A 57,671-nucleotide genomic window follows, 5' to 3' on the forward strand; every position below is an offset into this window, starting at 1 on the left:
GTCATGAGCCTTTATTAACAATGATAACGAAATCTCTATTTATTATATTAGGAAAATCTTCTCTTTCAGCTATAATTATTTACTTAACCTCTATTATTTCTACACTATTTTTATGCTTATCTTTAGGAAGATTTCTTAAAAAATCAATACCTAGTTTATATAGAATATTAGTTGGAGGACGTTAAAAAATATTTATTTTTCTAGTAATTTATAGTAAAAATCTATGTATTGATCAATATCTGATTTAGAATTAGAATTCACATAATTTTCTATATGTCTAGTCATCTGGTTTAGCTGTAAAGGATTAGAATTGATACTCTTTAAAATTTTCTCAAGACTTTCATCATTTTTATATAAAAAGCCAGTTTCACCCTCAATTATCATTTCAGTAGTTCCTCCCATTGTAGTAGAAACTACAGGTTTTTTATAAGAGTATGACTCGATTAAAACTCTTGGAAATGGTTCGTACCACATTGATGAAATAATAACTAAATCAATCATCCTATAAAATTCATCTGAGTTAACCTTACCAAGAAAAATAATATTACTTTTACCTTTTGCTTCCTTTTTACACTCTTCAATATATTTATCGTCACCACCTCCTGCTAAATATAATTTTGTATTCTTAGAAAGCTCTGCATTTTTAAATGCCCTAATTATATTTATGACACCTTTAGTTTCAATTATCTGGCCAATAAAACCAAAATTAACATCTGAATTTTCATTAAAAATTCTTGTTGTGATTGATTCATTTAATGGTAAATAAGTTCTTATTACAGTGGAAATGGAATTTTTAAAATACCCTCTTTTTAAATGCTCATTTAAAGTAAATGAACTAACACCAACTACACCGTCAGCATATCTACTTGTAATTTTTTTTGGATATGACAAAATTTTACAAGAGAGACATTGTTTCGAACATATATGACCATTATTAAATAATGTAGTTTTTGTACAAATACTTGCATAATTATTTAAAGTCGTAATCGATTTTATATTTATCTCATTAGCAAATTTCCAAATATAAGATGAGAAATTTGTAATATTTCTAATATGTAATAAATCTGGTTTCTCATTTAGAAGTATTTCATTCAAACTATTTCCTACAGTTGGATTATAAGACTCCCTTGTATGCCATAATAATTTTTCCAGATGGTTTTTATTTGGAGATTCTACTGGTCCCCAATAAAAATTTGGAGATTTAACTCGATAAACCCTAACTCCATCTACCTCCTCGATAGTATTTTTGTTGTAGGCTGCTATTACAAAAACTTCTATATCTTTTTCTTTTAATCCATTGACTAATTGTCTTGCTGAATGTTCACCTCCTCCAATATTATATGGATGATAAGAAGTTGAAATTACTGCTATTTTCATTTTCCAAAAATAATTTTCAATATTTTATTAACAGCTGTTTGTTGTATCAAATTTAATTTATCTAATTGACGATATCCATTATCAATTAGTTCTTTTCTCAATTTATAATCATATGATAATTGGATAATTCTATTTTGAATTTCATTTATTGAATATGGGTTAAAGTAGCATACAGCACTTTCACAAACTTCAGTAACAGCAGAAATAGCAGACGCAATAACAGGTACACCATACCTCATTGCATTTAAAGGTGGATAACCAAATCCCTCATTTAAAGTTGGGTAAATAAAGCAGAAAGCATTTTTAAAGAGACTTTGATATTCATCTTCTTCAACATATCCCTTAAAAATGAATCTATCTTGATTTTTTAGATTCTTCAATAAAACCTTATTTTTGTCTCCAATAACAATAACTTTTTTATTAATTAAAATATCATTTTCAAATAAATCATCTAATGCTCTCAAAGCTCTATATGCATTTTTTTCCCATCTATTTGCACTAACTAATAAAAAGTATTCTCTGTTATTTATCTCACCTTTCTTAACATAAGATAAGTCAGAAGGTGAATATAAAACTGAGATTTTATCTAAATCAACCTTCGGGAAAAATGTCTTTAATGAGAACTTTGTATGGTTAGAAACAACAACGATTTCACTATTGGGTATACTAAGTAACTTATTTGTTTTGTGATAAATTCCCTTTTGCTTAAAGCTTTGAAAAAAATGTTGTCGAATATATATTTTTAAATTCTCAAAGATCGATGGCCTATAAATATATTCATATTTATCATTAGGTAATTCTAACTGTCTTAAACCATGAACAGTTAGAATAAATTTTGTATTGGGCTCATTATAATCATCATAATGATACGGCATAGCTGAGTAAAACCTACTATACTTATTTTTTTTTAATAGCTTATATAAATCTGCCTTATCATTTACTTCATGAATTCTTATTGAATTCTCTTTACATTTGTTTAATAAATCTTGATCTATTTCAAAATTTACGTTATAAAAAACATCAAAATCTGTTATACCTTCATTAATTGAAGCATAAAAAATATACTTAGCATATTCTGCACCACCATGATATTTATATGTTTCAGTAGGTTGTGTTGCCCACAAATCCATCAATATATTCATCTTATATATTCAAGTAGTTAAAAACTTTTTCTGAGAACTTTAAATTTGCCTCCCGACATTCTTCTAAAAAACCTGAAATAACATGAGCAGAACTAATTTTTGCTTTATATTCAGCAACATCTTTGATTTTGGGAATTTCATATTTCATACTATACATCTTAGATGAATTAGGAATAACAATAACTTTCTTTTCAAGTAAAGTTGCCCAATACATACCATGATAACTATTGGTTACCAAGGTTTCAGTTTTAGAAATAAATTCAATGATCTGTTCAAAAGTTGAATTATTATATAAGATTGGCATTGTATTATCGATTCCATCTATTGGTATATGTTCATGAATCAAGAAACTAACCTCATTTTCTATCTCTCTTGTTTTATCAAAAACGTCATTCATACAACTTACACATGGTACCCAATCTACATTTTTAATTTTTACATTATAATCTCTTATGCCTACAATTGGTATATTATCTATCTGTTGTAAAAATAAATTTGAAGGAGTTAAATTTGGATTATTGTGACCAATCCCCCAATAAATAACTTTTGTACCTTTCTTTGCTAACTTTTGTGTAATACTTATTGGGGCTTTAAAAGTCTTTCGATCTAATAAACCTCCACCCCCAACAACAATATCATTATTTAAAAGTTTATCAGAAAACTTTATCGTATCTGAAATAGATTTTTCATAACTTAATATATCTAATTTTCTGTAGTCCTGTAATTCTTTAAAATACAAATAAGGTGCACACATTAAATCACCTACATTACCTGTATCTAGACGATGGAGATTTACTATACCACTTGAATTAGAATTATTAATTGATGTGTATTGATTGAGTAAAATCTCAATAATTTTTCTTTTTATCATCTAAGTAAATCCAATTTATTAACCCCTTTTTTTTAACAGAGTATATATTTAAAGTCAAGGATGTAAAACCAGATACCACTAAACTGAAAGAAGCAGTTATTAGTGATAATTCTGCTAAAAGATAAAATAAAATTAGAAGGAATAAATATATAAATGTTGATATGTATGAATTGATTGTATAATCTTTCTTAAGGTTATTCAAAACTAATACTACAGATGCTATAAGGTAACTAATTGGCTGAATAATTATCAATAACCCTAACACCAAAAATACATTAACCACTAATTGATAATCAGGAAAGAATATCTCTATTACATAATACAAGAATGTAGAAGATAAAATATAAACTAAAAGGCTACCTAAAAAAAGAACTTTCAATGAAGTTCTTACTATTTTAGGATCTTTGGTTTTGGAAACTTGTGGAAATAATGCTTGAGTTAATATTTCGAGAAAAGAAACAAAAAGTTGTTTGATTTTATCTGCTATATCATAATAAGCAACTGTTTGCATATCTATTACTATTCCAAGAATGGTTTTATTTGCAAACATCTTAATTTTCCCTGCAACACTTCCAATAAAAATTATATAACTTTCATTAAAATAATACTTTATTGCTGAGTATTTTGGTAAAAAAAATTTATTATTATGTTTTTTATATATGATATAAGTTGCTAAAATACAAGCTAAAAGAGCTCCACATCCATTAAAGACAGGAACTAATAAAAAATCATCTACTTTATTGACAAATAAAAATATTAGAATTAAAAATACAAGTTTATTAACTAAATTAAATATTGATATAAATTGCAATTTTTCAATACCTTGAAAATACCAAATTGGTAAAAACACATCAAAAATGCATAAATATGTTGTGAAATAGAATAACAATTTATTGTTCTCTATATCTGTCACAAAAAAAGTTATAACATATAAAATCACATAACAGATACATAGCAGAATAACTTTTATTAGCTGTATACTATTGAGAACCTCAGACCTCTTATCAATATTATCTCTATGCAAAGAAATTTCTTTTGTACCAATTAAATTAAAACCAAAATTAATAAGTATCAAGAAATAAGAAATGATAGATTGTGCAAATACTATCAATCCATATTTTTCACTCCCAATTACTGATAATAAATATGGAATTGTGAATAGAGGAAATACTATATTTATCACTTGAATAAGACCCAAATAGCTAAAATTAGCTAGTAATTGTTTATTCTGAGATAAAACTTTTTTTATTGATTTTAAAACCATCTATTCATTTATATCAGATGAGTTATAATTTATAAACCATTTAATGAAGGTTTGAATACCATCCTTTAGTTTAGTTTGTGGTTTATAATTTATTGTATTTTCAAGCTCAGATGTATCTGCATACGTTGAATATACATCTCCGTCCTGCATAGGATACAACTCTTTTTTTGCTTTTTTTCCTAAAGCATCTTCTATTTCTTCAATAAACTCATTCAACTTAACTGGCGTACCATTACCTATATTAAATAATCTATATGGAACACTTAAGGTTTGATCAGTTATTGGGCTTACCTCCATTATTTTAACAACTCCATTAACTATATCATCGATATAGGTGAAATCTCTTTCCAAATTACCATTATTGAACACTTTGATAGAATCTCCCTTTGAAATAGCTTTCGCAAATAACATTGGAGCCATATCAGGTCGTCCCCAAGGTCCATATACAGTAAAAAAGCGTAATCCAGTTGTTGGGATATTGTATAAATAACTATACGAATGTGCCATTAATTCATTACTTTTTTTGGTAGCAGCATATAAACTAACAGGGTTATCTACTTGATGTTTAACGGAAAAAGGTTGTTCCTTATTTAATCCGTAAACACTTGAACTACTTGCGTAAACTAAATGCTTAATTGGATTATTTCTACACCCTTCCAAAATGTTATTAAAACCTTCAATATTAGATTTGATATAAGCTTTTGGATTATCCAAACTATATCTCACTCCTGCTTGTGCAGCTAAATGAATAACATAATCGAAGTTTTCATTTCTAAATAGATTACTTAAATGTACTTCATCTGTAATATCTAGTCTTAAAAAGCAAAAATTATTATTATCCTTGCTCTCTACCTTTTTATTGTATCGAATAAAATCTGGTTCAATACCCAACTCTTTTAATCTATCAAATTTCAGAGTCATTGGATAATAATCATTGATATTATCTAAACCTATTACTTCATGACCTAGGTTTAATAATTTTTTTGCTACATGAAAACCGATAAAACCCGCTACACCTGTTACTAATATTTTCATCTTACTTCTTTAAGTACCAATCTACAGTTTTTATTATACCACTTTCAAAGTCTTCATCTGCCTTCCAACCAAGATCACCTTCTAGTTTTGTTGCATCTATTGCATAACGTCTATCATGGCCTGGTCGATCTGTAACAAATGTAATTAGCTCTTTGTAGGACTTACCTTCAGCTAATGGCTTTTTATCATCTAAAATAGAGCAAATCTTATCGACAATATATAGGTTATCTCTCTCATTTCTTCCCCCAATATTATACGTTTCACCAAAGATTCCTGTATGATAGACCAGATCTATACCTTTACAGTGATCTAAAACGTATAACCAATCTCTTATATTTTTACCATCTCCATAAATTGGAATTGATTCTTCTGCTAAAGCTTTTCTAATAATTGTAGGTATTAACTTTTCTTTGTGCTGCTTTGGACCATAATTATTAGAACAATTTGTTGTAACTACATTCATCCCATAAGTATGGAAGTAAGACCTAACAATCATATCAGAAGATGCTTTAGATGCACTATATGGAGAGTTTGGAGCATATGGTGTTTCTTCTGTAAACAAGCCTGTTTCTCCTAAAGTACCATATACTTCATCAGTTGAAATATGATGGAATTTACAGTCTTTATATTCTTCTTTGTACTCAAATGGTGCATTCATCCAATACTTCCTAGCTACATCAATCAGAACAAAAGTACCATGAACATTTGTTTGAACAAAAGCTTCAGGTCCCGTTATAGAGTTATCTACATGAGATTCTGCTGCAAAATGAATTACTCCCTTAATGTCATGTTTTATAAATAGCTGTTCTATGAGGTTTCTATCACAGATATCACCTTCAACAAAAGTATACCTTGGATGCCCTTCTTCAATTTCCGATAGATTTGAGAGATCTCCTGCATAAGTCAATTTATCTAAATTTATTATATTATAGCTCTCATATTTTTCTAGAAAATATGGTACAAAATTGGAACCTATAAAACCCGCCCCACCTGTAATAAGAATAGAAGACATATATATATTTTAATTATTGTATAAGTATTTTAAAGTTGAATTTTAATCTATCAACTTCAGACAATTAATAAGGCTATCCTGCCAATATGGAATAGTAATTTTAAACGTAGTCTTAATTTTTGTTTTATCTAATAAACTAAAACTAGGTCTTTTTGCAGGTGTAGGGTATGCAGATGTTGGAATGGGATTCACTTTAACATCAACATTTTTCAATAAAAAGACATTTTTTGCAAAATCATACCAACTAGCAACTCCTTCATTACTAAAATGATAAATACCAAAAGAGTTACTATTTTGTTGCATTATAGATAATATAGCATTTGCCAAGTCTCTTGCATATGTTGGAGTACCAATTTGATCCACAATTACTCCTAACTCTTTTCTATCTCTACCCAACTTCAGCATTGTTTTCACAAAATTGTTTCCAAAACTGCTATATAACCACGCTGTTCGTATAATGAAATAATGTTCTATTCTATCTGAAATTGAAACTTCACCTTTTAATTTAGTATCTCCATAAACTCCAAGTGGACTAGTAGGCATATTCTCACTATATGCTAGCGAACTATCTCCCCCAAAAACAAAATCTGTTGATATATGAAATAATTTTGTTTTGTTTAACTCTGAAGCAATAGCTAAATTTTCAGGACCTACTACATTAACTTTGTAAGCTAAATCATATTCTTCCTCAGCTTTATCAACTGCGGTATATGCTGCACAATTAATACAAAAATCAAACTTATTTTCATCAAAATAATCAACTACTTTTTTTTGATTCGTAATATCTAAATCATCAATATCTACAAAAGTAAAATTTAATTCTGTTTGATTTTTGGATAAAAATTGCAATTCCGATCCTAGTTGACCATTCGCTCCTGTAACTAATACTTTTTTCATTATTTTTTTAACAAATCTGCAAGAAGTGGTAAAACTGCATCTTTATCTGATATATTTTCTTTACCAAATGGTATTTTCCAATCAATATTCAACTCTGGGTCATTATAAATGATTCCTCCCTCAGATTCTTTGTTATAATAGTTATCACATTTATAAGAAAACTCAGCGGTTTCTGATAATACAGAAAAACCATGTGCAAACCCTCTAGGTACAAATAATTGTTTTCTATTATCAGCACTAAGTTCTACAGCCTCATGTTGACCATATGTTTCGCTCCCAGGACGTAAATCAACAGCAACATCTATAACCCTCCCTGATAATACCCTAACTAATTTAGCCTGAGCATGTACTCCTTTTTGAAAATGTAAACCTCTAATCACTCCATAAGAAGATGAAGATTGATTATCTTGAACAAAATTTACAGCTAAACCAGTAGCCTCTGTAAATTTCTTAAGATGAAAACTCTCAAAAAAATAACCTCTTCTGTCTCCAAATACATTGGGCTCTATAATATAACAGTCTTTTAATTTCGTCTCTACGATATTCATCTTAATGGTTTTCTGATTTTAGAATATTCATAATATATTGACCGTAACCACTTTTCACTAATGGTTTAGCAATTTCTTCTAATTGTTTTGCGTTAATATAACCCATTCGGTATGCTACTTCTTCAATACAACCAACACTTAGTCCTTGTCTCTCTTCTATTACTCTAACATATTCTCCAGCTTGCATTAAAGATGCAAAAGTACCTGTATCTAACCAAGCAGTACCTCTGTTCATAATACTAACTTGTAGCTTACCTCTTCTTAAATACTCTTCATTAATAGACGTAATTTCTAATTCTCCCCTAGTACTAGGTCTAACATTTTTAGCTATATCCACTACATCATTATCATAAAAATACAAGCCTGGTACGGCAAAATTAGACTTGGGTTTAATAGGTTTTTCTTCAATCGAAATTGCTTTTTTATTTTTATCAAACTCTACTACTCCATACCTTTCAGGATCAGTTACATGATATGCATACACACAACCTCCATCAATATTATTATTGGATTGTAATAGTTTTGATAAACCTGAACCATAGAAAATATTATCTCCTAAAATCAATGATACTTTATCATTACCAATAAAATCTTCACCCAATATAAAAGCTTGTGCCAAACCTTCTGGCTTTTCTTGAATAGTATAAGAGAAAGAGCATCCTAGTTGACTTCCATCACCAAGTAATTTCCTAAATAAAGGTAAATGATCTGGAGTTGATATTATTAGAATCTCTTTAATACCTGCCAGCATTAATGTTGAAAGAGGATAATATATCATTGGCTTATTGTAAACTGGCATTAATTGTTTGCTTACAGCTAATGTTAATGGATGAAGCCTTGTTCCAGAACCTCCTGCTAAAATTATTCCTTTCATTGTTGTCTATTTAATAGAAAAGGCATGCAAGATGAACCTCTTACACGCCTGCAAATTAATATTTTAATCGTCAATTTATCAAAATTAGATGTTAGCTCTTCTCTTAAGGTAATTATTAAAGTCAATTAATATAGCGAAACCTAACACAGAAAGAAACCCAAATAACATTCCTAACACTGTTTTACCTCTTGTCGATAAAGACACAGTAAATAATTCTGAAAATTTATTTACAAATTCAACTGGGTTTTGTAATGACAATTCCCTTCTTATCATTATTAGACTATCTTCTAAACCTCTTGCTTCTAACATCACTTCAAGAGATTTTTCACCACTTTGACGAATATATCCATCAGATTGTTCCTCAGACATAACAACAACATTTGATGGTGCCTTTTTTATCCCATTTTTTAACAGTTCACCTTGTGCGACAATTATATTTTTATAAGCATCATTAAATTCTTGCAATTTTGTCCTTTGCAAAAGATATATAGCTTCTTTTTCTTTTAAGCTATTTAAATATATTTCTCTATAGTTTTGTATAAACTTATTATTAGCAAAAAAGTATTCAAAGCCAGACTGGATTTCCTCTTTTGTAATTGTATTTTTTTTTGTGCTAATAACAATTTCAAACCTTGTTTCATTTTCAAGAGACTCTAAATATAGAGAGTCTGCAATTTCCTCATTTACTTTCCCTTGCTTATATTTATCAAAGTAACCTATCGCTTGAATTTCTGAGATGATATTTGCGGTTTCAATTGATACATTCAATTGTTTAGCCAATAACTCTCGTCCATCCTCAGTACATAAAGAATTCAATTCACTTAATTCTGTTGTAAAGTCGACCCCCTTCAAATAAGGAGAGTTAACAGTTGCTGTTGAAGAGTAATATTGTGATGAGTCCTTCATTAGAAAACCAATCACTCCTCCTATAATTATTGATACCCCAATAATAAGTTTCCATTGATAAACTTTCTTATAGAGATATATTAATAGGTAAACAAAGTTATGACCAATGCTGTTAATAAACTGCTTAATATTATTCCCTATAATAGAAAACAACTCAATCAAATCTATTTCATCGTTATTTTTTTGATTGGAAGTATTATTAATATTGTGATCTTTCTTGTTTTCTTGCATGTCTAGCTAATTCAATCGTTTAGAACGGCCAAAGATAATTAGAATTCTAAACTTAAAGTAAAATTTAGAATTCTAATTATGTCAATATTTTCAACTTACTGAGGAAATTATATAAATTCTGGACCTCTTTGTTCTTTTGCTGCTTTTAGGAATTGTTTTACTCTTTGTTCATGATCTTTATTACAGATCATCAATACATTATCATATTCGGCTACAATATAATTTTCCAACCCTTGCACTACTACTAAACGGTCTTTTGGCGTTTTAACAATAGTTTTAAATGTCTCATAAGCCATTACATTACCCTGAAGAACATTTTCTTCTTCATTTTTATCCGCTTGTTCATACAGGGATTTCCATGTACCAAGATCTGACCATCCAAAATCAGTTCTCATGACATAGACATTGTCAGCATGCTCCATGATACCATAATCGATAGAAATATCTCTACATTTTGGATAGATTGTATCAATTGCTTCCGTTTCTTGATCTGTATAAAATTTATCTTCAATAGAAGAAAATAATTGATCTACGTCTTGAAGATTTTCTTTAAATGACTTCTTAATTGTTTGAGCATTCCATACGAAAATACCTGCATTCCAAACAAAATCACCACTTAAAACAAATGCCCTTGCCAACTCTTCATTAGGTTTTTCGGTAAATGTTTTTACTTTATAAAGTACTTCAAGTCGTTCATCATTCAAAGCTTGAATATAACCATACCCAGTATCTGGTCTATTTGGACGAATACCTAAAGTAACTAACACATCATGAGAAGCCACATAATGTAATGCTTTTTCTACCCTTAGTTGAAATTCTGGAACATCTAGAATAACATGGTCAGCTGGTGCTACAACAATATTTGCCTCAGGGTTCTTCAATCCTATTTTATAACATGCATAAGCAATACAAGGTGCTGTATTTCTACGCATAGGCTCGCATAACACCTGATCTTCTGAAAGAAATGGTAATTGCTCTAAAGTGATTTCTTTATAATCGCGACTAGTTACCACAAAAATATTTTCATTAGGACAAACACCTTCAAAACGATCAGCGGTCATTTGAATCATTGTCTTTCCTGTCCCTAAAATATCTTGGAACTGTTTAGGTCTACTTTCTCTACTGTATGGCCAGAATCTACTTCCTACACCACCAGCCATAATAACTACGTAATTATTTTTATTTTCAGACATAATAGTTATGTAAATTTTACTTCCGTTAATACTTCAGTTCTTAGTCTTTGGTTAATTCTATTGACAACATGCTCTCTTGCCATATTTAATTCATTTTTTAATGAAGGAGCATTTAATTTAACGTATAAAACTTTTCCTCTTAGTTTAATACTTAAAGTTCTTGAGGCAATAGTATGTCCCATTACTTCACCCCATACTTTACTAATAATAGCTTCATTATAGCTGTGTGATTTTTTCAGAGACTTTACAAATTGTTGCATAGCATCGCCAATACCTAAAGTTTCATGTTTTTTAGGTATCGGTGTCTTCTTTCTAAATCGATATACAGATTTCTTATTTTCCGACAAAATGATCTATTTCTATAAAGTGAGATTCCGTATTTATTTCTTCCATTAAACTCTTAGACCGTTCAGGTCGAGCATCGGTCAAAATAATTTGGCCAAATTTCTTCTCTTTTATCAATTCTAGGAGTTTTTTTATTCTATTATCATCCAGTTTATCAAAAATATCATCTAATAATAGAATTGGAACTACATCTAATGCTTCTTTTAACAAAAAATGTTGAGCTAATTTCATAGCGATGATAAATGATTTCTGTTGTCCTTGAGATCCATATTTTTTTAAAGGATAACCTGCCAATTGAAAATCAAAATCGTCTTTATGAATTCCTTTTGTTGTCCTCTGTAAATGTACATCCTTCTCCCAAGCTTCAGCGTAAATTTGTCCGAAATTTTCTTTAGAAAGGTCAGATTTATAAATGATAGAAGCTTCTTCTCTTTCTTCTGATAAAAAAGAATAAGACTCCTGAAAGAAACCATGAAACTTCTCAACAAACTTCTTTCTCTTGTGATGAATTATCTTTGCATTTTGTAAGATGATATGATCGTAAGGAGCAACCCAATCTTTATTTGGTATTTGACGTTTCTCAGCAAACATTTTCAACAGTTCATTTCTCTGTAAAACTGCTCTCTGATAATCTATCAATTCTTTTAGGTATTCTTTATCAAATTGAGAAATGACACTATCAAAGTGTTTTCTTCTGACTTCACTACCTTCCCTTAGTAAATCAGTATCATTGGGGGCTATTAATACACAAGGGTATTTACCAAAATGTTCACTAAACTTTTGATACTCCTTACCATTTAAGCTAAATTTCTTTTTGGGCTTCTGATACTGACATACTACCATATCAGGATCATCTTTTTTATAAAATTTCCCAGACAAAGCGAATATTTTCTCACCATGTCTTGCATTCTGTTGTTCTGTAAAACTAAACGCACTACGAGTCATGGATAAGAAATAAACGGCATCCAAAAGATTTGTCTTGCCTACCCCATTAGGACCGACAATACAGTTCACCCCTTCTGTAAAATCAACAGAAAGTTCCTTGTAATTTTTAAAATCTCTTAGATACAACCGCCCTAAATACATTTACCTTTGCTTTATTGAGTTGCAAAAATAAAAATATTTATCTTTTCAATTAGATATACTTCTTATTTATTCATAAGAGATTGTACTAATGTTGGGAATGGAGTTTCTGTATATCCTTGTTCTTTATTTTCTTTGCTTATTTTATAGATTCTCCACCAATGACGAAATAGGTCTTTATATGCTCTCATCAATGAGTTATCTGGGTCATAAATATGTGCTGGTTCAGAATTTACACCATTCAATTCCATTACTTTAAAATCTCCGTTTATTAAAGCATTTTCATCTTTAACTTTTAAATCATATCTACCGAAATAAAAACCTTCTATAGATTCTGATATTGAATCGAAAAGTGATACGTCCAATTTATCAATAAGGTAATTTGCATCATTAAAGATTGCTCCTCGGCAATGATTTCCCATCTTTGACAACATAAATATTTCATCTTTCTTGATAACCATATTCAGCTGATCCTTGTAAAATTCTTTAAGGAAATCGATATATAGTTGAGCCCTTGGGTGAGTTTTGAACAATGTAACCAGATCACTATTTCCATCACCGATTACATACAATTCACCTTTGAATACTATTGATGTTATTTTTCCTTTCTCTTGTGATGGATATTTTACATACATCACTCCAAACTCATTTGGAGCATCAATAAATTCTTGCAAAATGATATTAGGGGAATTTGCTAATAGATATTCATCTAACTCTTGGTCATTCTTTATCTTCTCTACACCACTTCCTCTTTCTCCTTCATCAGGTTTTAAAATCACAGGGTATTCTAGTCCTAATCTATTCATTTCTTTCTTTACTTCTTTACTCGTAGGAGCTACTGTAAAGAAAGCTGACTTAGGTACATATTTTTCAGGAAGTTGTTTAAGTACATCATATTTAGAATAGCTGAAAAAGCCACCATATCTCATCCCAGGGTTAGCCAAAGTCATAAAACTTAGGGAACGCGAAAGAGCTGATAGAAGAAAGTAGAAAAAGTATACTGGTATGTAAAAAACATAATAAGGCCAGAACTCCCACTTAAATAAACGATATCTTAAATTGGGTTTAAGATTCATGATTATAAACTGTTAATGGCAAATGAGCAAAATCTTTTTGAGTTGAATTACGATCATGATACATCATATCCACCCTCTGATCTGTCACTTTTAATTGAGTTGTACTTACAGTACAATATTGAGGACGCTGCATTGATAGTCCTATTGTAGAAGAATCTTCATGATCTAAGTTCTCATGAACTTCTAAAAGTTCTTGAGCATTTTTTTCAGATGAGGATAACCAATCTAAAAACTTCTCTTTCCTTTTCTTTGTTTGGTTTGAATTATATAATGTAACTGATGACCAAATATGTGGACTCGCTGGATCTAAAAATTCTTGATATGATTTTTGTCCATCCCAAATAAATTGTATGATTGATAAATCGTCTTTATTCTCAATGACAATCAGCGTAAATGGCTCTACATTATTAAAGTCATATGTGGTTAAATACAATTCAATGTCAACAGCTAACAAAGAATCAATAACTACTTTTCCTCTTGAATGTTTATAAGGTGGAGTAGGAATATGTGCTTTCAATCCTCCATTTAATAAGCAAACTACTCTTGAGTTTTCTGATGCTCCTAGCCAAGTACCCAATGCCTGACTATCAATTGGTGCGATAAAAGACACTCCATTTTTCTCATGAATCGTTGGCGCAAATGCAGAAGATCTGCTTTTTCTTTCATCTCTATTTGATGTGAACAAATAAGATGTTGATGATAGAGGTATATAAGTTAGGGTGCACATATGTTAATTGAAATAAAGTAGAATGAGTTATTTACCTTTTCTGTAGGCGTAAGTTGATTTAGCGACTCCAAAGCTATCATTCAAGTTTAACCCTGGGAAATAATGCATTAAACCCACTTTGATAATTGCTAAATGATGTACTGTATGTTCGTTACAATAATGCATTTCGCGAGAAATTGTTGAAGGTGACGACCATTCATTCATTTCCAAGTTTTGAGCGTAATCTTTCACTTTTAAGACTACATCTTCTGAATAGTTATCTAACTGGGAAAAAGATGAAATCTGTTCATCAATTTTAGCTAATGCATTGTATTTATCTGATTCTAAGGTAAGACTTCGCTGCCTATCTTCATAACAGATCTGTTCTCCTTTTTTCACACTATCAATTAAACATTGGTAAAATTCGATAATGTGTCTAGTATGTTGCCCAATAGAAGATCCCGAAAATAAATCTAATGGTGCAATAAATTGTTCTTCTGATATCTGAGTCAATAAATTCTTAAGCTGTTTACATAGCTCAATTGCAGATTGTTTAACGTTATTATTCATGCAAGTAATTTAAGAGCAAAAAATTAGCTATACTCTTTTAAAAATACTGAGTATAGCCAAAATTAAGAAGATTCTATTGACTTTTTTAGGCGAATTTTCCCGATATCATCAATAGTTTATAAAATATAACATCATCTACGACTATTTAGGCCGTTAGTGATTCTCTTTTTTGTGTTGATTTTGAAGTTTTCTGAATTCTACCTAATTCTTGTTCTAGTATAAGTAAAGAAGTCATTAATACTACCAATGACATTCCAAAAAGTTGTAAACCAGATGCAAAACTGTTTTCTACGGGTAACTCAAATCCCAAAATTACAAAAGGGATGATGGACAATAAAGACACAAATATGCCTATGTATGCACCCCATCTACAATACACAGATTGAACTAGGAAAATACTTCCAATAAATTCTACAACAGCAAACAAGAGGCGCATATCATCCCCAAGGCCCATTTCTAAAAAAATATATACGTAAGCACCATCATCTCCAAATTTGTAAAGTAACGATTGTAAAAGGATGACAGAGGGTACGATTCGAAGAGCCCAATAGGATAACACTTTATGGGTACAGAAGTCTTTGTGCATATGTCAGAAATAATTAGGTTTAACAAGTCGATTACAATTTACTATCCTATCTTTGAAAAAAGAGGTCAAAATAAATCAAGAAAATACCCTTGCAAGAAATGAAGCAAAATAGCACTTTTTCAATATTACTATTTCAATTAATATTTGTACTGATGGGTTGTTCTACTTCTAATGAAGAAAAACAAGATCAAAATCAAGCTTCAAATACTAATGTTCCTACAGTATCAGTTGATGAAACTTCTTCTAAAAAGACAATCATATTTTTTGGAAATAGCTTAACTGTTGGATATGGTTTGGAAAAGGAACAAGCATTCCCCCAATTAATACAACAAAAAATTGACAAGTTAGCGTTACCATATACTATAGTTAATGCTGGATTAAGCGGAGAAACTACTGCTGGTGGTTTAGGTAGAGTTGACTGGATTATTGGCCAACAGAAGCCCGATATATTTGTACTTTCTCTAGGTGGTAATGATGCTCTTAGAGGCATTGACCCTAACAATACAAAAGATAATCTCGAAAAAATTATTGATAAGGTGAAAAAGGTCAATCCACAATGTAAGATATTACTTGCAGGTATATTGCCTCCTCCAAATATGGGAGATGATTATTTTAAAGCTTTTGAAAAACTCTACCCTCAAATCTCAAAAGAAAAAAATACTTATTTACTTCCTTTCCTTCTTGAAGGTGTTGCCGGAGAACCTTCATTAAATCAAGCTGATGGAATTCACCCAAATGTTGAAGGAGCTAAAATTGTAGCCAACACTGTATTCAAGAGTCTTCAACCATTACTCTGAATCACTGTCTTTTTTCTTTGGTTTAATAACAGGTCGAATACGTTTAGGTTTAGATAGTTCTTCCTTAGAAGATTCATCTTTTGGTGATTTCTCTGCCGTATCTACACTCGGTTTCTTTTTGAAGACCGGACGAACTTTCTTTGGTTTCACCTCTTCTGTTGACTCCTCAGGTACCGATTCGGTTGAACTGCCCACTTTCTTCTTAAAAACAGGACGAACACGCTTTGGGGTACTTTCTGAAGATGCTGATGACTCCGTGGGCTCTGTAGTAGACTCTTCTACACTCGGTTTCTTCTTAAAGACTGGGCGGGCTTTCTTAGGCTTCACCTCTTCTGTTAACTCCTCGGGTATCGGTTCAGCTGAGCTTTCCACTTTCTTCTTAAAAACGGGACGAACACGCTTTGGGGTACTTTCTGAAGATGCTGATGACTCTGTTGGTTCTGAAGAAGACTCTTCTACACTCGGTTTCTTCTTAAAGACTGGGCGGGCTTTCTTAGGCTTCACCTCTTCTGTTAACTCCTCGGGTATCGGTTCAGCTGAGCTTTCCACTTTCTTCTTAAAAACGGGACGAACACGCTTTGGGGTACTTTCTGAAGATGCTGATGACTCTGTTGGTTCTGAAGAAGACTCTTCTACACTCGGTTTCTTCTTAAAGACTGGGCGGGCTTTCTTAGGCTTCACCTCTTCTGTTGACTCCTCGGGTATCGGTTCAGCTGAGCTTTCCACTTTCTTCTTAAAAACGGGACGAACACGCTTTGGGGTACTTTCTGGAGATGCTGATGACTCCGTTGGTTCTGAAGAAGACTCTTCCACATTCGGTTTCTTCTTAAAGACCGGACGGGCTTTCTTAGGAGCTTCTTTCTCAGTTGTCTCCTCTACATTCTTCTTCGGTTTTATTACAGGTCTAGCTACTTTTCCTTTAGACTCTTCAGTTGCTTTTTTCTTAAAGACAGGTCTAGAAGGTTTATTCTGAGATGGTTCCTCTTCCGACTTTGCTTTCATTACAGGCCTAGAAGGTTTAGTAACAGCTGCATCCCCTTCGTCTTTATTAACGACAGGACGAGCCTTCATCTTCGGCCTAAACTTAGGCTTACTCTCTGAAGACGAATCGGTTTTCACCTCTTCCGATGTAGTTGCTTTCTCTACAGCCTTTTTAACAACAGGCTTAGGTTTCGCTTTTGGTTTTTCAACTTCTACCTTAATTGCCTCTTCCAACCAATAACGTCTACGAATTTGATTTATCAAAAAGAGCTTTTGTTGTGTAAAACTCTTTGGGTGTACCTGCATAAATAAAGAATCCCATTCCGTATAACGGTCGGGTTCTGCCTCTTTGAAAGCTTTATGATCAATACGTTTTTTTGTTAGATATACCTCAAATTCGTTCATAGTATATTTATTAAAGTCTGTCACAAAAATAGGAAGATGGTGTATTTATCTTCAATATTTTAATGAAATGTTTTGTTAGTTACCTACCCACTCTTTATTAAGACGTTGTAGTTGCTTTCTGTAAACACTGAATATTCTTGATTTAGAAACCATGCCTACATATACTTTATCTTCATCAATAACAGGTAAATTCCAAGCATCTTCCTTCTCAAATTTACGCATTACTGTTTGCATTCTTTCTCCGTAATAGACTACATCAGGTGCTTGCATCATTACGTTCTCTATCTTAACTTTCTGTTGTTGCTCTTGATCAAACATAATTTCTCTTACTTGATCTAAGGTGATAATTCCCTTCAACCTTCCTTTATCATTAACAACAGGGAAAACAGAACGTTTACTTACACTAATTGCTTCTACTAAGTCACTTAAATAACCTTTTACAGGTACAGTCACAAAATTGGTTTCGATTAGTTTATTAATGTTTAATCGATCCAATACCTGCATATCTCTATCGCCTTTCAAATATTCTCCTCTTGCTTTTAATGTACTCACATGAGGAGCATCAGGATTAACAACACTTACTGTAGTATAAGCAATGGCTGACACTAACATCAGAGGAACAAATAGTGTATATCCTCCTGTAATTTCTGCGATTAAGAAAATTGCTGTAAGTGGAGCATAAACTACACCACATAGTACACCACTCATACCAACTAAGATAAAATGAGATTCATGTAATTCTGCCAAACCTAACAAATTCACTAATCTAGCAAAAGCAAAACCTGTCAAACCTCCAATCACTAAGGCAGGTCCAAATGTACCACCAGCTCCTCCAGAAGAAAGCGTTAACGAGGCACCAATTACTTTAGCAAATAACACCATAATGATATAAGCCAAGAAAAGCCAAGCTTTTGTATTAGGTATTAATGACTCGAACAATTCTGCTCTCACTAACAAGCTATGTTCTTCACCATTTAGAAGGGCTTTTATGGATTCGTACCCTTCCCCATAAATTGGCGGAAAAATGAATATAAAGATTGATAAAAGACCACCTCCGACTAATGCTCTTCTGTATCTGTTAGGAAATCTCTCTTCCATTAAATGTTCCATTTGGTGTAATGTCTGATTAAAATAAATCGACATAAAACCAGCTACAACACCTAGTACAATATAAAATGGAATATGATGCGCTTGAAAGGCCTCTACAATTTTGAATGAGAACAATACTTCCTCACCAACCAATAAAGACGAAACGATTGCTGCACTCACAGATGATATAAGTAGAGGTACAAAATTGGCAACAGAAACTCCTGTCAAAATCACCTCAATACTAAAAATTAACCCTGTGATTGGTGCATTAAATATTGCTGAGATAACCCCTGCCGTTCCACAGCCAATCATCAAAGTCTTTGTTTTATAATCTAATAAAAACGACTGACCAATATTTGAACCGATCGCTCCACCTGTTAATACAATCGGAGACTCTAATCCAACAGAACCACCAAAACCAACAGTAAACATAGATGTAACTATACGAGAGTACATCTTACTTTTACCAATGTTACTATTGTTTTTAAATATATCATGGAGAATATCTGTAATGGCATGCCCTACACTACTCTCTTTATAAAGCGTTTTTGCAATAATCGTCGTAATGATCAATCCAAGAATTGGAAACAATAGTAATCCCCAATTTTCCGCAAAGTTGACATGCGTAATATGATCATGAATATGATGTACTGATAATTTTAGAAGAACGGCAGCAAAACCAGAGGCAATACCTACCATGCTACTGACAATTAGAATGAAATTTCTATCGGACAGATGTAATCTTCTAAGATTAAATAGTTTTTCTATCAGCTTATGTTTTGCCATTTAATACTTCAGTGCGCTAAAAAATCTATGCGAATTAAACTGCAGTTGATGATATTTATGAGATAAGTATGTTTTGAAAATTTTCCACACAACTAAGTTTTAGTATCTATAATCCTGTAAGACAAAATAATAAAACGACCAAAATTCTTTAGTTCTCTTTAATTGTTTTACAATATTAAAACCAACCTTGAGCAAAAGTACAAAATGAACATCAAAAAAAGCTACGTTCTTATTGAAAAGACCGCAGCTTTATTAATATCATTACAAAACTTATGTATTATAAATGTTAATTCCTTGTATACTCGTTAGTTTTCACCTTTGGTAAGGTAGATCTATATAAAGTATTCAGCTTATCAATAAGCTCATTTACAATAATTGCATTCGCTGAAGATGTATAACTTAGCCCATCCATAGAATAAAAGTTTCCAGATCTATATTCCGTGGTAAAAGTGTTTCCATCTTGTTTATAGCCAGTTAATAATCTTGTTGAAATTGATGCCACATCGACATATGCCCAATTGACTGATTTAGCTGCACTACTAATTGCTAAATTATATTCTTGCACCGCTTGAGCAACTTCTTCTTGTGTATTAACATCATAAACCATATCTGCAGTTGGAAAAAGATCCAACAATGTAGATACCGTAAAATCAGCAGGCAAACCACCATTCAAAATTATTGATGTTAATAATGACCTTAAGTCAGCAAAAACATTAGCATATGGCAACATGATCTTATCTCCTACTTCCAACTGTCTCATTCTAGTTGGTGAGGTAGGGTCCAACACAATAAACGGGTTGGTACCTGCAACAAACTCTGGAAAATATTGATTTCCTCTTAGCACATCTAATAATGCTACGACAATAGTACCAATCGATTCATCAATCGCGTCTTCCAAGCTTTCTGGAGTTAGCGTTCCTTCCACATTGTTCAGTACTATTTTATATAATTGATTAGAAATAAGTCCAGTAACCTGATCATTATCGATAAACATCATCAGTAATTGATCTATTGACATTTTGAATGCTGTCTCAATTACCATAATTTCTAATGGATCAGAAGACATAATTGCATTTACTGTAGATGCAGAATCTGCTTCAAAATCAGTTACCCAATCTCTTGTGATACCTGCGAAAATATAATCTGCTATCAATTGTTGATTTGCAGGAAGTGCCGTCTGTGTTCTTGCTGTTGGAGCTGCTAATGGTACTGTCACCACACTTACTCTCCTTCCCCAATTAGTAGTATAAAAAGTTTTATTATAGACTAAGTTGTACGCCAGAGTATCTTGAATATAAGAACAACTAGACGGATAATCATCTACTGAAGGCTTAAGGGGTAATTGTTCTTTATTTATTCCTGGCTCAGTCATATCATACCCATTACAAGTATTGATAGCAGCTATTCCTAATTCTCCATCCCACCCATTGACTAAAATTGGTAAAATAAACTCATCCCTAAGGTATTCTTCTGCTACAGGCTGAGTGACTGAACTTCTTATTGAATCCAAAAGAAAAACAATAGCTCCTGATGCAATTTCATCAATTCCATTATTTAAAGCCGTCGCAGTTTCTTCTGTCAGCTCTAATGAGTTTCTCATATGATTAAAAAATGGTATCTCATTAATAAAATCAATACCTATCATTGCTCCACCTTTCTGATCAGATAATGGTAATGCCATGTTTTCCAATTGAATTCCTAATTGACTGGCATCAGGTAATTCTAAATCCTGATCTGTGTATTTGTGGATCGCATAATCCAAAATATCTCGACGTCCGGCTGATATTAAAGTAAAAGTGGGGTCTAAATTGACAACAGTACCAAACATTGATGCTGTATCTGAAGGAGAAAAATATGCAAAATATGGATTTTCAGTTTTATAGCTTGGTATTGTAAAATCATTAAACTTGGCTCCAATTACAGAAATATTGGTAAAACCTTCTCCTGAAGCTGTTGTTCCTATTATAGAAGGGACATTTTCAGAAAGAATCCTAGCTTCTCCCATAATCCATGAACCCTTAGAATATCTTATCGCTTCCGTTGAATCTTCTGCAGGTATACCTGTTCCTTGAGTTGTTACCTTAGGGTTAATGATTTCAGGTCCTAAATTATTTTGAGAAATCACCTGTGAAAAGATTCCTGCTACAGAATTATCTTGTGCTTCTTTATACCACACATTGTCTTGTAATCCAGCAGTTACACCATCGCCAAGTGCAACAAATCTTGAATAACTAATAGGTGTTCCTATACGAGTAGTCCCTGAATCGGTAATATTTTCATTCTCATCTTTAGTGGCACAGGAAATTGATAGGATAATGGTTGATAAAATAATGATAGTTGATCGTAAAGAGTATCTCATTTTTCGTTTCTATTTTGTTTGAGTGATTTCAACAACACACTCATAATCAGCAATAAATATAAAAAACCTACCATCATTACTATTGTAATAAGGTAGGTTTTCCATAAAAGTAAATATTTTTACTTCTTATTGTTTAATTTTCAACAATCATTAAGATTAATTAGCAGGAGCAGGAACTGCTGTTTCCTCTACTACAGGGTAATCGTTTTGTTGAACTGTTGGAATTTTAGCTCCATATTTATTGTTGATTGCTTCGATTGTGTAATTCGCAATCACAGCATAACCTCTCTGAGTAAGGTGTGCACCATCTAATGAGAATAAGTTACCTGATAAATATTCAGTAGTGTAAGTAACACCATCGATGATAATACCTGTTACTGCCTCATGCATAATTGATCTTGTATCAACATAAGCAAAACCACGAGCATCAGCTTCTGATTTTAAGAACTCATTGTATTCTCCAATTGCAGTTTCAACAGCTTCAACATCTGAAGCAATTAAAGCTTCACCGTTCGCAGGTACAGGTAGTACTTCTTGTAAATCTTCAGGAAGATCACCTCCTCCAACGATTACACCTACTAAAGCAGTAATTTTTCCTTGAGCAGTTAAAGTAAATTTCGTTCCTACTTCAGATTGTCTCATACCAGTTGGAGAAGTTGCATCATAATAAGGCATTTGATTAGACTCCATTGTAAATACTGGGTATGTACCTTGTTCTTGCATATATGAATCAGAATCTGCAATAGCTTGCTCTGCATTCATTTGAGCCCAAGTAATATTTAAACCTAAACCAACAAAACCTGCAATTTGAGTTTGCCCTTCAACAGAAGCTAAATAAGTCATAGCATCAGCTGGTGATAATGGATTCTCAGGATCTGTAGTTAGCTGTAAGAATATTACAGTGTAAGCAAGATCTGATGGTACATTTGGATCTTTATCTATTGAAGGTGCCGTTGCCGCCGCTGCTGCTACTGCATTGATTAACTCTCCATCTCCTGGATCAATACTAGGTGTTGCTACAGCTGTAATTGTAGGGTTTTTCGCATCTCCAATTGTTGACGCCATAAATCCATTCACCAAAGCAAGAATGTCTTCAGTAAAAGGTACACCTGCCAATCCTAATACACCTTCTAAATCTGAAGGCATAAAATTAAACAGTGCAGCTTCCATGATATTTGGAATATTTAGAATTACACCATTTGCACCGTTTGCTGACATTGTCTCAAGAACTTGAGTCATCGCTGCTTGATAAGTCTCAACTGGAGTGATCGCAGTTGCTTGTAAAATATCATTTGAACCTAAAGATCCACCTGATGTTGCAAAACCTAACACATCATTTGCTCCTAACCAAACTGAGAAGAAAGTTGCATTAGCTGCTGCTGCATCATTCAATACAGTAGCCGTAGCTTCAGAAGAGAAATATCCAAATAAAGGATTCGCTACACCGTAACCAGGTACCGCCATATCAACAGCTCTGATACCAGGTACAGCCATATTGTGATACGTACCAGGTGTAATATTATCTGATGCTCTTGCACCATCTACATTAATTGTTGGTAAAGCGCTTGGCCCAGCATTAGTTAATACTAGTTGTGTTCCAAAGTATGCTTTACTTGAATTTGATACTAAAGGTTGAGTAAAACCGTTTGCTCCTAAGTTTACAGATTGTAAGCTATTTGCAATTAATTGAGGATAAGAATTAGCTTGTGCTTTTGCTACCCATGCTCCATCAGTGTACCCAGCTGTGAGCGAGTTACCAAGAGCTACATAAGTAGTAAAGTCAACAGCATTGCCACTAGCATCAGTACCTGCTGATGGTTGAAAATCATCCACCTCTATTGTACAAGATGCTAAAAAAGCTACAGCTAGTGCTGCTATTATAGATCTATATTTATTAAAAATCATTTCTTTTTCTTTTGTAGAGTAATGGATTAGAAGTTATAGTTTAGTGAAAAACTTGGGATATAAGCAGTCGCCTTATACACTCCATTTAAACCTCCAGTATCTTTGTCTGTCGGTACAATATTTTCTCTTTGTTGTTTATTCGTAAACAAGAATGCAGCATCAACACTGAATTTCTCTGTAAACATATAGCTAAGTCCTACTGAAGTACCAATTGATAAAGCATCTGGTGACTCTGGAGTCATGTGACCATCTGGTACAGGAGTAGTATCTACATAAGCACCCGCTCTAACAGTTAAAGCATCTGTAACCATATAATCAGCACCTAAGTTAAAGATCCAAGAATCTTCCCAGCTTCTGTCATATGCAATTGGAGCATAGTCACCGTCAGGGAATTCAACTTTTAATTCTTTGTAAACACTCCATGTTACATAGCTAACATCAAAACCGATCGATAACTTTTCATTTGGATAAAAACCTAAACCTACTGCATAAGTATTAGGTAATGGTAAAGTCGCATCGAAAGCAGCTTTGTATCTTTCGCCCGCTGTAAATTTATCTCCGAATAATTGCTCACCAATAAATGCATTAGGAACATCGAAGAAAGCATCGCCTCTTTCCACTGACATATCAACACCATGACGGTAATTTAAACCTACTGTGAATTTCTCACTTGGTTGTAAGAAAACACCTGCATTGAAAGTATATTTAATCGTATTACCTTCCATATCGAATCCTACATCACCACCAGATGCTGCAACACTCTTTTTGAAAGAAACACTACCTGATACAATATCAACCCCTGCACCCACAGAAATCATATCATTGATTCTGTATGAAACAGTAGGTTGGATATAAATCGCCTGTAATGAAATTTCTTGTAATGAATACCTTCCTGTCCAACCATCTTCATATGATACTGTCGAACCGAAAGGAGTAAATACACCTAAACCAAATGCCCAAGGTGATTCAGCAGATGGTCTGTATACACCATATGCTTGGAAGGGTGTACCCATTGGGGAAGTTGAAGCATGCTTTGTCGCACCATCAGTTGGTCGATAAGAGATATTTGAGAATACCGGGTTAAACCCTACTTGAACCGTACTTGTTTCTAAAAATGATAATGCACCAGGGTTAAAAAAGATGCTGGATCCGTCAGGTCTAAAACCAACACCAACATTTCCTCGTCCCACTGATTTTGTTCCTTGCAAAAGCACCTGGAATCCATTAGCAAAAGATGCAGATGAAATGCATACGGCTGCCAACGCAATTAGTAGATTTCTGATTTTCATTAAATAATTAAAGTTAGATGAAGCGTCTAATCGTGATTGAAAAGGTTTACTTCTTATTTTCGTTTTAAGTCAATGAATAAAAAAATGTTATGCAGACATAACAATTGTGAACAATTATAAATTCAATAGCTGCAAAGTGCAAATATTTATAAAATAAATCAGTGTGTAAATAACACTTAAATTAAAATATTTACATTTATTATTAAAAATTTACAATGATATTTTTGAAGTTTAAACGTTTTTAATTAATGAATATTCATTCACTTATATAGGTAAACGAATATAAGTATACGTTAAAATATTATAATTATTATATATAATACATTTTATATATCTAATCTAATGAGATGTTTTAAACCTATCGTAATTTGTAATTAATGCTCTGTAGAATAATTCACCTTGGTATTGATAGCCAAGTCTACTTAAGTGTACACGGTCTTTTGAGGTCATAGAAAGCTCATTCCATTTCTCTATAGATGACAGTCCTCCCATAACATGGTAGAAATCCCAAATTGTTAGGTGTTCTTCTTGAGCTAATTTATACATCATTTCTATTGCTCTAGCATTGTCCTTATTTAAATATCTAGAGTTTCTGAAATTATCACCTGGAGTCGTCAGAATTATCGGTAAGTCAGGCTGGTTCTCTCTAATCAGCTGAATTAGTTTTTTATAATTTTCATAAAATCTTTGAGGCTTAAATGGAGCGACAAAAGCATCATTTGTTCCTAATGAGATCACCATCATATCAGGCTTCACTTCAGCAAGATCTTCTTTTATCGTTTTACACCTTAAGTAAGAAGTTACCTTCGCTCCGTTTACCCCTGATGAACTATATACAATTCCGGGTGCTTTACTATTTAGTACGCCGAAACCTTTTAGGTCAAATCTCATTGCAGAGTCTTTCTCTTTTTTCAATCCAAGTCTAAACTTTGAAATTGGTCGATCAAATACATAAGAAATATGATCATTAAATAATTCTACTTTTTCTAAAGATGCAGGATTTAAAGGCTGAATAGTAGGTTTAAACTGGGTTCCATCATTCACATCATAAAAAACTTGAACAATATTCCCTCTGTAGGAATAGGCTTCATTTCCACTAAAATCTACTGTTAAACTTGCAAAACTCTCTGTTGTAGATGCTGTTATTCCAGCAAGCCCCCAATTGGATTTATGATAACTTATAGATGCTCTTTGTCCTTTCCAGCTACCTATTTTATTCACTTTATAGCTATAAGGATTATTTGTTTTAGCTGCCTTATAAGGAAAAAAGAAACCTCGTCCTGACATGTCAAAACGAGGGTCTTCATAAAATCTTTCTCTTACCCACCCTGAAAAGAAATCAGCTTGAATATGTGAATCACCTAAATGGAAAATATGAACTTGTCCAGCTTTTTTCTCTTCTAAGCGTTCTAGTTTTTTATAAAATGAATAAAGTGTTGTATCACCAAATGATTGTAATTTATTCAAATCCATACGAATAAAATCATAGGCAACGAATGGTCTTCTAACATTCTCTGTAGATGTTGGTGCTGTATGTGCACACAACAATACCACTGTTAGCAGCCCTTTAATAAACCACAAACCTCTATGTTTACAATAACTGTATTTATTTGGTTTCAACATTCTTCGGATCTCTATTCTTATATCTTTGGTACTCTCTTACTAATTCATTGTACAACATATCACCAATAAAATTGGCTCCTTTTCTAGTAAAATGAGTGTAATCTTTTCCTGCCCATGCAGGACTCTTATCAGCCCATTTCACTATTGAGTTCTTTCCTCCCATAGCTAAATAAAGGTCCCAATAAACCGCTCCTGCCTTATTTGCTGCTCTTCTTTCAGCAGCCCTTACAGCATCAATATTTGGATACGACTCAATCTTTGAGCCATCTTTTCTCGCCATATCAGAAACACCTACTATTAAAATAGATAGATTTGGATCTACTTCTTTAAAGTGATTGATCTGCTTAATAAGTAAACGCTCATAGTAATTATAACTTTCCGCTTCTTGTGGTACTACATTTACACCAAACTGTAGTATTAGAAGCTTCACATCTAATTCAGAAAACAAAGTTTTTAGGTGACCTTTCCTCATTTTTGTAAAGTCTGTTCCGGAGCTACCTCTCATCGGTATATTATCTACTGCGATACCTGTGTTACAGTCAAAACTAACACCATATACTTCTGGAGATGCATCGGCTTCAAAAGCTAGATCTAGTTCTCCCAATGCTCCAGATACAGGTAATTTTATTGCTTTTGGTTCAGATGAGGCTTCAATTGTTTTGGGGTCTCCCTCCACTTCATTCATTGTATATTTTAAAGTTACATCTGCTACTGTATTTCTTAGGTAGACTTTAAAGTCTTCAAACTCTTTGTGCTGAGTCTTTGAATAGGGAGCTTTTTCAAATGAAATAGTGGCTTCAGTTCCATCAAAAGTGTAGTACTTTCCAAAGAAACCGTAATCGTTATGTTTTCCTCTATATTTTTTAGGTCCAAAACAAATAAATTGTTCCCAATTATCAGAATAAGATTGAGCCAATGTAGTTCTCATATTTTTTAACTCAGTGATCGGCACTAAACCTACACCACAGCCTCCAAATTGTTCTTGTAGATTCTTTCTCAACCTTTCTGTCATACGGTCACCTTCTAACTGTGAATCTCCATAATGTAAAACTCTAATCATACTTCCTTTTTCAGAAATATCACTTAAACCTCTAAAAAAGTTATCTAAGTATTCTTTATCACCATTTGGATATTCAATAGCTACAGCTCCTTTAGGCGTTTTTACTACTAATGGTTTTTCTTCAACTGGTGTCCAAGTAGAATTTTCTTCAATATCGGATAGATCAACTGTTAGATCTTCTTCTTCATACTCTTCTTCTGAAAGGTCTGTATTTGCTTCTTCTGGAGTTAATAAACTTTCAGGTAAAACATCGTCTGCAGTTGGTACTCTCACTTCTGTACCAAATATTGATATTTCTTTAGGAGACATCATTAACACTATGGCTAACATTATCCCTATATAAATAAGTATTTGAAGAATCTTAAGTGGAGTTATTTTCATTTTACTATCAGGTTATTGAGTTATTATCTTTGTTTATCGGTAACAACTACAAAGTTTATTCAAAAAATTTATACTAAAAAAGTACTCTAAAGATATAAAAGAACATACATATAGAGGTTATTCTAGTATTAATTTTTAGAAAGAAATTTTCCTTATGTATTATTGCTTGTACTTTTGCAGTCTTATATAAATAATAACGTTATGGCTGAAGAATTATATATACCAGATCATACATCAAAAGAAGAATTATACAATAGTTTAATTCCTCAAATAAAAGGCTTAACATCCATCGAAAGCGATTTAATTGCCAATTTATCCAATACATGTGCTGTGCTAAAAACAGCGTTTGATCATCTTTGGATTGGGTTTTATCTAGTGAAAGAAGATGAATTAGTATTAGGCCCATTTCAAGGTCCAATAGCTTGTACAAGAATAAAACCTGGTAAAGGTGTTTGTGGTACAACTTGGAGTGAAAAGAAAACATATGTTGTGGAAGATGTTGAAGCTTTTCCAGGGCATATTGCTTGTAGTTCTGCTTCTAAATCAGAAATCGTAGTTCCTGTGATTAAGAATGATGTAGTAGTTGCTGTTTTGGATATAGATAGCGACACACTATCCACTTTTGACACCTTCGACCAAAAATACTTAGAAGAGCTTTGTGATTATCTCTCAAAATTCTTCTAACAACAAAAAAGAGAATAACGACATCGTTATTCTCTTTTTTGTTGTCTAATATATTCAATTATTGGTCGGCTAAGATAATTTTATCTACTGCTTCCAATAGGTTTTTTGCATAATGTGTAGCTACAGAACCTTCTACTAATGGATTATCTACTTGAATTCTGTGCTGTATACCTACTTTTTCTGCTGGAATAAGATCTCTTTCCTTATCTCCAATCATCCAAGTATTTTCCATATCAGCATTGTACTTATAAATAGCTCTTTCAAACATTAAAGTACCTGGTTTACGGCTTAATGAATTCGACCATTTCTCATGAAGTGGTGCATAAAACATATCATCAATAGCATGGTCACAAGCTTCTTGTAAAGCATTGTGGCAAATGAATACGTCTTCCTTTTTATAGATACCTTTTACGATACCCGACTGATTTGTCAAAATAACAAGCTTAAAACCCGCTTCTTTCAACTTGTTAAGTGCCTCTGGTACACCCGGTAACACTTCGAATTTCTCTAATGTATAGGCATAGTCCACATAGTCTTTATTCAAAACACCATCTCTGTCTAAAAAGACACACTTATTTTTTTCCATTTTTTCGTCTGTAATGTATAAACGGTTTTCGTCACAAAGGTAATATAAAGATCATAATCTAAACTACTTATTCAGAATTGTATACTCTTCCCTTCCACTCTACAGGTGGAGAAAATAAAGAATACAGCAATAAACGATTGTAATAGTAAGTATGATAAAGATCAAAAAGTAATACAGACCACCAATCTACTTTTTCGCTTAGTTGGTATTGAATTCCCACAAGGGATAGCATTTTAAAAAAATAAACAGTAGGAATTAATACTCCAAACTGGGGATTAAAAAAGGAAATAATGATTAAAAGTGGGTAAAGTGTGATATTTAGGTAATTAAGTACCACTAAATAAATAGGTAGTTTTTTTGCTCCTTGCATCCACCTCCAACGCTGAGACAACCAACTATCCATACTATCAACACCAACTGTTTTGGCTAATACCTTTCTGCTATATAACTGTTCATAACTTCCATTTTGACTAATAATAGATTGAAATATAGCAAAGTCTTCAGCTACTGTAAAAGGTAATTTTCTAACTCCTCCAATCTTATCAAACATTGTTCTAGTGATCCCCATATTATTGCCCATGGCAGTAAGCGGAATATTAATTTTTGAGAAAATTTCGATTTGTTTTAACGCCAAAAGCCAATCTAATCGTTGAAATTCTAACCAATTTCCTTTTCCTTCAACGGTAGTCACTCCTGTAGCAATATCATGAGATTTCAGTGAAATGTACATTGTTTCAACCCATTGATAAGGATAAACAACATCGGCATCAGCAAACAATAAATACTTACCTTTTGCCTGTTCACTAAGGTAGTCTATCACATTAATTTTACCCTTCAATTCTCGATTTTGTGGAACGTCAACACAGTGAATATGTGAATATTGCCGAATAAATTTATCAACAATCTTTTTTGTATTATCATATGAATCATCGTTACCTATTAATAACTCTATGTTTACATTGTTATTGAAATGTTGATTAAGAAGGCTATTCAAGCAGTTTTCTATATTTTTTTCTTCATTTCTAGCTGCTATCAAAATACTTACTTCTATCTGCATGTATTCGTTTTATTTCCTGTTAAAAATTCGTTAGATAGACTTTTCTCATTTGTCCAAATTGAGAAAGTTGATAAATTTGTGACATCAACAATCGTATAAACCTTTTTTAGCGAGGTGATTGCGTGTCGATTTTTATTTCAAACAAATTTCATTACCGTCTACAAAACGGTTACAATTTACTGCATTAAAACATAGCTTACATGTCTAACGGGATTAATTTAATTTCATACAATACACTTTTCGATTTTAGTAAAAACGTATTTCTTGCCATGGGATGTCCGGAAAAGGATGCCGACTTAGCAGCCAACGTTTTACTATCTGCAGATTTAAGAGGTGTTGATTCTCATGGAGTTGCTCGTCTGATTGGTTATGTAAGATTATGGGAAGCAGGTAGAATTAACCCTACACCTGAAATAAAAATTATCCACGAAACACCTAGTACAGCTACTATCGATGGTGACGCTGGTTTAGGGCTAGTTGTCGCTCCACAAGCTATGCAAGTGGCTATTGATAAAGCTACCAATGTTGGAACCGGATGGGTTTCTGTCAAAAACTCTAACCACTATGGTATTGCGGGTTATCATGCAATGATGGCTTTACAACATGATATGATAGGTTTATCGATGACAAATGCAAGTCCTTTAGTATCTCCTACTTTTTCAAAAGAAAGATTATTAGGTACTAATCCAATTGCAATGGCGATCCCTGCTGGTGAAGAACCACCATTTGTTGCCGATTTTGCTACAACTACTGCAGCAAACGGTAAATTGGAAATTCTTCAACGTAAAGAAGAAGATGCTCCTGTAGGCTGGGTACAAGACAAACAAGGAAACTCTACAACAGATGCTGCTGCTCTTAAAAGCGGTGGTGCATTGTTACCATTAGGTAGTGATAGAGTAAGAAGTAGTCATAAAGGATATTGTTTAGGTAGTATGGTAGATATTTTATCGGCTGTGTTATCTGGTGCAGGTTACGGACCTTGGGCACCTCCATTTGTAAGTTTCCTTCCATTACCTGAAGATCCTGTTGGAGAAGGTTTAGGTCACTTCTTTGGTGCCATGAGAGTTGATGGATTCAGACCAAAAGAGGAATTTAAATCTCATATGGACAACTGGATTAGAAGATTCAAAACTGCCGAAACTGTGGAAGGTCAGGAAAGAGTATTAATTCCTGGTGATCCAGAAAGAGAAATTGAACACGAAAGACGTACGGTGGGTATCCCTGTATTGTCTCCTGTTATAAAAGACCTAGAAGAAGTAGGTTCAAAATTCGATATAAAGCTCTAAGTAATCTTTATTACTTAGACTTTTAAATTGCTATAAACTAAACCAATACACTACTTCCTTCTTAAACCTTTTATTGCTCATTATTGGGCAACAACTATAAACCAATTTATTAACCCCTCAGGATTATACCGACTTGAGGACACACAACTTTAGTTAGCTAGATTAACTGTCTAAAACCAAGAAAAATGCTTTACAAAATTAAACTAAAAAATGCAGACGAGCATGTGCTTCTGTCTGGTGATGCTTATGATTTTATTACAAATAATGAGTATTACAACCAATTAGATCTTTTGAATAACCTAAGAATGCATGCAAGTGGTTATGTATTTTTTCAAAAGAATTATCCTAGACCTAACGGTGGCTACCAAAACATTACCATTTACCTTCACAAATTAATTGCAGAAAAATTTGTTCCTCAACAAGAGTCTACAAAACGTCTTTTTGTTCGTATTAAAAACGGCAATGCGTTAGATTGTAGAGAAAAAAACCTTGAGTGGGCAACGATGGCTGAATTAAGAAGAAATCAGAAACATCACCACAACAAAACAGGTTACAGAGGGGTAGTAAAAGTAAGTAAAAAGACATTCAGAGCAGTCCTTTACTCCAAAGGACAAAGATATGACTTAGGCTTATTCCCTTCAGCAGAAGCTGCTGCAGAGGCTTATAACAATAAATCACAAGAGTTATTTGGCAAAACTAAGAGTCTCAATAAAATAGAAGACGAAATGGTTGCTGAAATGGACTAATTGCATCAATAGCCCTATAACTTTATGAGGTGTTTTTCTTAGGAAAAGCACCTTTTTTTACTTTGTTACAAAAAAAAGTATATATCAGAGAATCAATTATTAATATTTTCCGTAAATAATAGTGAATAAATAATCATTCATACGTAACTTTATAACACTAAGCAGTTGAATGGAATAGTTTATTCAATTGTTTCACAATAACCTTCAAATTCACTTTTTATGGCACAGCAAAGAAAAAAACGTACTACTACTGCTAAGACCGAAGGTGGTAAAAGTACTACAACCCGCAGAACAACAAGAAAGCCCGCAGCAAAAAAAACAACTGCTAAAGCTGAAGATGCTCAAAATTTAGAGCAAAAAGCAACTGAACAAACATCCACTCCAAAACAAGAAACTGTTGCCGAAACTGTAAAAGAAACTGTTGATAAAGTGACAGAACAGGTTTCTGAAACTGTAGATCAGACTACCCAAACAATTTCTGAGTCGAAGGATAAGATTGTTGAAACAGTAGCGAAGACTGTTGAAAGTACTTCAAAAACAATTAATGAAGCTACTGATAACATTAAAGAAACCGCTAAAGAAAATATAGAAAAAGGAAAAGAAGCAGCGAAAGATGCATCAGAGAAAATAGAACACAAAGTAGAATCAATCGTTGATGAAACTAGTGAATTCTCACATAAAACAATTGCTGATGCTTCGGCTTACTCTAAAGAAAAGGTAGAATTTGTTACCGAGAAAACTAATACGGTAATCAATCGGTCTGAAGAAGCTGCAGGTAGAATTTTAGAAGAAGCTAAAAGTCTATCTGATGCTGCATTAGAAAGTGCTGAAGCTACTAGTAACAAAGTTATTGAATTAGCTAGAGAAGCTGTTGAAAACACTTTTAAGAGTTCTCAAGAGATTGTCACTAAAGTCGTTGATAAAAGTAAGTCCTTTTCTGAAAAAACATCTGGCAAGTCTAACGAGACGATTGAAAACTTATCTCACCAAGCAGATGATTTGATTAATGAATCAGCTAGATTTGTAAAAGAAACTTCCGAAAAAGTGCTTCATACTTCTAAAGAAATCATTGATCAACCTTTAGATACAGCTATTAACATCTTTAATAGTACTCATGACGCAACTACTCAAGCAGTAGAAGAGTTATCTGATAAGGTCGTTCGTTTATCTCCTGTTGAACTTCCTAAACAAGAAGAAGTAAAACGCTTTATTTCAAATGGAGCTGCATTTGTGATCTATCCGGTACTAAAGTTGCTAAGATCATAATACATACATCACTATATAAAACGATCCCAACTCCTATTATTGGAATTGGGATCGTTTAGTTTATTCGAATTTAGTTCCTAAAAGGAATGCATCTACAGGCATTCTTTTCTTGCCTTGCATTTGCCATTCATGTACTGCAATAAAACCATCTGCAGTTTTAATATAGAAATATTTCTTATTGTCAGTAGCAAAACCATCTTCATTGGCAACTACATCCGTATCATAAACTTTTGATACCTTAAATAACTTGTATGTCTTTCCTTGAATCTCTGTCCAAGCCGCAGGATACGGTGACAAACCTCTAATAAAATTGTACACTGTTTCTGTATCTTTTGTGAAGTCAATCTTACAAGTTTCTTTAAAGATCTTTGGAGCATGCTTAGGTTCGCCTACGATCACCTGAGGTGTCGTTGAATAATCGCCCTGATCAATTTTTTCGACCGTTTTTAAAACTAGATCTGCACCAATATTCATTAATCTACCGTAGACATCACCAACGGTATCTTCCTCATGAATCGGCTCTTCTTGACTAAAGATAATATCACCTGTATCTATTTCGTGTTGTAAAAAGAAAGTGGTTACACCTGTTACTTTTTCACCATTAATAATTGCCCAGTTTATTGGAGCTGCTCCTCTATAATCTGGTAATAATGAACCATGCAAGTTAAAGGTACCAATCTTCGGCATAGACCAAACCGCTTCAGGTAACATTCTAAAAGCTACAACAATTTGTAAGTCTACTTCTAATTCTTTTAACTTCTGTTGGAATTCAGGTTTCTTTAAGTTGGTCGGCTGTAGAATATTCAATCCTGCTTCTTCAGCATATTGTTTTACAGGAGAAGACTGTAATTTTCGTCCTCTACCTGCTGGTTTATCTGGAGCAGTGATTACACCTACAATATTATAACCGTTTTCTACTAATATTTTTAATGAAGGAACAGCAAAATCAGGTGTTCCCATAAATACAATTCTTAAGTTCTTATCCATATCTATTTTTGATTTTCTTGTTCAAATGTCTTTATAACACTGTCAACATGTTTAATTGACTTATATATCCATGCCATTTCAATCACTTTTTTCTCCTCATCAGTTAATGCCCAATTGATTGTTGGATCTTTACGCATTTTAGTACTCAAGTGATTTAAAACGAGTGCTGCACTAACAGAAATATTAAAACTTTCAGCGAAGCCATGCATTGGTATTTTAATCTTATAATCTGCCGCTTCCATTGCTTCATCTGTAAGGCCTTCAAACTCATTTCCAAACATTAATGCCAATGACTCATCAACAGGTAGATCATCCAAAGTCATGTCTGTATGAGGAGAAGTAGCTACAATTTTATACCCTGCCTTTTTCAAATGACTGACAGATTCCTCTAAGCTTTTATATTTATTGATATCTATCCATTTTGCAGACCCTTTGGCAACACTAGTAGACAACTGAAACTTATCTTCTTCATCGATCACATGCATTTGTTGAATACCAAAACAATCACATGTTCTTACAACTGCAGCAGCATTCTGAGGTTTATATATTTCCTCCAATAAGACTGTCAGGTGATTTGTTCTTTCCGCCAGTACTTTTCCAATTACCTCTTTTTTATTAGGTGTTGCAAAATCCTTTAAATATTCAATTAAACCTTTTGTCTCCGCATACTTTTTAAACTCAGAAGTATGAAAGAATTTAGGATCATTCTCGTCTGCGTAAGGCATTTATATTACTTTATTAGCCAAGAAAAGCTGCTTAAAAGAACCTCATTGTATCCCTTAAGCAGCTTTTCTCATTATTGTATCTTTTTATCTAGTCAAGTTCTTCAAACTTGGGAGGAGTTGTATTTTTCAAATCTCCATCTACAAATTGGATAATAGGTACATACTGATTGTCTTGCGACTCAAAATAATTAACAGCAGGTAGCATATATCCTTTTCTTTGTTTTTCAGATTCTTGCAAAGCAGAAACAAAACCGTTTCCATATTCATGAAGGATAGAACCGAAAGTGAAAATGGTTTCAAATCCTTTAAACACAAAGTCTGTAGGTTGGTTATTAAACTTCTCTTGGTAATCTGCAATAAGTGTTTTTACTCTATAATCATCATCATTGTACCAACTTGGGAACATGATATTGATTTTTGCTGACTCCATTTGTCCATAGCTTAATTGCTTAAACTTCAACCACTCCTCAGGAACATATGTTGTTGCTTCTGGCCCTAAAGAAAGTAAAGCACTAATTGTACTTAAAGCTTCAACTTCATTCGTTACTGCAACAAATACATGTGCTGTAGAATCTTTTACGAATTCGATCGAATCGCCTTCAATTACTTTAGCCAATGGATCAAATAGTTCTTGAGTAATTTTAAAACCATCTACCGGGTCAAATTCTTGATAAACAGCAATCTTACCACCCTTCTCTTCATATGCTTCTTTAAATGATGCTGCCATTTTCTTTTCTTTTGTTGAATGGCCAAAAATCACATACGCTTCTACGGTATCTGCTTTAATTCTCATCGAGTCTTCTTCTGGAATTAACTCTAAAGCCGCTAATTCTTGCTCTCTTAAGTGGTGTCCCAAGCTTTTACCAATAGTAGCAGGAGTTGAAGTAACTAAAAACGCATTAGGGTGATCAGCGATTATAGAAGAGTTATTTGATATCGGATTAACCATTGGAATGCCTGTAGAATCTGAAAATGCCTGTACATAAGGAATCATATTCGCATACAATGGACCAACAATAAGATCTACATTCTTCATAGATGCTTCAGACAACAATGATTTAATATGAGTAGTATCTCTTTTTGTATCAAATGCTAAAACATCAACTTTAATATCTCTTTTTTCTAAGTATTCCTTTCCTAATAAAATACCTTGATAGATGTTATATACAAACTCATTTTTTACTCTTAAAGCTGCTCCATCTGTAGTTTCAGTAAAAAACGGAAGCATCACAGCCACAGTATATACATCTTTAAACTCAGATTTCTTTACAAAGTGCTTACTGATTTCAACCCCTAGATTCTGAGCAAGTTTTTCTAATAACTCATTATCTTTTTGATCTTCAGGAAGAGATTGTAATTTCTCCAATAATACCAATTGTACAATCTCATTATTGGGGTACTTGTCATAAAGAGATTTTACTTCTTCATAAGTTAAATCCTCAGCCGAGTGGTGAGTTATTGTATTAATATTTTCTGCGAAGCTATCAGTTGTAATTTTATTAAAAAGCTCAATAGCTTCATCCACTTTCCCTTCTTTTACATAAACGTTACCTAATAGGTAGCGTGCTTCATCAAGGTGATTCCATGAAGAGTATAAACTCACTACTTTTTGTAATTGAGCACTCGCTTCCTGGTAATTCCCTTCCTGATAATATGCATATCCCATTAATGTTAATGCATAAGGTTGAAGAGTAACATTTTTCATGTTTAACATATCCTCTAAAACCACAATGCCAGGTTGATATTTTCCTTGGTCAATTAACTGTTTAGCGTAAGTATATTTATCTGATTCTGTTTTTCCTCCGTTTGATTGAGCCAGCAAAGGCATGGATAGAATTACACAAAAGAGTAATGTAAAAATGTGTTTCATAGAAGGTGACAAAATTGCCAATATTGATAACCGTTTAATTTAGTACAAATATTAGATTCACTTCTTATTTATTGAGTAAATCAAATCAACATGCAATTTAAAGAATCATGTGATATATAAAGAAAAAAAGCCAACCTGATTAAACAAGTTGGCTTCGATTTATTGGATTTGACGATTATTTATTAGTTGATATCAATTTTTTTCTTCTCAACATTAATATTTTTAGGAAGAATTACTGATAAAATTCCGTCGTTATAAGAAGCATTGATATTTTCCGTATCAATATTATTTGGCAAAGTGAATGTTCTTTCAAACGATTTACCCTTAAATTCTCTTTTTAGGAATTTCACTCCTTCTGCATCTTCTTCAAGATATTGGTGTGAAATCACTAATTTATTTTCTTCAACAGAAATAGAAACCTCTTCTTTTTTTATTCCAGGAATAACAACTTCTACAGTATACCCTTCTACTCCTTCTTTCACATTCATTGGAACATGAGCATCCGTTGGGTTTACAGTATCTAACACATTGATCACATCATTCATGAATGATGATATAAAAGTTGATGGATAATCAGACATTGAATACTTCATTCTTAATATTTTTTATTGAATAGATACTTTTAAAGGTGCTTTTTCTTCACTTTTAACAAGTGAAATTGATAAAATTCCTAGTTCAAATTTTGCTGATAATTTCTCTGTATTTACATTCTCAGGAAGCTTATATACTTTCTTAAAGTCTTTCACTTCATAACCTCTTACTAAGAATTTTTCAATACTCTCGTTATTACCTTCTTCTGTTTCTTTCGCAGGTTGCTTGTATTCTATTGTCAACTTATCTAACTCTACATCAATAGAAAAAAGTTCTTTTTTATAACCTGGAACAACCAACTCTAATTGGTATTCAGTTTCCAATTCTTTCACATTTACTGGAATATGTGTTGTTACATTTCTTTCAATTGTATTGAAAAAATCAGCTACAAAAGATCTATTTCTACGAGGATAATATTGTGATTTTGAGATACCCATTTTATATATATTTTAAGTTTAAATTATTAATCAATTTCGATCATAAATTTACAATGAGTATGCCAATAGAATTTAATGACATTTTGTCTCTATTTATGTAAAAACACAATAAAACAACTGTCATTTTGGCAAAATCAATTAAATGAGCAATAAAACAAATGTGAACAATGTCAGTTGAAATGAACTTTTTAGCGTACAACATAATAAAGTCACTTAAACTATTAATTCTCTAGCTTTATGAACTATAAATTCCAAATCTCCATAATCATTATTGTGTTATTGTCGTTCTTCGCCATCCTTACGGTTAGTGCTGATGACAACATCAGAAAGGCAACAGAAGAACTACAGAATGCAAAAAGTTTGATATCAACTGATATGAAGTATTCTCATATGAGCGAGAGGTTATCAGCGATATCTCAGGTACAACAAAGAATCAATTTGGCTCAGCACCATTTAGAAAATGCTTCCCCTGATACTGAAACAGGTAATAATGTAGCTGATGTAAACAATATTTTAGACGATATTCAACTTTCTCTTAAACAAGAAGCTTTAGAAGGGGAATCGGAATTAACGAAACAAAAGCTTGAAAAAGCACTACAATTACTATCTGATAATCAGTAAGTTTTATTTTTAACAATTAAAACTATTGATTAAACCCCAACAAATAAGTACATTAGAACTTGTTAAAAAAGATGAACCACATCATTACATAGTAAAGGACAATTATATGAATAGTTTAATGAGAGAAGACGTTGAAGAAAGAAGGAAGTTGACTAAAATAATAGCACAAACTTCTAGGCTAGGAAACTACACTCTTGGTCGTGCTTTTGAAAAAGAAGGTCTTCCAATCTCACGTGAACAGTGGGATGTATTAGTTATGCTATGGGAAAAAGATGGGCGAGCACAACAAGAATTTGCTACTTTCCTTTTGAAAAATAGAGCAAGTATTACAAGCTTGATCGACAATATGGAAAAAAATAGCCTTGTAACTAGAGTGCCTAACCCTAACGACAAGCGTTCTAAACTTGTTTATTTAACAAGGAGAGCAAGAGATCTTAAAGATCAAGTAATTGGAATTGCAGAAACTTCAATTTTACAAATTACCGAAGGTATTGAACTAAAAGATATTCAGTTTGCTGTTGATATTTTAAGAAGATGTCTTGAGAACATCAACAAGTATCACAAACAAATTATTGAAGACTAAATCATATAATAAGTATTTGTTAGGGTTATAAAGAAATAATTCTAGCAAATACTTTTTTTCTAATAGAGCTTTATGAGCTTATCTCTATCAATTTTACACTCAAGAAACTTTTTAATCTACATTTGTGCACTTTTCTTCTCTGCTATTCAGCTTAACGCACAAAATGCTTCAAAAGACGATATTCAACGCGTACTTTCTACTGTTTCTGATCCAAATGCTGAATACACTTTCTTTTCTGATAGTCTAATGCCACTTATTTATGAAAGAGTGGATTATGATTATATATGGAAATCATCTACATCTATCGATGGATTAATATATAGTATTCATGATGCCTACAATGATGGGTTAACCCCTGAACATTATCATTTAGAACATATTGAAACGCTGTTGAATAAGAAAAATGAAGGATCAATAACTTCATTGGAAGCAGCTACACTTGATATTTTAATGACAGATGCAGGGATACTTTTATCATCACATTACCTATGGGGTAAAGTTCAACCAGAAACGATTTCAACCACATGGAATTATGACACTCAGGAAATTGATGGTGATAAGATTGAGCTTTTCCTTGAGCCCATTCAGGCAGGTTTAGTGAAAGAAGCTATTTCAACACTAAAACCTAAAGATGTTTTATATACTGGATTAAAAGCGACATTAGCTCAACTAAGAGAAATAAAAGAAAGTGGTGGTTGGAGTAAGCTTCCAAAAATGGAAAGTATTGAGGTCGGTGACCAAAATGAATATATTCCAGAACTAAGAAAAAGATTAGCAGTTACAGGTAATCTCATCACTTTTGATACTACTATTTTAAAAGTAGATTCTGTTTACAGATCACATAGCGAAGGTGTTGTGGTTAATGATGCCCCTTCAATTCATCCTAAAGTTGATACAGTCAAATCATTTATTCCCTATTCTCCAATACCTGTATTGGATTCAAGTATGGTTACTGTTCAATTCTTAGATACTACTTCAACAATATTTGATGATAATTTACGCCGATCTGTTATAAAGTTCCAAGAAATGTATGGTTTAGAAACTGATGGTAAAGTGGGTAAAGCCACATTAAAGCAGTTAAATATTCCAATCAAAGACAGAATCAACACTTTAAGAGTGAATTTAGAGCGTACAAGGTGGATTAACCCAGAAGATAAAGATAATTTCATCTTTGTGAATATCCCTAGTTACGCGTTATTCCTACATAAAAATGGAAGGTGGTTTTACCAAACAAAAGTAATTACCGGTAAACCATATCATCAGACTCCTGTATTTAAGTCCAAGTTAAGTTATATCGATATCAATCCTACTTGGACGGTACCTTATAGTATTGCTTCAAAAGAGATGCTTCCAAAACTGAAAAAGGATGCTTCTTATTTAGGAAAACATAATATGACTCTATATGACAGGTCAAACAATATTATTGATCCTACAACAGTTGATTGGAAACCTATCAAACAAACAAACTTTCCTTACTTCATCGTACAGGGATCAGGACCAAGAAACGCATTAGGTCATGTGAAATTTATATTCCCGAATAAGTATTCTATTTATTTACATGATACACCTTCAAGGTACCTTTTCAGTAAAAACACCAGAGCATTTAGCCATGGTTGTATTCGAGTTTATCAACCTGTAAAACTAGCTTCTATTTTAATTAACGATCCTAATTATACAGAGCAAAAGATTGAAGAAATAATTAAGGAAGGAGAACTTAAAAGGGTGTATATACAAGACCGACCTACTGTTTATTTAATGTACTTTACGGCGATATTAGGCCCTGAAGATGCAATACACTTCTACGACGATATTTACTCAAGAGATAAAAGAGTATTGAAACAATTAGATAAAAAGCCATATTAATAAAAAAGACTTCAGTAGAGTATACTACTGAAGTCTTTTTTTTATGAAATGATCTTCCTATTTTCTACTACCAAAGAAGAACGTTAAGAACATGGCAGAGTAAAAATTTCTATTATCAGAACTAGCCATAATTTGAACCTCTTTTGCATACAAGTCACCAATTAGACCTGCCTCAATTCCGGTGATACTTCTTTTGTTCATACCAAATTCAAAAGTTAAAGATGCTTTAAAGGCTAAACCTGCTGTAACACTAGCATTCGATAAACTTTCGCCTAGAGATCCAGTACCTTCTATATAATTACTGAATTGCAAATAATCATCTTGAGTAAATTGCTTGGTCTGTGTTTCTCCACTAGCATCCCGATATTTCACCATATAAGGAGCTACAATACCAATTGCAGGACCAACACTATATAAAAAGTTAATCTGAACACCTTGTTTTCTAGCTTTTTTAAATATGATCAATTCTTTGCCAAACATCGGACGAATGGAATACAATCGATTCATTTTTCCAAAGACCACTCCTTCTCCAGTATACGTCTGTCTTTTTTGCTCTTTTGGGTGTCTAATACTCAGAAGTTCTAGATTAAAAGAGTGATATTTTTTTTCATTTTTGATTTTACCAACAGTACCAGTAGTAACTTTAGTTTTACCACTCCCTTGTCCTAGAGAAGTTTCTATTTTGTGTCTGTAGAAATAATTTCTTGCATGACGTATAGAGAAACCTCCGATAAAACCACCGTAGGTGTTCATCATTATTCCAAAAGCCCATTCCTTTTCATAATACTCATCTTCCTCTTCTACAGGAAATTGAGCATATCCAGAAAAAGGAATAGCAAGGATTAACAACAGAGGTATAAGTATATATTTCTTTTTCAAGTTTAGCTAATTTTATTTGTGGTAACAGATGAATAAGGGTTTCTTCTAGTAATTTACATTCTAATATTGATTACTACAAGACACAAATTCAGTTTAATGAGTAAAATATCATAGAACTTTCCATTAAATTTGTTGATAGGGTGAAAAAATAATAACATTTTGTGATGATAAAACTAATTAAATCGATTTTTCACTTCTTATGGATGCTGTTCATGTCACCCTTTTACAAAGTATCCACTTTGAATAACTAATTGAATATGAAAATATCTATCATTGTTGCAAAGGCAGAAAACAATGTGATAGGCAAAGACAATCAGCTTATTTGGCATATTCCCGCTGATTTGAAATACTTTAAGAAAGTTACTTCTGGTCATTGTGTAATTATGGGCCGCAAGACTCATGAGTCAATCGGTAAATGTCTTCCTAACCGTCTAAATATTGTTATTTCTAGAAATAGCGAGTACCAAGGTTACGAAAGATCAGTAATGGCGAACAGCTTAACAGATGCAATTGAAGTTGCTCGTCAGAATGGAGAGAATGAAGTATTTATCATTGGCGGTGGAAGCATCTACGAAGAAGCCATGTCTTTAGCAGATAAACTTTACGTTACTGAAATTCATGATCAGTTTGTTGGAGATACATTCTTCCCTGAAGTTTCTTCTGAAAACTGGGTCGAAATCTCAAGATTTGAATACCCAAAAGGAGATAATTCTCCTTATGCATATTCCTTTGTAAATTATATAAGCAAGTAGTTAATAAATAATGAAATACGTTGTCATCAAGGTAAAGTGCTCAGAAGAGATGAGCGAGGTGGTACAGGCCATTTTAGGAAATATAGGTTTTGATGCCTTTTTAGAAAATGAAACTGGCTTCGAAGCTTCCATAGAGAGCAACCTGTTCAATGAAGAAGAAATGAAAGAGGCACTTTCTTTCTTTGATGATCAAATCACTTATGATGTAGAAGAGCAAGAAAAGCAAAACTGGAATAAACTATGGGAGAGTCATTACAATCCTGTAGAAATTTCAGAAGATCTTCAAATTAGAGCATCATTCCACCCGAAAGATCCTAAGTACAAATACGAAATTGTGATTACTCCAAAAATGTCATTTGGTACGGGTCACCATTCTACAACCACATTGATGTTAAGAAATCAATTAATGATTGATCATCAAGATAAGAATGTCGCAGATTTAGGCTGTGGTACAGGTATTCTTGCTGTAATGGCTAAGTTATTAGGGGCTAAACAAGTTGATGCTTGTGATATTGAAGATTGGTCTTGTGAAAACGCTCTGGAAAATGCCGCTCTAAATAATGTTGATGTTAGAGTGACATGCGGAACAGTAAATGAAATGGAGAAACTAGACCAATATGAGATTGTATTGGCCAACATTAACAGAAATGTTCTCCTATCTGAAATGCCTACATATCAAGGTCTCTTAGTTAAAAACGGAAAATTATTATTAAGTGGCTTCTACACTGAAGACCTACCTATAATCAAAGATCGTTGTAAAGAAGTGGGGTTAACTTATGTATCTCACCTAGAAAAAGACAATTGGGTGAGTGCGGTATTTGAAAATTAGATACCCAAATCCCCTTTTTGGATTATTTTTTGCAATTTAAAGTATCTATACTTTAGGGCTGTAACTGAAGTTCATTCTATTACAGCCTTTTTTTAACAGAACGCCACTTTTGATTCAAATATGGTATCAAAATCCAGATATACTCTTCTTTTTTCTTTAATTATCTTTTTGCTTTCTTCCCTAAACAGTATTGCTCAAAACAAGAAACAAAAAGAAACTCAAGATAAAAATCAACATTTCAGGTTATTTGCAGAATATGATAGTTTTCTTGTAGACCTAGATCTATACCTTGAAAAAGGTGTACGTTATGGTACTGATTCATTAATTGATGAATTTTCATCTCATTGGCAAAACAATGCGATCAATGAAAATCAGAAGGAATGGATTTATAAAAGTACAAAACGTCTACATAGAAACAGGATTAACTATAGAAAGCAAGCTGCAGCCTATTTCAACTGTATCATTGCCTTTTTAGATTCTGGTGAAAACCTTAAACCTCAGTTTACCCGTTTTTTAGAAATCGCAGATACTTGCCTTTTGGCGTACTCTCCTGGCGTAACTCAAAATTTCTTCAATAAAACTCACATGTTCGTAAAGGACCGTAAGTTGGAGAAATCAAAATACACTACCATCGAGGTACAAGGAGGTTCATTTACGTTTACACATACTCTTGCCGATGAAGGAGCGATTGCTGATCATATGGTTATCGAAGAGAATGAAGAAGCAAAAGAAGAAGAGACAAAAGAAGATTGGTTTGGTTCTGATGAAGAAAGTGTAGCTCAAAACGACGAAAACACCGAAAATACTACTGAAGACAGTTGGAATGACTCTGAAGAAACCTCTTCGGAAGAATACGATTGGGGTGATGACAGCAGTAGCTCAGAAGAATATGATTGGGGAGACGACTCTTCCGACAGTTGGGGTGATGATGAAGGTAGCTACGATTGGAGTGAAGATTCTGGATCTTCTGACTGGGGAGATTCTTGGAGTGGTGACGACAGTAATATCACTGAATATGGAAGTGACAATCAAAAAACAGACAGTTATGCCGAACAATCTTCTATGGATGAAGACTGTGCTGTAGCTGAAATTGAGGTAACAGAGTACGACCCAGGAATTACAGAAATGCCTCCTAAGGATGGCCCTATGCTTGTTATTACTGAAGCAGATCTAGTAATTTCCACAAAGTTTGATACCGCCCTACTAGAAAAAACGGTAGGTACTTTCCTTTTTAAATCGGATACTCTTATCTGTAATGGTGGTCGTTTTTTCTGGGAAAATGTTGGGTTCTCAAAAGACTCTGCTTGGACCGAATTACCCCACTTCTGTTTTGATACCAGAATCGCTTATATTGAAGCTGATCATGCTGAGATGTTTTTCCCAAAACACTTAGATACATTAGCTATTGGTGCTTTTACCTACAGAAGTGGCCACTACAATAAATTCAAAGAAAAGTCAGAATATCCTCAATTTATTAGTTACAATAATATTTATGATTGGAAAAACTTACCAGAAAATGTAGCGTTTAAAGGAGGTTTTGCTTTAAAAGGTAGACATATCGCCTCTAAAGCCGTTTCTGGATCTTCCTCTCATTTAACTGTAAATGGGGATAGTAGTAAACTATTCAGCATTTCAACGAATACATCCGTTCGTTTTAATGATGATGTTGATAATATTCGAACAAAATCAAGTGATTTAACCCTATACTATGCTGGAGGAGACAGTATAGTTCATCCTTCCGTAAACACGACTCTTATCATGAATGATAGTATAGAGTATGTTTACTTTAGAAAAACAACGGATGTCTACAGGTTTAATCCCTTTATTCTGAGTAAGCAAAACATGAATGTCCATGCAGATGCAATCACTTGGGATATGAAACAAGATTCTTTAGACTTTAGAATTGTAGGTGGAGAAAAAGTTATTCCACTGATTGTAGAATCACCCGACTTTTATCAAAAAGGATATTTCAATAGAATTCAAGGACTTAAGAAGTTCCACCCATTAGTTATCCTTGTTAACTACTCAAGAAATTACAGAAGAAAATGCTTCGACTCAAATGAAGCAATAAAAAATACAAATATCGATCAGGAGCTGTATAAAGAAAGTTTAGAAAGTATGGCTTTAGAAGGTCTTATTGAATACAATAAGTACTCTGGAGTAGTAAAACTAAACGATAAAGCTTACAGGTATTTTGATAGATATTATTTCGCACAAAGTGAAAGAAGAAGAGCACATCTAACTTCTCGAATGAATTTTGAGAATTTATCGATGGCACAAGAAGAGGCATTAGTAGATAGAGATTTTGATAATATCAATATTCCGGCTTTACATCCTATCGATGGAACAGCAAATGCTTCCCTAACCTTAAACGACTCTTCTTCACTCACACTAAAGAATGTAAAATACTTCCCTATCTCAGACTCTCTTAATGTTTTTGCTGAGCCAGATAGTGCTGGAGTAACTATCACACAAGACAGAAAATTGATCTTCGGTGGTAAGTTTACTGCGGGTACATATATTTTTAGAGGTAGAGAATTCATATTTAACTATGACAGTTTCTTAATTAAACTAGCAGAAGTCGATTCAATCAATTTCATTGTTACAGATTCCGTAACCAATAAAAATGTTGAATCACCCAACCCATTAGTAGAAACTGGAGGTACTTTATTTATCAATAAGCCTTTCAATAAAAGTGGTTTATTGGATATCTCTGGTTATCCTTCTTTCAATTCAAAATCTAAAAGTAATTCTGGTGGACGAATTTTCTATGATCGACCAACAGTACTTAATGGTGCTTACGACAGAAGAATCGTTTTCGAACTAGATACTTTCACTGTTGATGCCTCTCAAATCAGAACTGACGTTTCGTTTAAAGGTGTCTTCAACTCAGGAGGTATTTTCCCTACATTTATCGACGAAGTAGTGATGGATCCTTCATCAGGTATTTTCACTTTAGAAAGGGAAACAAATCCTAGTGAATATTGGTCAAATAGTAATGGTTGGCCTGTTTACTTAAACCCTAGGTTCTTAGATGTTAAAGATAGTATTAAAGGTAAAGGTGACTTTGAAGGAAACTTTACATTAAATCATAAAGGTATTCGAGGCAATGGTACACTACACTATTTAGGTAGTAACTTTAAATCGGATGATTTTATTTTCTACTCTGATTCACTTACAACTCATGGATCTGGAGGTGTAATAGAATCTGCTGTTCACCCAAGGGTAGAAATGAAGACTTATGATATGAAATGGTTTGTCAACAGAGACAGTATGGCCTTTACAGGTAGCCATGATGAGCCATTTACAGTATATAATAGCAAAATTAAGTTCAGTGGTGAGTTAGCATTGGTTCCTAATCAAATCTCTGCTATCGGTGAAATTGAAACCACAGAATCATACAACAAGTCTGCTAATATTAAATTCAAAAAAGATCTTTATATAAGTAGACACTCCAAGTTTATCATTCATTCTGGTATTGAAGGAAGTCCATCTATGTTGGGTAATGATGTTAGAGTCGCCCAAAATATCAGTAAGAATATGGTGGACCTGAGAACGGAGCAAAATTCCAGAACAAAGTCGCTACTTACCTTCCCATTTGTCAAATTCGAAACCTCTATTAACCGAGCCGTTTGGGATATCAACAATAAAAACATTGTCATGAGTAGTGCGAACTCCACAAAGGGTAAGTTCATTTCTACGAAGCCTGAACAAGATTCATTAATGATAAAAGGGGACTCTGCTTATTACGACCTTGTGGCGAATAAGCTGAACATTCTTGAAGTTTCTAATATTGATATTAGTAATATTCGTGTGATTCTTGATTCCACTAATCAGACTGTTCATATTCAACAAAATGCTGAGATTGAACCTTTAGAAAATGCGACTATCATCTTAGGTAGATACTCGGATTTAGATCAGAAACATCAAATTTTTAATGCTCATGTGAAACTGATTTCAAGTAAGCAGGTAGACGCACATGGTGATTACTTATACAAGAATAATTTAGGCGAAGAGAAAGTCATTAAGATTGATCGTGTTATTGAAAAAGAATATTACAACGAAAACATTAATGACAATACTTTAGAGGCTAGAGCATACGGTCAGGTGAGTCAGGATGATCCTCTTCTATTCCTTGGTGGTATGGAATATTACGGTAAGATTGGTCTAACAGAAAGCAAAAGAGCTACCCGTTTTAAAGACGGTAATGTGAGACTTTATATTCCAGGAACAGAAACTACTTGGTTCGGTTATGAATCAAGAAATGATGGAGCTAAGGAAGAAAACGAAGATACGATCGCTCATGTAATGATCACAAAAGACATTAAATCTACTGATGAAGGTCTGCCTTTAATGACTGGTTTATTCTACGACGATAAGAGTTATTCATTCTACAATAGCTTTATCGAAAGGCCAGAAGGATATAGACAAGATCATAGAAGATTATTTGAATTAGAAGGTCGTTTGACATTCGAATCTACTAATGGAACAAGTAGCGAAGGCATCTATTACATCAAACCAAATTCATACTATAATGGTATGGAAATAGATGAAATTGCAGCCAAATACATTGGCAACTTTGGAAGTTATAATCCTCAATCTCAAGAAATACATTTTAAAGGAAAAATGAACTTCTTACCTGTTAACGCTAAGAGCAGAATACTGTCGTTTTCTGCGGGTGTTGATGGTGTAACAAGACACGGCATAGATGATGTTGAAATGAAAGCTTCTATTGCCTTTGGTGGTACGAGACCTGCTTCAAGTATTGCAGCAAACATGAAGTCGTATTTAAGTTCAAATGCAGAAAATGTTGTTACTGCAATTCCTGAGGATTACGAACTAGAAGCATTAGGAGAGCTTAATCACCAAATCATTGGAATGTTTACTCCTGATCTTACTAGAGGGTATCTAGAAGGAAAAAGTATTACTAACCTATTGTCTGAACAAATTGTCATCTTAGACAATGAATTAAGATGGGATCCTGAGTATGCTGCATTTTATTCTACTGGTGACCGTGTTAAACTTCTTTCTGTTTTTGGTGAATATGTCAATACCGAGATTAACGGATTTGTAGAGATTCCAAAAGAAGAAAGTAGAGATGGAGATGAAGAAGCGGCATCTAGTGATGCTGTCATGAATGTTTTTCTTGAAGGACCTACAGGAACTTGGTATTATTTACGTCTAGAAAATGAAGAATTGAGTATATTGAGTTCAAATAAGGAGTTTAACAACTTTATGAGAAAACAAAAAGGGGTTACTTTAACTACTCCTGATCAAGCTTCTGCTTTCTTAGAAAGGTTTTACGCCAACTACCGAGACGGACAGCAAATGCCTGTTCGCTACTCTGATGATCTAGACAAACAAATGATGCCTGAAGTTGCTGAAGATGACTTCGGTAACGACTTTGAGGGAGTCGATAGTGATGATCCTGAAAGTGTGGATGATGATGGTGGTATGGATGACTTACCTGCTGAGGAAGAAGATGACGGAGATGATTTTTAGGCTTCGACTTTTTTAGCACAACATGACATCATTAGTAAAATATATTACATTCTTTTTAATAACGATTTATTCTTCGGCTGTCTTGGGACAATCTTTAGAAGAGGAGGACGATAAACCAAAGGTCAATAAACCAATGGTTGTTGAAATGGACTCATTAGAGGAAGACGCTCCAACTATTGAGTTAAATCCTGGAGCTCCCGAAGAAGTAGAAACAATAAAAAAGAAGAAGAAAAAGAAAAAAAATGTCTTTTGGGGAATAAAAGCAAAAAGGGCATATACGCGTTCTTTATCCAAAGGCAATCAAGTTTTTGAGCTTTTCTATACATTACCTGAGTATGAAGCCCCGAATGAATACTCTCCTTTAAAATATTTCTATAACCCAAAAGAGAGGAAGATTGAGAAAAAGTCTGTATCTCGAAAAGAATATGGTCTTCCTTTACATGGTACATACATAAAAATTGTAGAAAAGGATACTGTTACGGTTGGGCAGTTTTATAAAGGACTGATTACAGGAAGATGGGTTTGGTATGGAAAAGACAAACAAATAAAGGATAAGAAGTTCTATTATATGGGCTTCCCTAAAGAATCAAAGATCACTTATTACGATTCAAAACAAACCAAAGTGAAAGAGGTGGTTCCTATTCAATACGATGAAAAAAATGGAATTTATCAAGAGTTCTATGAAAGTGGCCTTAAGAAAACGGTAGGTGCTTATAAGTTTGGTTATAAGATAGGTGACTGGACGGAGTATTTCGATGCCAAAGATAAGAGGGGGCGACAACGAAAGAAACGTATCACTCAATACAGAAATAAAAATAACGTCTACAGAAAAGATTATAATGGTCCTAAGATTAAATATGAATGGGACGAGAAGGGAAAGGTACTTATCAAAAATAAGTAACTAAAAAACATTACATTTGTAGAAAATTAAGAAAAGACGTTCAGAGATGTTAGATAAACTCGAAAAAATAAAAGAACGCTTCGATCAGGTGAGCGAAGATTTGGTAAAGCCAGAAACAGTTTCAGATATGAAATTGTACGCCAAATTAAACAAAGAATACAAAGATTTACAGAAGATTGTCGATAAATATTTTGAGTATAAAGGTATGCTTGAAGGTATCGATGAAGCTAAACAAATATTAGAAGAAGAGAAAGATCCAGAATTGCGCGAAATGGCAAAAATGGAACTTGATGAACTTCAAGATGGAATTCCAGGTATTGAAGAGGAGTTAAAAATGTTGTTAATTCCTAAAGATCCTAATGATTCTAAAAACGCAATCTTTGAAATTAGAGCAGGTGCAGGTGGTGATGAAGCTTCAATTTTTGCAGGCGACTTACTTCGTATGTACCAACGTTTCTGTGAAAGACATAAATGGAAACTTAGTATCACTGACTTTGTTGATGGTACTTCTGGTGGTTTCAACAAGATTGTAGCTAACATCCAAGGTGAAGATGCTTACGGTATGTTGAAGTATGAAGCAGGTGTACACCGTGTACAACGTGTTCCTGCTACAGAATCTCAAGGACGTATCCATACATCAGTAGCATCAGTTGCTGTACTTCCTGAAATGGATGATGTAGAAATCGAGTTAAATATGTCTGATATCCGTCGTGATGAATTCTGTTCATCTGGCCCCGGTGGTCAGTCTGTTAACACAACTTACTCTGCGATTCGTCTTACTCACCTTCCTACAGGTATTATTGTACAATGTCAGGATGAAAAGTCTAAGTTGAAAAACTACGATAAAGCACTAAAAGAATTAAAATCTCGTCTTTATGCTATCGAAGAGAAGAAAAGGCAAGAGGAAATTGGTGCAGAACGTAAATCAATGGTAGGTTCTGGTTCTCGTTCTGATAAAATTCGTACTTACAACTACCCTCAAGGTCGTGTAACAGATCACCGTATCAACCACTCTGTATTTAACTTACCAATCGTAATGGATGGTGAAATTCAAGATTTCATTGATAGATTACGTATTGCTGACAACTTAGAGAAAATGGAAAATAGTGGACTAGCTTAGTCTATATCACTTCTCGATATAAAAGAAAGGGATGATCTTAATTATTAGATCATCCCTTTTTTATTTTTTATGAGGATCAAAACTGCATATTTAATGCTGAATACAATTGAAATAAAGGTTGATTATCTCCATAATGTAGTACAGAATATTGAGGTTCAATAAAGAAGTTGCAAACAGTCTTTTTGATTTTAATCACCTTACCAAGACCCACTCCCAATGGAACATTATATGTTCCTTTCTCTAAATTAAAATTCCAAGTTGGTGCACTTCTAAAATATACTCCATTACCTACTTGCCAAAAAGCAAAAGGTTGGAAAGCTAAAATATTTACCTCTTCCCTATTCATATCTCCACCCACATCTGTTCTCCATATTACTAAACCACCTGTTTGGAATTGAGGGGATACACTAGCAAAAGCTACTGCGGCAGCACCAAGAGTCCAATTCCCTGTACCTAAGGTAGAATGTGTAGCCGTTGGAGCTGATACGGAAGGTCCAATACCAAAAGATAAAGTAGGTTTAGAAACAGCGAGATAGGCGGCAAAAAGATCAAAATCTCCTAAGCCTGATGAACTTATGCCTGTTTCTGGATTGGAATAAGTACTAAAAGGTAAAGACGCTCTCCAGAGTACTCTTCCTGTCGGTTTGGCATATCTCAACCAATAGGTACTTGAGGTAGCTTCATCATTTCCGGTTAAATTGGGGGCATAATATTGCTGAAGATTAAATGCTGTAATTTTTGCCAAAGGATTATTGGCTTGTGCTTTTTCTTGATCTGTTTGTGCAAATGAGACCGTTCCAATTAATAAGGAAACTACAATGAATAGATATTTCATAATTGAGAGATTATTGATTGATAATGTTCAAATCTCTCAAAAAGTGAAGCCGAATCAGATAGTGAAATACCCAACAATAATTATTAAGTGATTTACCTATCAAAACACTCCATAAGATTTATGGCAAAAAAATAGAGGTATAAATAATCAATTTACTTTTACCTCTGTTCTTCTTATAATATCTGTATTTACTTTACAAAACTACCTTTTCTCTTAATAATAGTGCTGATCGAAGTGAATCTTCTGTTAGGGGTTTACTCAAAAAACCTTTTACAGTATTGTATGTATTTGCTTTTGCTTTATCATCTTCATTCGTCGATGTTGTCAGCATAAACAGTGTGATCTTTTTTCTTAATGATTCATCCAATTGATCATAAGCATCCAAAAAGTCCCACCCATTCATTTTGGGCATATTAATATCTAAGAAAATAATTTCTGGTAGTGGATTATTTTCATTATGCTCTTCTTTTATATACTCTAAACCTTCTTCAGCACTGAGAAAGAAGGTACATTTCTTAGTAACTCCTGTTTCTTCAATGATCAATCGGTTATAAAAGTTTATAGACTCACTGTCATCAATAAGAAGTATATGATTTAATTGACTCATTTTAAGTTGTTGGGTAATGTAAAATAAAAAGTACTACCTTGACCGACGATTGACTCAACCCATAGTTTTCCTCCCGATTTGTTAACGATTTTCTGACAATTAGCCAAACCTAATCCAGACCCTTTATAGGTTGTATCATCATGTAACCTTTGAAAAACCTGGAATATTTTTTTCTTATATTTTTCTTCAATACCAATTCCATTATCAGAAATACTAAACAAGTACCCTCCATTTTCTGATTCTTCGACTTGAATCTTAATCTCTGGGTCATTTCCCTCTTTCTGATATTTTAATCCATTTTCGATTAAGTTCTGAAACAGTACTCTTAATCCAATAGCATCTCCTTTTAGAGTGGGTAGATTATCACTATTTATAGTAGCACATTTTTCATGTAATGCCTTCATAAGGTCTTCTTTTATATCAGCTACTATAATATTTAAGTCTATATCAGTAATTGTTGCATTTGAGCCTAAACGAGAATGAGATAGTATTCCTTGAATCATATTACTTAATCGTATCGACGACTTCTCAATATAATCCAAACACCTTCTTCCAGTATTATCAAATTTCTCAAAATATCTAGACTTCAATATATTTACAAAACTACTTATCGTATTTAATGGTTCCTGTAAATCATGAGAAGTGATGTAAGCAAACTCTTCTAAAGACTTATTGGTTTCTATCAAGTCTTGGTTTTTCTGTAACAATTCCCTTTCTATTCTTTTTAACTGAGAGACATTTTCATAGGAAATCATTAATTGATCAGAAGAAAGTGGCGTCGCTTTTATGACATAAGTCTGTACAGGGACACCATGTTCACCATAATCAAATTCACCTAAATCAATTACAATTTGCTCACTGACACATTTATAATATCCTTCCGGTAATCCTATATCATAAATTCCAGGGAAACTTTCTCTTAAAGACATTCCTACAAATTGCTTCACATCAACACCACATGCTTTTTTATTTTCTTCATTCGCCATTTCAATCAAAAACTCTCTTTTCTCAGCATTAGTTAGCCTCAAGACAAAGATGGCTATTGATAACTTGTCGAATAAATGATATATATCGAATGGTTCCATTAATTAAATTAGACAGTATATTACATCAACATAACCCAAATTGATGAATAGTGATTAACAAAGAAAATAAACGTAGATGAACACCCAAAAGCATTTGTGATGGGGGAATTTTTTGAATAAACTCTTACTGAATTCATTCTTGAGGATAATTATTTAAGTAGGATCAGTTAATAGGTTATTGGGAATAAACTAAGTGTTTTCACTTCATTTTAATATTATAATATCAGTCAGTGGTTTTAAGGTATTAAAGTTTATTTACATTTAACTGATTCATTAACTTTTTTCTGAATAAGAGTCTATCAATACACCATATTATCCAAAGAAATCAATATTGGTAGTCAACATAACGCCATTACTTTTTATTCAATATGTTTACTGTTATCTTCAATCTAATCTCTATTTCTATTATCTAATTACTTCCATGAGCTCTACTAGAGTTATATTATATATTCTTTTTCTTCTTCCCTTTCAACTATTTAGTCAAGGGTTAGATCCCACTACCCCTATTCAATTTTATGAGCGAAAAAGCTGGAATAAGATAGAAGAAACACCAGTAGATAGAGTCTTTGATATAACTCAGGATTCTATTGGATTTATGTGGATCGCTTCCGACCGAGGCTTATTAAAGTTTGATGGATCCAAAGCAAAAGTATACAATCTTTTTTCTGACCCAATAATAGAAACAGAATCAATACGTAACGTATGTGTTACTCCAAGTAACCAAGTATGGTTTTGCACTCGTCGAGGTTTATTTTACTTAGACAACCAAAAGGTTAAACAAGTTTATGAAGAAAACGGTGATAAGGTTAAAACAATAAATAGTTTATTTAGTGATCAAAATGGAAGAGTTTGGTTTGTTCATCACAATAAGTTGAGGTCCTTTGACAATGGAACTATTAGCACTCATAACTACACAGATAATAAGAAGTTATTTAAGATTTTCCCATTTACAGAAGATACGATCTATGGTCTTCGATCTTTTAAGACACATGCAATCATTGACCTTTGGGATAAAAACAGAGAAAAAGTTATAAAAACCAAGAAGTTCAATTTTAGAATTTTTTCGATTAAGCCATTAGGTAATTTACTCTATATAGGAGGATTATTTGGACAAATATATAAGTACGATTGGGATACTGATCAACTAGAACTTCTATATGAAAAGGATAGTCCGTTTGATAATCGAATCCATCAGATATGTATACAAAAAGATAGTACCATTTGGGCAGCTGGTTTAGGACTACATAGAATAACAAATAACAGAATATCATCACTTTACGACAAAGAAGATATAACACACAGTAATACATTCTGTAGTTATTTAGATAAAAATGAAAATTTATGGGTAGGAACTAGAACGGGCTTAAATTACTTTTCTAATACAGCTTTCTCAAAGATTAAAGAGGATGACAGTGCTAAAAATATCTTCCATCAAGTGATGGTATACTTTAAAAATCGAGTCATTATTGGAAGTAGACAAAATGGGTTATTCGAATTAAAGGATGGTATCATCACAAAATTGGTATTAGATAAAGAAATTGGTAAAACTATCAACAGCTTATCAACATCACATGATAATAAACTATATATTTCTACCAACGAAGGAGGTTTTGAACTAGATGAGATTCATCAACAACTAAGAGTTTGCCAACAAATTGTGGATAAGCCAATAAATTTCCTCTGCAAAACCAACAATGATCAGTTCATTTACAATTTTGACGAAGATGTTTACAGAAAAGATCAACAATCAACAGAAAAAATATTTAGTGAAAATATTCTTATTGAATACCATAGAGCGTTAGGTAAAGAGTGGATCACCTCAACAAAAGGGCTTTTCACTATTGAGGATGGAGAAATGGTTCCATACAGTGCCAATAAAACCCTAGATAAAAAATACCTTTTTACATTCTCGTATGATATGGATTCAAGCTTTTGGGTTTCTACATACGGTAGCGGAATTGTACATATAAGAAAAGATGCTTCTCCGGTAAAATACGACACAAGAAGTAACCTTCCATCGAATGTGAGTATGTTGGTAACTATGAATGATAAAATTGGAAAATGGTTTTATCTAAAACATGGAGAACGCCCTTATTTCCAAAAAATATCACCTATTGAACTGGATGGGAAAATGATTATCAATCAAGGTGTAAAGTTTAGGTGGCACTTTGAAAATGAAGAATATCATTTTGGCGGGCAAAACCCCATTCGTCTAGATACCAGAGAACAAGTGTATATCTCTTCAAGACATGACATTTACACTTTTTCACCTGATAAAATTCATTATTCTCCATCCAAGCTTTTCCTTGGTGATGTCTTTATTGATGGAGAACGCCAGATAAACTTACCTCAACAAATTGAAGCAAATAACAAGCAACTTGAATTTCACTTATCCGTATTGGACTTTGCCCATGAAGGAAATCACTTCTTTGAATACAAGCTCAATGGATATGACAAAGATTGGGTAAAAATGGGCAGTAGATCAATTGCCTACTACAACAATTTACCTGCAGGTAATTATACTTTCGAAGCAAGAATAAGAAACGCAGACAACGAATACACTTACCTAACCAATACCTATCATTTTATTAAGTTAGAATATTGGTACAAAACCAATTATGCCATCTTCTTATATTTATTTCTTGTTTGCATCATAGTCTATCTCCTGTTCAGATGGAGAATAAATACTATAGAAAATCAAAAAAGAGTACTACAACAAAAAGTCGATCAAAGAACTTTTGAGTTACAAAACCTAAATGAAAACCTAGAAAATATTGTACAAGAAAGAACAGAACAATTAACCCTACTTTATGATGAGTTGACCGAAAGTGAAGAACGATTAAAATATGCTCTAGAAGCATCAAAAGATGGTATTTGGGATTATCATATTACTTCTGATCAGTTAGTGATCAACGAAGCAGCATTAAATATTTTAGGATATAATTCTGATTCCTGTGATCCTACAAAAGGCATTTCCCCATTTATCCACCCTAATGACCAGGAGAAATGGCAACATTATTTTGCTACTTCTATTCAACAAAAGGAGGTGGATAATTTCGAAGATCAAGATTTCAGGTTCTATCACAAAAATGGAAAACAACTCTGGATTGCCATAAAAGGGAAGATTGTAGAAAGAGATAAAGAGGGAAATGCCCAACGTATTGTGGGTACTTATATTGATATCACTGAGAAAAAACGAAAAACTCAGGAAATCTTAGAAGCGATCATTAAAACTGAAGACAATGAAAGGCAACGTATTTCTAAAGATATTCATGATGGGTTACAACAAACGCTTACGATCTCTTCTTTAAACTTTCAATCCGTAAAAAAGAATATCTCAACATTGTCAGATAATATTATCGACAAGTTTGAAACTGGTTGGGAATACCTTCAAAAATCAATTACAGAAAGTAGATCGGTTGCCCATAGTTTAATGCCAAAAGCAATCGTAGATTTTGGTATTATCTC

At 33.1% G+C, this 57,671-nt stretch carries 50 protein-coding genes (2 of these 50 cut by a window edge); 15 read left to right on the plus strand and 35 right to left on the minus strand.

Annotation, left to right across the window (positions count from 1 at the left end; translation table 11 throughout):
* Positions 1–185, plus strand: partial view of an acyltransferase family protein gene (locus QL232_RS19255; RefSeq protein ID WP_281615413.1) — the 3' portion only. Its footprint begins 841 nt before the window's first position; only the last 185 of its 1,026 coding nucleotides appear in the window; its start codon lies beyond the left edge, outside the window; its stop codon occupies positions 183–185.
* 7 nt (positions 186–192) lie between these two features.
* Here QL232_RS19255 and QL232_RS19260 read toward each other — a convergent pair whose 3' ends face one another.
* From QL232_RS19260 to QL232_RS19340, 17 genes are all read right to left on the minus strand, one after another.
* Positions 193–1,377, minus strand: a complete 1,185-nt coding sequence (locus tag QL232_RS19260) for a glycosyltransferase (RefSeq protein ID WP_281615414.1) — start codon at positions 1,375–1,377, stop codon at positions 193–195.
* Positions 1,374–2,507, minus strand: a complete 1,134-nt coding sequence (locus QL232_RS19265) for a glycosyltransferase (RefSeq protein WP_281615415.1) — start codon at positions 2,505–2,507, stop codon at positions 1,374–1,376. The genes QL232_RS19260 and QL232_RS19265 overlap by 4 nt, the downstream gene beginning before the upstream one ends.
* Positions 2,508–2,520: 13 nt before the next feature.
* Positions 2,521–3,390 carry a polysaccharide pyruvyl transferase family protein gene (locus tag QL232_RS19270; protein ID WP_281615416.1) on the minus strand — a complete coding sequence of 290 codons (870 nt, stop codon included), beginning with the start codon at positions 3,388–3,390 and terminating at the stop codon, positions 2,521–2,523.
* Positions 3,368–4,654 carry an oligosaccharide flippase family protein gene (locus tag QL232_RS19275; RefSeq protein ID WP_281615417.1) on the minus strand — a complete coding sequence of 429 codons (1,287 nt, stop codon included), beginning with the start codon at positions 4,652–4,654 and terminating at the stop codon, positions 3,368–3,370. Before QL232_RS19275 ends, QL232_RS19270 begins: the two co-directional genes overlap by 23 nt.
* Positions 4,655–5,689 carry an NAD-dependent epimerase/dehydratase family protein gene (locus QL232_RS19280; protein WP_281615418.1) on the minus strand — a complete coding sequence of 345 codons (1,035 nt, stop codon included), beginning with the start codon at positions 5,687–5,689 and terminating at the stop codon, positions 4,655–4,657.
* Between the two features lies 1 nt (position 5,690).
* Positions 5,691–6,701 carry a dTDP-glucose 4,6-dehydratase gene (gene rfbB, locus QL232_RS19285; RefSeq protein ID WP_281615419.1) on the minus strand — a complete coding sequence of 337 codons (1,011 nt, stop codon included), beginning with the start codon at positions 6,699–6,701 and terminating at the stop codon, positions 5,691–5,693.
* A gap of 42 nt (positions 6,702–6,743) precedes the next feature.
* Positions 6,744–7,598: a dTDP-4-dehydrorhamnose reductase gene (gene rfbD, locus QL232_RS19290; protein ID WP_281615420.1), complete on the minus strand. Its 855-nt coding sequence runs from the start codon at positions 7,596–7,598 to the stop codon at positions 6,744–6,746.
* A complete protein-coding gene (rfbC, locus tag QL232_RS19295; RefSeq protein WP_281615421.1) occupies positions 7,598–8,146 on the minus strand; it encodes a dTDP-4-dehydrorhamnose 3,5-epimerase in 549 nt (182 codons plus the stop codon). The genes rfbD and rfbC overlap by 1 nt, the downstream gene beginning before the upstream one ends.
* 1 nt (position 8,147) lies before the next feature.
* Entirely contained in the window at positions 8,148–9,020 is an 873-nt protein-coding gene (gene rfbA / locus QL232_RS19300; protein WP_281615422.1) for a glucose-1-phosphate thymidylyltransferase RfbA, read from the minus strand.
* A gap of 84 nt (positions 9,021–9,104) precedes the next feature.
* The gene (locus tag QL232_RS19305; RefSeq protein ID WP_281615423.1) at positions 9,105–10,157 is read right to left on the minus strand and encodes a hypothetical protein; all 1,053 of its coding nucleotides are present in this window, start codon (positions 10,155–10,157) and stop codon (positions 9,105–9,107) included.
* Between the two features lie 107 nt (positions 10,158–10,264).
* Positions 10,265–11,350: a mannose-1-phosphate guanylyltransferase gene (locus QL232_RS19310; protein ID WP_235958318.1), complete on the minus strand. Its 1,086-nt coding sequence runs from the start codon at positions 11,348–11,350 to the stop codon at positions 10,265–10,267.
* Between the two features lie 5 nt (positions 11,351–11,355).
* Positions 11,356–11,697, minus strand: a complete 342-nt coding sequence (locus tag QL232_RS19315; RefSeq protein ID WP_168883785.1) for a DUF721 domain-containing protein — start codon at positions 11,695–11,697, stop codon at positions 11,356–11,358.
* Positions 11,684–12,781, minus strand: coding sequence for a DNA replication and repair protein RecF (gene recF, locus QL232_RS19320; protein WP_281615424.1), 1,098 nt, complete (start codon positions 12,779–12,781; stop codon positions 11,684–11,686). The genes QL232_RS19315 and recF overlap by 14 nt, the downstream gene beginning before the upstream one ends.
* A 62-nt stretch (positions 12,782–12,843) precedes the next feature.
* Complete coding sequence (locus QL232_RS19325) at positions 12,844–13,728, minus strand: hypothetical protein (RefSeq protein WP_281615425.1); 885 nt, start codon at positions 13,726–13,728, stop codon at positions 12,844–12,846.
* A 115-nt stretch (positions 13,729–13,843) separates the two neighbouring features.
* The gene (locus QL232_RS19330) at positions 13,844–14,581 is read right to left on the minus strand and encodes an NRDE family protein (protein WP_281615426.1); all 738 of its coding nucleotides are present in this window, start codon (positions 14,579–14,581) and stop codon (positions 13,844–13,846) included.
* 27 nt (positions 14,582–14,608) lie between these two features.
* Entirely contained in the window at positions 14,609–15,130 is a 522-nt protein-coding gene (locus QL232_RS19335) for a hypothetical protein (RefSeq protein WP_281615427.1), read from the minus strand.
* Between the two features lie 145 nt (positions 15,131–15,275).
* Positions 15,276–15,716 carry a hypothetical protein gene (locus QL232_RS19340; RefSeq protein ID WP_281615428.1) on the minus strand — a complete coding sequence of 147 codons (441 nt, stop codon included), beginning with the start codon at positions 15,714–15,716 and terminating at the stop codon, positions 15,276–15,278.
* Between the two features lie 98 nt (positions 15,717–15,814).
* Between QL232_RS19340 and QL232_RS19345 the strand changes: the two genes are divergently transcribed.
* Positions 15,815–16,513, plus strand: coding sequence for an arylesterase (locus tag QL232_RS19345; protein WP_281615429.1), 699 nt, complete (start codon positions 15,815–15,817; stop codon positions 16,511–16,513).
* Here QL232_RS19345 and QL232_RS19350 read toward each other — a convergent pair.
* The 7 genes from QL232_RS19350 to QL232_RS19380 all read right to left on the minus strand — a co-directional run bounded on the left by QL232_RS19350 (position 16,505) and on the right by QL232_RS19380 (position 28,391).
* Entirely contained in the window at positions 16,505–17,899 is a 1,395-nt protein-coding gene (locus QL232_RS19350; protein ID WP_281615567.1) for a hypothetical protein, read from the minus strand. The genes QL232_RS19345 and QL232_RS19350 overlap by 9 nt on opposite strands.
* A 75-nt stretch (positions 17,900–17,974) precedes the next feature.
* Positions 17,975–19,774 carry a chloride channel protein gene (locus QL232_RS19355; RefSeq protein WP_168883778.1) on the minus strand — a complete coding sequence of 600 codons (1,800 nt, stop codon included), beginning with the start codon at positions 19,772–19,774 and terminating at the stop codon, positions 17,975–17,977.
* Positions 19,775–20,060: 286 nt separating this feature from the next.
* Entirely contained in the window at positions 20,061–22,133 is a 2,073-nt protein-coding gene (locus QL232_RS19360; protein ID WP_281615430.1) for a hypothetical protein, read from the minus strand.
* Positions 22,134–22,289: 156 nt separating this feature from the next.
* Positions 22,290–24,038 carry a hypothetical protein gene (locus tag QL232_RS19365; RefSeq protein ID WP_281615431.1) on the minus strand — a complete coding sequence of 583 codons (1,749 nt, stop codon included), beginning with the start codon at positions 24,036–24,038 and terminating at the stop codon, positions 22,290–22,292.
* Between the two features lie 26 nt (positions 24,039–24,064).
* Positions 24,065–25,327 (minus strand): outer membrane protein transport protein, encoded by a 1,263-nt coding sequence (locus QL232_RS19370; RefSeq protein ID WP_281615432.1) that lies wholly within the window; start codon positions 25,325–25,327, stop codon positions 24,065–24,067.
* A gap of 339 nt (positions 25,328–25,666) precedes the next feature.
* Entirely contained in the window at positions 25,667–26,950 is a 1,284-nt protein-coding gene (locus QL232_RS19375) for a GDSL-type esterase/lipase family protein (RefSeq protein ID WP_281615433.1), read from the minus strand.
* Positions 26,934–28,391: a hypothetical protein gene (locus QL232_RS19380; RefSeq protein ID WP_281615434.1), complete on the minus strand. Its 1,458-nt coding sequence runs from the start codon at positions 28,389–28,391 to the stop codon at positions 26,934–26,936. The genes QL232_RS19375 and QL232_RS19380 overlap by 17 nt, the downstream gene beginning before the upstream one ends.
* A 201-nt stretch (positions 28,392–28,592) precedes the next feature.
* Here QL232_RS19380 and QL232_RS19385 point away from each other — a divergent pair, with 201 nt between their 5' ends.
* Positions 28,593–29,075 (plus strand): GAF domain-containing protein, encoded by a 483-nt coding sequence (locus QL232_RS19385; RefSeq protein WP_281615435.1) that lies wholly within the window; start codon positions 28,593–28,595, stop codon positions 29,073–29,075.
* A gap of 58 nt (positions 29,076–29,133) precedes the next feature.
* On the opposite strand, the gene QL232_RS19390 is transcribed toward QL232_RS19385, so the two are convergent.
* Positions 29,134–29,661 (minus strand): HAD-IIIA family hydrolase, encoded by a 528-nt coding sequence (locus QL232_RS19390; protein WP_281615436.1) that lies wholly within the window; start codon positions 29,659–29,661, stop codon positions 29,134–29,136.
* 67 nt (positions 29,662–29,728) lie between these two features.
* Positions 29,729–30,718, minus strand: coding sequence for a glycosyltransferase (locus tag QL232_RS19395; protein WP_281615437.1), 990 nt, complete (start codon positions 30,716–30,718; stop codon positions 29,729–29,731).
* 200 nt (positions 30,719–30,918) lie between these two features.
* On the opposite strand from QL232_RS19395, the gene QL232_RS19400 reads away from it, so the two are divergent.
* From QL232_RS19400 to QL232_RS19410, 3 genes are all read left to right on the plus strand, one after another.
* On the plus strand, positions 30,919–32,004 hold the full coding sequence (locus tag QL232_RS19400; RefSeq protein ID WP_281615438.1) for an Ldh family oxidoreductase: 1,086 nt from the start codon (positions 30,919–30,921) through the stop codon (positions 32,002–32,004).
* A 185-nt stretch (positions 32,005–32,189) separates the two neighbouring features.
* On the plus strand, positions 32,190–32,750 hold the full coding sequence (locus QL232_RS19405) for a Pathogenesis-related transcriptional factor and ERF protein (protein WP_168883768.1): 561 nt from the start codon (positions 32,190–32,192) through the stop codon (positions 32,748–32,750).
* A 219-nt stretch (positions 32,751–32,969) separates the two neighbouring features.
* Positions 32,970–34,016 carry a hypothetical protein gene (locus QL232_RS19410; RefSeq protein WP_281615439.1) on the plus strand — a complete coding sequence of 349 codons (1,047 nt, stop codon included), beginning with the start codon at positions 32,970–32,972 and terminating at the stop codon, positions 34,014–34,016.
* 60 nt (positions 34,017–34,076) lie between these two features.
* Here QL232_RS19410 and fmt read toward each other — a convergent pair whose 3' ends face one another.
* The 5 genes from fmt to QL232_RS19435 form a co-directional block, all read right to left on the minus strand.
* Positions 34,077–35,003 carry a methionyl-tRNA formyltransferase gene (gene fmt / locus QL232_RS19415; RefSeq protein ID WP_281615440.1) on the minus strand — a complete coding sequence of 309 codons (927 nt, stop codon included), beginning with the start codon at positions 35,001–35,003 and terminating at the stop codon, positions 34,077–34,079.
* A gap of 2 nt (positions 35,004–35,005) precedes the next feature.
* A complete protein-coding gene (locus QL232_RS19420; protein WP_281615441.1) occupies positions 35,006–35,728 on the minus strand; it encodes an RNA methyltransferase in 723 nt (240 codons plus the stop codon).
* Between the two features lie 88 nt (positions 35,729–35,816).
* A complete protein-coding gene (locus QL232_RS19425) occupies positions 35,817–37,598 on the minus strand; it encodes a tetratricopeptide repeat protein (protein WP_281615442.1) in 1,782 nt (593 codons plus the stop codon).
* Positions 37,599–37,780: 182 nt separating this feature from the next.
* Positions 37,781–38,191, minus strand: a complete 411-nt coding sequence (locus QL232_RS19430; RefSeq protein WP_281615443.1) for an Hsp20/alpha crystallin family protein — start codon at positions 38,189–38,191, stop codon at positions 37,781–37,783.
* A gap of 12 nt (positions 38,192–38,203) precedes the next feature.
* Positions 38,204–38,626 carry an Hsp20/alpha crystallin family protein gene (locus QL232_RS19435; protein ID WP_281615444.1) on the minus strand — a complete coding sequence of 141 codons (423 nt, stop codon included), beginning with the start codon at positions 38,624–38,626 and terminating at the stop codon, positions 38,204–38,206.
* 237 nt (positions 38,627–38,863) lie between these two features.
* Between QL232_RS19435 and QL232_RS19440 the strand changes: the two genes are divergently transcribed.
* From QL232_RS19440 to QL232_RS19450, 3 genes are all read left to right on the plus strand, one after another.
* Positions 38,864–39,247 carry a hypothetical protein gene (locus QL232_RS19440; protein WP_168883761.1) on the plus strand — a complete coding sequence of 128 codons (384 nt, stop codon included), beginning with the start codon at positions 38,864–38,866 and terminating at the stop codon, positions 39,245–39,247.
* Between the two features lie 106 nt (positions 39,248–39,353).
* A complete protein-coding gene (locus QL232_RS19445) occupies positions 39,354–39,830 on the plus strand; it encodes a MarR family transcriptional regulator (protein WP_168883760.1) in 477 nt (158 codons plus the stop codon).
* Between the two features lie 72 nt (positions 39,831–39,902).
* Positions 39,903–41,693, plus strand: a complete 1,791-nt coding sequence (locus QL232_RS19450; RefSeq protein ID WP_281615445.1) for a L,D-transpeptidase family protein — start codon at positions 39,903–39,905, stop codon at positions 41,691–41,693.
* A 57-nt stretch (positions 41,694–41,750) separates the two neighbouring features.
* Here QL232_RS19450 and QL232_RS19455 read toward each other — a convergent pair whose 3' ends face one another.
* The gene (locus QL232_RS19455) at positions 41,751–42,572 is read right to left on the minus strand and encodes a hypothetical protein (RefSeq protein WP_168883758.1); all 822 of its coding nucleotides are present in this window, start codon (positions 42,570–42,572) and stop codon (positions 41,751–41,753) included.
* A gap of 257 nt (positions 42,573–42,829) precedes the next feature.
* Here QL232_RS19455 and QL232_RS19460 point away from each other — a divergent pair, with 257 nt between their 5' ends.
* The 5 genes from QL232_RS19460 to prfA all read left to right on the plus strand — a co-directional run bounded on the left by QL232_RS19460 (position 42,830) and on the right by prfA (position 51,676).
* Positions 42,830–43,324 (plus strand): dihydrofolate reductase, encoded by a 495-nt coding sequence (locus QL232_RS19460; protein WP_281615446.1) that lies wholly within the window; start codon positions 42,830–42,832, stop codon positions 43,322–43,324.
* 10 nt (positions 43,325–43,334) lie between these two features.
* Complete coding sequence (gene prmA / locus QL232_RS19465) at positions 43,335–44,153, plus strand: 50S ribosomal protein L11 methyltransferase (RefSeq protein ID WP_281615447.1); 819 nt, start codon at positions 43,335–43,337, stop codon at positions 44,151–44,153.
* A gap of 168 nt (positions 44,154–44,321) precedes the next feature.
* Positions 44,322–49,655, plus strand: coding sequence for a hypothetical protein (locus QL232_RS19470; protein WP_281615448.1), 5,334 nt, complete (start codon positions 44,322–44,324; stop codon positions 49,653–49,655).
* Between the two features lie 22 nt (positions 49,656–49,677).
* Positions 49,678–50,556, plus strand: a complete 879-nt coding sequence (locus QL232_RS19475) for a hypothetical protein (protein ID WP_281615449.1) — start codon at positions 49,678–49,680, stop codon at positions 50,554–50,556.
* Positions 50,557–50,602: 46 nt separating this feature from the next.
* A complete protein-coding gene (gene prfA / locus QL232_RS19480; RefSeq protein ID WP_168883753.1) occupies positions 50,603–51,676 on the plus strand; it encodes a peptide chain release factor 1 in 1,074 nt (357 codons plus the stop codon).
* Between the two features lie 76 nt (positions 51,677–51,752).
* Here prfA and QL232_RS19485 read toward each other — a convergent pair whose 3' ends face one another.
* The 3 genes from QL232_RS19485 to QL232_RS19495 form a co-directional block, all read right to left on the minus strand.
* On the minus strand, positions 51,753–52,511 hold the full coding sequence (locus tag QL232_RS19485; protein ID WP_281615450.1) for a hypothetical protein: 759 nt from the start codon (positions 52,509–52,511) through the stop codon (positions 51,753–51,755).
* Between the two features lie 193 nt (positions 52,512–52,704).
* On the minus strand, positions 52,705–53,118 hold the full coding sequence (locus QL232_RS19490) for a response regulator (RefSeq protein ID WP_168883751.1): 414 nt from the start codon (positions 53,116–53,118) through the stop codon (positions 52,705–52,707).
* The gene (locus tag QL232_RS19495) at positions 53,115–54,203 is read right to left on the minus strand and encodes an ATP-binding protein (protein ID WP_281615451.1); all 1,089 of its coding nucleotides are present in this window, start codon (positions 54,201–54,203) and stop codon (positions 53,115–53,117) included. Before QL232_RS19495 ends, QL232_RS19490 begins: the two co-directional genes overlap by 4 nt.
* A 421-nt stretch (positions 54,204–54,624) precedes the next feature.
* Here QL232_RS19495 and QL232_RS19500 point away from each other — a divergent pair, with 421 nt between their 5' ends.
* A protein-coding gene (locus QL232_RS19500; RefSeq protein WP_281615452.1) for a PAS domain-containing protein crosses the window boundary here: on the plus strand, positions 54,625–57,671 show its 5' portion. The gene runs 388 nt beyond the window's last position; 3,047 of the gene's 3,435 nt are visible here — the first part of the coding sequence; it begins with the start codon at positions 54,625–54,627; the stop codon falls past the right edge of the window.

Origin of the sequence: Flammeovirga sp. SubArs3, assembly GCF_947387565.1 — a bacterium.
GTDB lineage: Bacteria > Bacteroidota > Bacteroidia > Cytophagales > Flammeovirgaceae > Flammeovirga > Flammeovirga agarivorans.

Bases quoted from the DNA above. Each gene is read 5' to 3' on its own strand.
- QL232_RS19275 (WP_281615417.1), bottom strand. From the start codon at position 4,654: ATGGTTTTAAAATCAATAAAAAAAGTTTTATCTCAGAATAAACAATTA.
- QL232_RS19385 (WP_281615435.1), top strand. From the start codon at position 28,593: ATGGCTGAAGAATTATATATACCAGATCATACATCAAAAGAAGAATTA.
- QL232_RS19375 (WP_281615433.1), bottom strand. From the start codon at position 26,950: ATGTTGAAACCAAATAAATACAGTTATTGTAAACATAGAGGTTTGTGG.
- QL232_RS19280 (WP_281615418.1), bottom strand. From the start codon at position 5,689: ATGAAAATATTAGTAACAGGTGTAGCGGGTTTTATCGGTTTTCATGTA.
- QL232_RS19445 (WP_168883760.1), top strand. From the start codon at position 39,354: ATGAATAGTTTAATGAGAGAAGACGTTGAAGAAAGAAGGAAGTTGACT.
- QL232_RS19350 (WP_281615567.1), bottom strand. From the start codon at position 17,899: ATGAACGAATTTGAGGTATATCTAACAAAAAAACGTATTGATCATAAA.
- QL232_RS19420 (WP_281615441.1), bottom strand. From the start codon at position 35,728: ATGCCTTACGCAGACGAGAATGATCCTAAATTCTTTCATACTTCTGAG.
- QL232_RS19430 (WP_281615443.1), bottom strand. From the start codon at position 38,191: ATGAAGTATTCAATGTCTGATTATCCATCAACTTTTATATCATCATTC.
- QL232_RS19355 (WP_168883778.1), bottom strand. From the start codon at position 19,774: ATGGCAAAACATAAGCTGATAGAAAAACTATTTAATCTTAGAAGATTA.
- rfbD (WP_281615420.1), bottom strand. From the start codon at position 7,598: ATGAAAAAAGTATTAGTTACAGGAGCGAATGGTCAACTAGGATCGGAA.
- QL232_RS19475 (WP_281615449.1), top strand. From the start codon at position 49,678: ATGACATCATTAGTAAAATATATTACATTCTTTTTAATAACGATTTAT.
- QL232_RS19270 (WP_281615416.1), bottom strand. From the start codon at position 3,390: ATGATAAAAAGAAAAATTATTGAGATTTTACTCAATCAATACACATCA.
- QL232_RS19390 (WP_281615436.1), bottom strand. From the start codon at position 29,661: ATGGAAAAAAATAAGTGTGTCTTTTTAGACAGAGATGGTGTTTTGAAT.
- QL232_RS19405 (WP_168883768.1), top strand. From the start codon at position 32,190: ATGCTTTACAAAATTAAACTAAAAAATGCAGACGAGCATGTGCTTCTG.
- QL232_RS19330 (WP_281615426.1), bottom strand. From the start codon at position 14,581: ATGTGCACCCTAACTTATATACCTCTATCATCAACATCTTATTTGTTC.
- QL232_RS19345 (WP_281615429.1), top strand. From the start codon at position 15,815: ATGAAGCAAAATAGCACTTTTTCAATATTACTATTTCAATTAATATTT.
- fmt (WP_281615440.1), bottom strand. From the start codon at position 35,003: ATGGATAAGAACTTAAGAATTGTATTTATGGGAACACCTGATTTTGCT.
- QL232_RS19495 (WP_281615451.1), bottom strand. From the start codon at position 54,203: ATGGAACCATTCGATATATATCATTTATTCGACAAGTTATCAATAGCC.
- QL232_RS19395 (WP_281615437.1), bottom strand. From the start codon at position 30,718: ATGCAGATAGAAGTAAGTATTTTGATAGCAGCTAGAAATGAAGAAAAA.
- QL232_RS19435 (WP_281615444.1), bottom strand. From the start codon at position 38,626: ATGGGTATCTCAAAATCACAATATTATCCTCGTAGAAATAGATCTTTT.
- QL232_RS19340 (WP_281615428.1), bottom strand. From the start codon at position 15,716: ATGCACAAAGACTTCTGTACCCATAAAGTGTTATCCTATTGGGCTCTT.
- QL232_RS19425 (WP_281615442.1), bottom strand. From the start codon at position 37,598: ATGAAACACATTTTTACATTACTCTTTTGTGTAATTCTATCCATGCCT.
- QL232_RS19450 (WP_281615445.1), top strand. From the start codon at position 39,903: ATGAGCTTATCTCTATCAATTTTACACTCAAGAAACTTTTTAATCTAC.
- QL232_RS19440 (WP_168883761.1), top strand. From the start codon at position 38,864: ATGAACTATAAATTCCAAATCTCCATAATCATTATTGTGTTATTGTCG.
- QL232_RS19490 (WP_168883751.1), bottom strand. From the start codon at position 53,118: ATGAGTCAATTAAATCATATACTTCTTATTGATGACAGTGAGTCTATA.
- QL232_RS19410 (WP_281615439.1), top strand. From the start codon at position 32,970: ATGGCACAGCAAAGAAAAAAACGTACTACTACTGCTAAGACCGAAGGT.
- QL232_RS19460 (WP_281615446.1), top strand. From the start codon at position 42,830: ATGAAAATATCTATCATTGTTGCAAAGGCAGAAAACAATGTGATAGGC.
- QL232_RS19335 (WP_281615427.1), bottom strand. From the start codon at position 15,130: ATGAATAATAACGTTAAACAATCTGCAATTGAGCTATGTAAACAGCTT.
- QL232_RS19265 (WP_281615415.1), bottom strand. From the start codon at position 2,507: ATGGATTTGTGGGCAACACAACCTACTGAAACATATAAATATCATGGT.
- prmA (WP_281615447.1), top strand. From the start codon at position 43,335: ATGAAATACGTTGTCATCAAGGTAAAGTGCTCAGAAGAGATGAGCGAG.
- QL232_RS19260 (WP_281615414.1), bottom strand. From the start codon at position 1,377: ATGAAAATAGCAGTAATTTCAACTTCTTATCATCCATATAATATTGGA.
- recF (WP_281615424.1), bottom strand. From the start codon at position 12,781: ATGTATTTAGGGCGGTTGTATCTAAGAGATTTTAAAAATTACAAGGAA.
- rfbA (WP_281615422.1), bottom strand. From the start codon at position 9,020: ATGAAAGGAATAATTTTAGCAGGAGGTTCTGGAACAAGGCTTCATCCA.
- QL232_RS19325 (WP_281615425.1), bottom strand. From the start codon at position 13,728: ATGACTTTGGCTAACCCTGGGATGAGATATGGTGGCTTTTTCAGCTAT.
- prfA (WP_168883753.1), top strand. From the start codon at position 50,603: ATGTTAGATAAACTCGAAAAAATAAAAGAACGCTTCGATCAGGTGAGC.
- rfbB (WP_281615419.1), bottom strand. From the start codon at position 6,701: ATGTCTTCTATTCTTATTACAGGTGGGGCGGGTTTTATAGGTTCCAAT.
- QL232_RS19360 (WP_281615430.1), bottom strand. From the start codon at position 22,133: ATGAGATACTCTTTACGATCAACTATCATTATTTTATCAACCATTATC.
- QL232_RS19365 (WP_281615431.1), bottom strand. From the start codon at position 24,038: ATGATTTTTAATAAATATAGATCTATAATAGCAGCACTAGCTGTAGCT.
- QL232_RS19370 (WP_281615432.1), bottom strand. From the start codon at position 25,327: ATGAAAATCAGAAATCTACTAATTGCGTTGGCAGCCGTATGCATTTCA.
- QL232_RS19485 (WP_281615450.1), bottom strand. From the start codon at position 52,511: ATGAAATATCTATTCATTGTAGTTTCCTTATTAATTGGAACGGTCTCA.
- rfbC (WP_281615421.1), bottom strand. From the start codon at position 8,146: ATGAATATCGTAGAGACGAAATTAAAAGACTGTTATATTATAGAGCCC.
- QL232_RS19310 (WP_235958318.1), bottom strand. From the start codon at position 11,350: ATGTCTGAAAATAAAAATAATTACGTAGTTATTATGGCTGGTGGTGTA.
- QL232_RS19380 (WP_281615434.1), bottom strand. From the start codon at position 28,391: ATGAAAATAACTCCACTTAAGATTCTTCAAATACTTATTTATATAGGG.
- QL232_RS19400 (WP_281615438.1), top strand. From the start codon at position 30,919: ATGTCTAACGGGATTAATTTAATTTCATACAATACACTTTTCGATTTT.
- QL232_RS19305 (WP_281615423.1), bottom strand. From the start codon at position 10,157: ATGCAAGAAAACAAGAAAGATCACAATATTAATAATACTTCCAATCAA.